The sequence below is a fragment of the Algoriphagus iocasae genome (assembly GCF_014206875.1).
In the GTDB taxonomy this organism is placed as follows: Bacteria; Bacteroidota; Bacteroidia; order Cytophagales; family Cyclobacteriaceae; genus Algoriphagus; species Algoriphagus iocasae.
This window is the reverse complement of the sequence record NZ_JACIJO010000005.1, coordinates 115,344-173,014: the sequence shown is the minus strand read 5'-3', so window position 1 is coordinate 173,014 and position 57,671 is coordinate 115,344. Positions and strand designations below refer to the sequence as shown.

Sequence of the window (57,671 nt, the reverse complement as noted above, 5' to 3'; positions counted from 1 at the left end):
AATAGAGGAGTTGAATTGAGCTCTGATGTGGCAGATTCAGAACATGCAATCATTCTCGAGCAGGTTCAAAACGGAGTAGCTGTAAGAATGGCTGTTCTCTATTTGCTGGCAGGAGCCAAAAATTAATCGTAACACATCAAAAATAAACGGCTGCCTCCTTTTGGGGACAGCCGTTTTCTATTTCTCAGCTTTCAACTTTTATATTCCTCTCCATCTTCCTCCTCCAACATAGAATCCCAGCGTAAATCCGAAGTATTGATTGATAGCTTCTCCGATGACATCTCCAGAAGCATTTTGAAGATTGCTTTTAGGCACGATGTTATATTCTGCACCCATGCGGAATTTGCCTAATTCGACACCGGCTCTAACCATTGGAGCCCATTTGAAATCTGCCTCCAGGTCGCCGATGTTATCAGGCGTATCAAAATCATTGCTATTTATTTCTATGCTGCTCAAAGCATAATAACCAAAACCGGCTCCAACATATGGAGCGACATTAGAACCGCCATTATTGAAGTAATAATCAAAGGTGCCTGTGACAGAAATGTTTCCGGAGATTTCTCCTTCATAATCTTCCGTAAAGTCGTAATAGGTCACATCTTTTGCCAAACCCGCTACTCCAAATCGAATGCCGACATTCATGTTATTTTTGATGTTGATTTTTGGTTCTAAATTGACCAAGGCTCCGATTCCACCATCTTTTGGGATGGCTGGGCCTATGTCCATACCCATTCTAAATCTACCTGCATGCTGGGCATAGGAAAAATGGCAAATGACCATGAGGGCCAAAATACTAGCTAGTTTTTTCATGTGGTTTGATTAGTTGCTAAAATCCTTTTGCTGCGATGATCAAAAAAGATTCCAATTTTTAGAAACCTAATAGGATAGACTGTAGTTTTAAGGTCAAATTCACTTTTATGTTACTTGTCAATAACCTGGTAAAGAAGTACGGGAAACAAAACGCAGTCGATGATATTTCATTTGAACTACAAGGCGGCGAAGTAGTAGGTTTGTTAGGTCCGAATGGAGCCGGAAAGAGTACAACCATGAAGTGTATTGTGGGGCTTTTGCGTAAGACTTCTGGCGAAATAACTATTGGAGGATATGACCATCTTTCTGTGGAGGCAAAAAAGCTGTTTAGCTATATCCCTGAAACCCCCTACGTTTATGATCTTTTGACTGTCAAGGAGCATTTTCAATTTATTGGTCAAGCATATGGTGTGGTAGATTGGAAACAGAAGTCAGAAGAATTGGTCGAGATTTTTGAATTGGAAGACAAGCAAAACAAACTTGGAAGAGATTTATCAAAAGGAATGAGGCAAAAAGTTTCTATTTGCTGTGCCCTGATTCCAGATCCACAGGTTTTGTTTTTTGATGAACCAATGATCGGTTTGGATCCCAAAGCGATAAAAAATACAAGGCAGATATTTCGCAAATTGAAAGAAGCCGGAAAAACCATTTTGGTAAGTACCCATCTCATTGATTCTGTTGAGTCTATTGCGGATAGGATCATGATCTTGAAAGATGGTAGGATTTTAGGAAATGACACAATCTCCAATCTGAAACAGCAGTTTGTACAAGAGGAAGGGACTTCACTGGAAGATCTTTTCTTAGAACTCACGAAAGATGAATGAAATCCGATTGCTCTTTAGGAAGGATATTTTCATCCTGATCAATAATATCAAGCTCATTCTTCGCAATCCCCTTCGATTATTGCCTTACGCTGGGATGGTCGCCTATTTCTTTTTCATCTATACAATGAGAATGAAAAGTAAGTCTGATGCAACAGGAATGGAGGCACCGGATTTAAATGGGATTCCGGAGGTGAATTTTGCGCTTCAGAATCTTGTGGGTGGTGTGACGGTTTTGGCTTTGGGATTTTTTGTATTCCAATTGTATAGAGCCACAAAAAACAATGTGAGTTTCTTCAAGATGGCTGATGTAAACCTGCTTTTTACAGCACCAGTCAAACCGGAAAATATTCTGATTTATTATATGGCAAGATCTATTCTTCCAGCTTTGGGAGGAAGTATGTTGTTTCTTATTTATGGAGCCAGCCAAATGGCGGATCAGTTGGAGTTGACCGTCGGTAACATTGTTTTTTTGATACTGGGCTTTGCCCTGTTTTTCTTTATGATTTTTCCATTGAGATTTTTGATTTATACCCTGCATACCAAATACGGGGTAATGGAATATATCAAAATCGGTGTAACGGTTTTAGGAGTACTGCTCGGGTTGATGATTTTGATTCCGGGCCTTATGGCTGATAAATTCTGGCAAGGAATGTTTTCTTGGGTGAGTTCACCTTGGTTTAATCTATTCCCAATAGTCGGCTGGAGCCGAGGGATCATGAGCTATGTTTGGGATCAAAATGCTCTTTTAGCTTTATGTTTTATAGCCCTTTATGCTTTGGCTTATTTTTCAATTGTAAAACTGGTTATTCAATTTTCCGGGTATTACTACGAAGATGTTTTGGAAGCGACAAAATCCAATGAAGAGAAGTTGGAAAAGGTAAGAGGGAAAAAACAGGTCTCAGAAAGCTCATATAGTATGAATACTAAGAAGCAGTTGGCCTTACCGGATTTTGGAGTTGGTGCCAAAGCTTTTTACTGGAGAAATTACGTGCATAGTTCCAGACAGGATTTTCATCCGCTATTTGGGGTTTATTCTATGATCATGGCTGGATTAGGAATTGTATTTGCAATCTTGTCCCGCTTTGACTGGTTTTCCCATAAAGTGTTTTATGGCTATCTGATGATCCTGATGGTGTTTTATTTTTTGGCTGGGATTGGTAGAGCATCTGTTGGGGATCTGAAAAAGCCGTTTTTCATTTTGATTCCGGCTTCATGGACTTCCAAATTTTGGAACATGATCAAACTTGACTTGGAACAGATTCTTTTGTTTTCAGGAGTTATGATCATTCCTTCGGTATTTATTGCGGGTGTTCATTGGGCTTTGATTCCTTTGTTTCTGTTAGGGATGTTTGGGTTTTATCTGATTGGTTTCGCGATCAATCTTATCCCTCAAATAGCCTTAGAGGAAAGCTGGGACCGGTTTCTGATCAAACCATTGATGATTGGAGGGATTTTTATTTTCGGGATTATTCCATCAGGAGTAATCGGGATTATCACTTTTGCGCTGACCAAGCAATTTGTTTTTGCATTACTTGCTTTGGTTATCGGGGTGGCTTTTGTGACAGCTATTTTGATGCATGTGACTTTAGATGTGATCAAAAGGCTGGAGTTTAAAGAGGTGTAAAATTCACATTTTTCAGCAAAATTTAATTTTGTTTTAAGGCCATGAACCCTGCATGCCAAGAAAAATCCTGTAATTTTGAGAACCAAATATAACTGACTATGATCTACAATTCCATCATCGAAACCATCGGTAATACCCCGATGATCCGTTTGAATAAACTTGCAAAACATATCAAAGGAGATGTGTTGGTAAAAGTTGAATATTTTAATCCTGGTAATTCCATGAAAGACCGGATGGCGGTCAAAATGGTGGAGGATGCAGAGAAAGCAGGGATTCTGAAACCTGGCGGAACGATCATTGAAGGAACCTCTGGCAATACAGGGATGGGTTTGGCGCTAGCTGCAGTTGCAAAAGGCTATAAGTGCATTTTTACCATGGCGGATAAGCAGTCCAAAGAGAAAATCGATATTCTTAAAGCAGTGGGTGCCGAAGTGATTGTTTGCCCAACCAATGTTTCTCCGGAAGATCCAAGATCCTATTATTCAGTTGCCAGAAAACTGAATGCAGATATTCCGAATTCCTTTTACCCAAATCAATACGATAACCTTTCCAATACTGCCGCGCATTATGAAACGACCGGACCGGAAATTTGGAATGATACGGATGGTAAAATCACCCATTACGCTGCTGGCGTAGGAACTGGAGGTTCAATGTGTGGTACGGCGACTTATTTAAAGGAGCAAAACCCAAACATTGTTACTGTTGGGATTGATACATACGGATCAGTTTTCAAGAAGTATAAGGAAACCGGGATTTTTGATGAAAAAGAAGTCTACCCATATTTAACAGAAGGTATCGGAGAAGATATCCTTCCTAAAAATGTGAATTTTGATGTGATTGATCACTTTGTGAAAGTCACTGACAAAGACTCTGCGGTTATGACACGAAGATTGGCTAGAGAGGAAGGATTATTTGTGGGATGGTCTTGTGGATCTGCAGTTCATGGTGCTTTGGAGTGGGCAAAGGATAATCTGAAAGAAGGTGATCAAATGGTAATCATTCTTCCGGATCATGGAACCCGCTACTTAGGAAAAGTTTACAATGACGAGTGGATGAGAAATCATGGTTTCTTAGAAGATCGCACATTCTCAACTGCCAGAGATATCATCGCCCAAAGAAATGGTAACTACCATTTGGTGTCGACCTTGAAAACTGATTCAGTAAGAGAGGCAATTGGATTAATGAATAAGACATCTGTTTCTCAAATCCCGGTAATGGAAGAAGGTGAAGTAGTGGGATGTTTGACAGACAATAAATTATTGGCGAAGATCATTGAAAATCCGGAGCTGAAAGATGCAAAAGTGTCTGATGTGATGGAAGAGTCCATGCATTTTGTCGCTTTGGACAGTACGCTTGACGTGCTTTCTTCCATGGTGGAGAAGGAAAAAGCGGTATTGGTTCGGGATGCACAAAATCAAATCCATATCATTACCAAACACGATATTCTGGAAGCTTTTACGAATTAATATTAAAGAATGGATCCAATTAAACTTCAGCGAATCATCGATTCGGGAGTAGATTTTAATATTTCAAATGTGATAGACAAAGCCTGGGAAATGTTTAAAGCCCGGGCTATGTTTCATATAGGTTTTGCTTTTCTGATTTCCAGCATACAGTTGGCCTTCACGCTTTATCTGGAGGATTTTGTCTTTATCTATTCCATTTTTTTATCCCCACCATTGATTGCAGGGTTTTATCTGGTGGCCAATAGAATGAGCCAAAGGGAATAGGTTGACTTTCAGAATTACTTTGATGGATTCAAATATATTTTGCCATTGATCATTGTGAATCTCATAACTGCAATCTTTATGGTTGCAGGCTTGGTGCTGTTTATTTTACCGGGTATCTATTTGGGAGTTGGCTATATGTTTTCACTCTTGTTTGTGCTTTTTGGAGGCTTTGACTTTTGGCCGGCAATGGAGTACAGCAGAAAACTGGTTCATACGAATTGGTGGAAGTTCTTCGGGTTTGTTCTTTTGCTTCTGTTGATCAATATTGGAGGATTCCTATGTTTGATAGTAGGATTGTTGGTAACCATTCCTTTGACTTATCTGTCAGTATATGTGCTTTTTGAGGAGTTGACAATTGATGCGGCGGATGATGAAAAAGAAGAGGCGATTATTCTTGAGTAAGAATCATCGCCTCCAATCTATTTCTGCATTTTTCAGCTAATTGATCAACCGAAATATCCGGATTTGGATAAATAGCTTGAGAAAAATAGATGTTTACTTTGCCTGGACTCAATAAAAATGTCCCTCGCTTGTGAATATGATCGGCTCCAATTACCGCTATGGGTAAAATAGGGATTCCAGTTTCTTTAGATAGCCTAAATACCCCTTTCTGAAAAGGGAGCAAGGTTTCTTGGGTGTCATTTCTTGTTCCTTCAGGAGCAACTACAATTGAAATCCCCAATTCCAATATTTTAATAAGCTTTTTAATGCTTTCTTTTCGGGACTCAGGATTATCACGATCTACCCAAACCGCTGCTTTTCCTACGATCCAACCAAAAAATGGGATTTTCGAAAGTTCTTTTTTGCCTAGGGCACGGACTTGCTGAGGAATAGCAACTGGGATCACTGGCGCATCAAAAAATGACCGATGATTAAAAATGTAAATGTAGGGTTGCTTTTGATCAATATTTTCTCTCCCATGAATCTCGAATCTAAAGCCGGAGAGAAAAGCCCAAGTTCTTGCCCAAAGACGAATAAAAAAGAAAGAAATTTCTCCTGCTTTTGGGCTGATCAATAGTGGGATCACAATGAATAACCCTAACAAAAGCATCAAAACGACGAATATCACTAATGAATAGACAGTAAATAGTGCCTGAAGAATTTTCATGCTAACTGAATAGTGGTAATTTTGGGTTCAAATTTAATTTTAACTCTTTGCTTGCATTAGCCCTATTTCACTGTTTGGTGGGATAGGGCTTTTCGTTTCTATCAATTTACAGGAGATTTCGGATGATTGCCAATTGTTGATCTGGAAGAATGGGGATAGATTTTTGATTTTTTTGCTGTGGATTTACGAAATAAAAGAATTTCCGTACCTTTGCAGTCCGTTCGAGTGGGCGGGATGTTTTTAGGTGACTAGAAGCATTTATCAAAAACTAAAAAACCTCAGCCTGATGACTCTAAGGCTGTTGATATTCAGAGTTTTACTATTATGTCTAACAAAGAAGATTTTAACTGGGACAACTTCGAAACCAAAGGTTTTGGAGAAGGCTATTCAAAAGAGCAAAAAGCTCAGATGGAAGCGATGTATGCTGGTACACTAAATGAAATCACTGAAAAAGAAGTGATCAAAGGTGTAGTAGTAGGAGTAAATGACAAAGATGTTATCATCAACATTGGCTTCAAATCTGACGGTTTGGTTCCTTTGAGTGAATTCCGTGACGTAGCTGGTATCAAGCCAGGTGACGAGGTGGAGGTATTCATCGAGGAGCAAGAAAATGCTTTGGGTCAATTGATCCTTTCCCGTAAGAAAGCTAAGATCGTACGTGCATGGCAGGACATCGAAGATGCTCTTGAGAATGACAATGTGATCGAAGGTTTGGTGAAGAGAAGAACAAAGGGTGGTTTGATCGTAGATATCTACGGTGTAGAGGCATTCTTGCCAGGTTCTCAGATCGACGTGAAGCCTATCAGAGATTTCGATATCTATGTAGGTAAGAAAATGGAAGTGAAAGTGGTGAAAATCAACCACGCTAATGATAACGTAGTAGTATCTCACAAAGTGTTGATCGAGAAAGATCTTGAGAAGCAGAAAGCAGAGATCCTAAACAACCTAGAAAAAGGTCAAGTATTGGAAGGTGTGATCAAGAACATGACCAACTTCGGTGTATTCATCGATTTGGGTGGTGTAGATGGTCTACTTCACATCACAGACATTTCTTGGGGACGTATCAATCATCCAGAAGAAGTATTGCAGCTTGATCAGAAAGTTCAGATCGTTGTTCTTGACTTTGATGATGACAAGAAGAGAATTTCTTTGGGTATGAAGCAGTTGACTGCTCATCCTTGGGATTCTTTGGCTTCTAACCTTGAAGTTGGTTCTAAAGTAAGAGGTAAGATTGTAAACGTAGCTGACTACGGTGCATTCCTTGAGCTTGCTCCAGGTGTTGAAGGTTTGATCCACGTTTCTGAAATGAGCTGGTCTCAGCACTTGAGAAACCCTGCTGACTTCGTGAAAGTTGGTGACGAAATCGATGCAGTAGTATTGACTTTGGATAAAGACGAAAGAAAAATGTCTTTGGGTATCAAGCAATTGACTGAAGATCCTTGGACTAAGAACGACATGGGTACTAAGTACGCTGTTGGTACTAAGCATAAAGGTGTGGTAAGAAACTTGACTAACTTCGGTCTATTCCTTGAATTGGAAGAAGGTATCGATGGTTTGGTTCACGTATCTGATCTTTCTTGGACTAAGAAAATCAAGCACCCATCTGAGTTTGTGAAAGTTGGAGACGAGCTAGAAGTAGCAGTTTTGGAACTTGACGTAGACAACAGAAGATTGGCACTTGGTCACAAGCAATTGGAAGAGAATCCATGGGATACTTTCGAGAATGTATTCCCGGTAGGATCTGTTCACAAGTGTACTGTAGTTTCTAAAAATGATAAAGGAGCAGTTCTTGAACTTCCTTACGGTCTTGAAGGTTTCGCAACCATCAAAAACCTAGAGAAAGCTGACGGATCTCAAGTGGAAGCTGGAGAGTCTGAAGACTTCAAAGTAACTGAATTCTCTAAAGATGATAAGAGAATTGTCCTTTCTCACACTGCTACATTCAAAGAAGAAGCGAAGCCAGCTAAGAAAGAAGCAAAGAAAAAGTCTGAGACTTCTTCTTCTACTTCTGCTCCAGCTGAGAAGTCTACCCTTGGTGACTTGGACGCTTTGACTCAATTGAAAGAGCAAATGGAAGGAAAAAAATAATTTCAGATTTAAAATTTGAAATTTAATATTAGAAACGCCGGCTGAAAAGTCGGCGTTTTTTTGTTTTTTAATCTTGAGATCGCGAAGGTAACACAAAGGCATAGGCGGCAATTACTTTTTATTGTTGTTCTGCTTCTCCAGAAGCAGGACTTGTTAGAAAATGTTGTTTTTAAGAACCAGATGTAGCAGGTAGGATAATTCTCCCGTACTGGCTAAACTATCTTTAACTTTTACTTATGAAAAATATAATCTTACTGTCCTTCCTGTTTTTTGTTAGTTTATCGCTGAATGCTCAATCAGGTTTTAAAGTGAAAGGGCACTTTGGAGTTTCAGGAGCTATGGCCAATTGGGACACACCTTTAGATGGAGCGAGCTCTGTGGATATTGAGAATTTGATGGAGGTAGGTGTTCTGCTTTCGAAAAGTATAAGTGAGAAATTCTTGCTAAATGGAGGTTTGAATTATTCCTTTGCGCAAGTAAAATACAGTCCTAATTTTCCGCCATGTATAAATTGCTTGTATGGCTATTCCCATAATCCTGATTTCAAGTTGCTTTCCATCCCTATCTATGCAGAATATTCTTTAGGGAAAATTTTTTATGCAGCGGCTGGACCTGTGGTTGATTTCCAGCTTTCCGATGGTAATAATTTCTCCGACCAAAGCGGGTTTGGTTATTTGGCGGGGCTAGGGGCAAAATTGAATGCAGATAAACTTTCCTTCTCCATTTTCCCCAATTACAAAAGGCATAATGTCATTCCTTTTGAGAAAGAGGGGAATTACAAGCAAATTTTGCAAGAGATAGGTGTTCAGTTTGGTGTCGGATATTCTTTTTAACTTTCTTAATTATTAAAAGTTATTTAAATGCAAAAAGCATCCCGAAATCGAGATGCTTTTTTGATGAGGTCGAGAGCGGATTCGAACCGCTGTACAAGGTTTTGCAGACCTCTGCCTAGCCACTCGGCCACTCGACCATTTTGGAAATGGAATGCAAATCTAGAGAATATCTTTTTTGAAGCAAAACTACCTTGATTTATTTTTAAGGGATTATGTAATTAGAACCCTCAAACTCTTGATTTCCATTACGAAAAAAAATCTAAATACGAGGATATGATTCTGTAGTTCGAATTCAAATTGGAATACATTTTATTTATAAAGATTCTAAATAAAATTTCTTCAATTAAATATCCTGTAAAATATTGAAAATCAGTAGGCTAAACTCGGTTTTTGTTAAGGAATGACCCGGTTATTTGAATTGAATACTTGTTTGAAAAATTGAGCCCGGGTAGTACCTTTGCAGGGGTTATTGAAAACCGCATAAACTATTTAATTAGCTATAATATGTTATCCAAACGCTCGTTAGTAGGGGTTCGATGGAATTTCCACACACTGGCAGTGCTGTTTTTCATGCTGATAGGGATTCAGGCATTTGCCGCTGACCCTGCAGTTGATAGTAGCGATGAAGCAGTAGCAGCAGGTAAGACTGTATTCAATGCAAATTGTAAAACATGCCACAGATTAGATCAGAAGTTAGTTGGTCCAGCTTTGAGAGGAGCTACGGACAGACAGCCTGCTGACAATGTGAAAAAGTTTATCAAAAACTCTGGAGTAGTCCTTGCTTCGGGTGATGCTTACTATACTAAGCTTTACAAAGATTACAACAATACAGCCATGCCGGCTCACGAGTTTTTATCAGACGATGATTTAAACAATTTGTTGGCTTATATCGAATTTGGTGACAAAGTAGACCCAGCTGCAGCAGCAGCGGCGGCTGCTGGAACTGAAGGCGGTGAAGTAGCTGCCGCTGGAGGGATTCCAAGTGAATACCTGACAGTGATCCTTGTAGTTTTGGTTGTTGTCCTACTTTTGATTTTGACAGTATTGGGCTTGATCATTTCTGTATTGACCAAATACTTGAACAAGCAAGAGCTGGATGAAGATGATCAAGAGTTCGTTTCTCAAAAATTCAATCTTGGCAAAGTTTTAAAAAGTGATGGATTCATCATTATTGTGACTGCTCTGGTAGTTGCTTTGGTAGCTAAGACCGCAATTGACGGATTATATTCTGTTGGTGTTCAACAAGGATATGCTCCAACTCAGCCAATTGCTTATTCTCATAAACTTCATGCTGGTACCTTAGAAATAGAATGTCAGTATTGCCATACTGGTGTTGAGATCGGTAGGTCAGCAAATATTCCTTCTCCAAACATTTGTATGAACTGTCACACACACGTGCAGAATGTACAAGGTAAAGAAGGAGTTTCTCCAGAAATTCAGAAAATCTATGATGCTGTGGATAACAACACTCCAATCGAGTGGGTACGTGTTCACAACCTTCCGGATTTAGCTTACTTCAACCACTCTCAACACGTGAAAGTGGGTGGAATTGAGTGTCAAACTTGCCACGGCCCTATTCAGGAAATGGAAGTGGTAGGTCAGCATAGTGCTTTGACTATGGGCTGGTGTATCGATTGTCACAGACAAACCGAAATTGCTACTGAAGGCAATGCCTATTATGATAAGTTGGTACAGATTCATGTGGATTCAAAAGATGCCCTAAAGGTGAAAGACATCGGTGGGCTTGAATGTGCTAAGTGCCACTATTAATTCATTATCCTTTTTGCAAATTCATTCCTAGATCATAAAATGAAGGAAAATAAAAAAACCTACTGGAAAGGGCTAGAGCAACTTAGCAACGATCCGGAGTTTGTAAAGCATGCCGATAAGGAGTTCGCAGAACTTCCTTCTTCACTGAGTGAGGATGGCAGTGCCTCCAGAAGAGATTTTCTCAAGTTGATGGGATTTAGCTTGGCAGCTGCATCTTTGGCAGCTTGTGAGGCTCCGGTTAGAAAGGCTATTCCTTATGTGAATAAGCCGGTTGATGTCAACCCATCTATCCCTAATTATTATGCATCCACTTTCTCATCAGGAGGTGATTATGCATCAATCGTTGTAAAAACAAGAGAAGGTCGTCCTATCAAAATTGACGGAAACGCACTTTCTCCTATTAATAAAGGTAAAGTCAATGCTATCGTAGAAGGATCTGTTCTTTCTCTTTATGATAAGCAAAGATTAACTGGACCGTATATCGCAGGTGAAAAGTCTGATTGGGCTACCCTTGATGGTCAGGTGAAATCAAAACTTGCTTCTGCAGGTTCAGTAAAAATCGTTTCTAACACCATTCTTTCTCCTTCTACTTCTAAAGCGATTCAGCAATTGTCTGATTCAATTGGAGGAGCTGAGGTGATCCAATATGATCCGATTTCTAATTATGGTATTTCTAAGGCTGCTGAAACCTATTATGGTTCTGCAGTGATCCCTTCTTATTCTTTCGACAAAGCTAAAACCATCGTTTCATTCGGTGCTGACTTCCTAGGTACTTGGATTTCTCCTATCGAATTTGCTGGACAGTATGCTAAAACAAGAAAGATCAGCAAGGAAAAGCCTGAAATGTCCAGACATTATCAGTTTGAATCCAATCTTTCCTTAACTGGTGCTAACGCAGATTACAGAACTCCGATCAAAGCTTCTCAAAGCGGGTTGGCAGTTTTGGCTTTATATAATGCGATTGCTAAAAAAGCCGGTGCTGCAACAGTTTCTGCTCCTGCAGTTGAGGTAGCACACTTGGAGAAAGCTGCAAATGACCTTTGGACTGCAAAGTCTGCTGGTTTGGTAGTTTCAGGATCAAATGATCCAAATGTTCAGGTTGTAGTAAATGCAATCAATGAACTTTTAGGTGCTAATGGAACTACAGTAGACTTTAACTCTCCGGTTAATTTCCGTAAAGGTGATGATGCCCGCATGAACCAATTCGTGAATGAATTGAAAGGTGGACAAGTTGGAGCGGTTATTTTCTATAACTGTAACCCAGTTTATGATTTTGCGAGAGGTGCTGAAGTTGCTGAAGGTATTGCTAAAGCAAAGGTAAGTATCGCTACTAATGGCACCATGGATGAGACAGCTTCCTTGGTACAAATGGTAGCTCCAGATCATCACTTCCTTGAGTCTTGGAATGACTTCGAACCGAAGAAAGGACATTACTCTTTGGCACAGCCTACCATTTCTCCTTTGTTTGATACAAGACAAGCTCAGGATTCTTTCTTGGTTTGGTCTGGTGCAGCTTCAAATTATTACGAATACCTTCAACTGAACTGGGAATCTGAGATTTTCACGCAAGTTGAAACAGGATCTGATTTCCAGGAATTCTGGGATCGCTCCTTATATAATGGTGTTTTTGCAATTAACTCTACTGCTACCGCTCCTTTAGCTCCTGTTGGAGATGTGAGTGCCGCTGCAGCTGCAGTTGCAAAAACCTACAAAGCAGACAATGCTGGTGCTGAATTGGTATTGTATACGAAAGTAGGTATCGGTAACGGTACTTTCGCTAACGTGCCTTGGCTTCAGGAAATGTCTGATCCAATTACCAAAGCTACTTGGGATAACTATTTGACAGTTTCACAGAAATGGGCTTCTGAAAATGGGGTAACCATGATCGAAGGTGAAACTTCAAAAGCTTCTATCTCTGTCAATGGCAAATCTTTGGTAGTTCCAATTTTGGTACAACCAGGACAAGCTGAAGGAACATTCGGTTTGGCATTGGGATATGGTAGAACAAAGGCGGGAAGAGTTGCAAATGGAGTAGGGGTGAATGCCTACGAATTGCTTGACGCTTCTAAAGGTTTTGTAAACTTTGATATTACTGCCGGAGTAGAAGTTGCTGCTACTGGCGAAGCTTATAGAATTGCTAGAACTCAGACTCACCAAACCTTTATGGGACGTGAGAATGTGATTCAGGAAGCAACTCTTGCTGAATATAAAAATGATGCTGGTGCTGGTAGATACCACCCAGAGATCTACAAAGACGGTGAATTTGTGAAACCAAGCAAAATCTCTCTTTGGTCAGGTCACCAATATTCTCAACATCACTGGGGTCTTGCTATCGACATGAACTCTTGTATTGGATGTTCTGCATGTTCTGTTGCTTGTCAGGTTGAAAACAACGTGGCAGTAGTTGGAAAGCAGGAAGTCTTGAATAGAAGAGAAATGGCTTGGATCAGAATTGACCGTTATTATTCTTCTGATGCTCCTGCGGATGATTTGAGAGGAATGGAAGTCGCTTCTGAAAATCCTGAAGTTACATTCCAGCCGATGATGTGTCAGCAGTGTAACAACGCTCCTTGTGAGACTGTTTGTCCTGTTGCTGCAACGACCCACTCTTCTGAGGGTCTAAACCAGATGACTTACAACAGATGTATTGGAACAAGATATTGTGCAAACAACTGTCCTTATAAAGTACGTAGATTCAACTGGTTCAAATACCATGACAACAAAGACTTTGCTGTCAATGTAGCTCAAAATGATGATCTAGGTAAGATGGTATTGAATCCAGATGTGACTGTACGTGCTAGAGGTGTTATGGAAAAATGCTCTATGTGTGTGCAGAGAATCCAGGCTGGTAAACTAGCAGCGAAACGTGAGAAGCGTAAAGTTCAGGATGGAGAAATCAACGTAGCTTGTGCTGTTTCTTGTCCTACTGATGCCCTTGTGTTTGGAGATATGAATGATTCAAACTCTAAGGTTTCACAATTGCTTAAGATCAAAGAGAACACCACTTCTGCTTTGAAAGAAGTAAATGAGGAAAGAGCATACCACGTATTGGAGGAGATCAACGTTAGTCCAAACGTTTGGTACTTCACCAAAATCAGAAATAAAGACAAAAACGAAGCGTAATCATAATTTTATAAACTATGCAGGTTACTTCATCCGTACGTGAGCCGTTAGTTACCGGAGGTAAAACCTACCATGATGTGACACATGATGTGTCCCGTCAGGTAGAAGGAAAGCCAACATTGCTTTGGTTTCTTGCCTTCTTAACAGCCGCTGGTACTTTGGCTATAGGATTAATTGCAGTGACAGCCACCGTTTGGGAAGGCATCGGGATGTGGGGATTGAACAAGACAGTAGGTTGGGCTTGGGATATCACCAACTTCGTTTGGTGGGTTGGTATCGGTCACGCAGGTACATTGATTTCAGCAGTATTGCTACTTTTCAGACAGAAGTGGAGAACTTCTATCAATAGAGCAGCTGAAGCGATGACAATTTTTGCGGTTATTTGTGCTGCGATGTTCCCAGTGCTTCACATGGGTAGACCATGGTTAGGAGCTTATTGGGCACTTCCGCTTCCAAACACATTTGGTTCGCTTTGGGTAAACTTTAACTCTCCACTTCTTTGGGACGTATTTGCGATCTCTACTTATTTCTCAGTTTCTTTGGTGTTCTGGTACATCGGTTTGATTCCAGACTTTGCCACAATCCGAGACAGAGCAACAGGTTTGAGAAAGGTTATTTACGGAGCACTTTCCTTTGGTTGGGATGGCGCTGCCAAAACTTGGATGAGATATGAATCAGTTTCTTTGATTCTTGCAGGTTTGGCTACTCCTTTGGTACTTTCAGTACACACGATTGTATCCTTTGACTTTGCAACTTCAGTAATACCAGGATGGCATACCACGATCTTCCCTCCATACTTTGTGGCTGGTGCGATCTTCTCAGGTTTTGCAATGGTATTGACCTTGATGATTATCACCAGAAAAGTATTTAAACTGGAAGATTACATCACGATGACTCACATTGAGTTGATGAACATCGTAATCATTATTACAGGTTCTATTGTAGGTATCGCTTATATCACAGAATTCTTTATCGCTTGGTATTCTGGAGTAGAAGCTGAACAGTATGCATTTATTAACCGTGCAACTGGACCTTACTGGTGGGCATATTGGTCCATGATGACTTGTAACGTTATCTCTCCTCAGTTATTCTGGGTGAAGAAAATCAGAACATCCATCATTGCGACTTTCGCTTTGTCTATTGTAGTAAACATCGGTATGTGGTTTGAGCGTTTCGTAATTATCGTGACCTCTCTTCACAGAGATTACCTTCCTTCTTCTTGGGCTATGTTCTACCCATCTATTACAGACGTTGGAGTTTACTTATTCACATTCGGATTGTTCTTTACTTTATTCTTCTTGTTTGCCAAATTCTTCCCGGTAATCAACATGGCTGAAGTAAAATCAGTATTGAAGTCTACATCTGAAAAAGTTCGTAAATAATCATGGAAAGAGATAAGAATTTTATTTTGGGAGTTTACGACGATGAAGACGTATTGCTCCATGCTGTTTCTGAAGTAAGAACTAGCGGTGTCAAAATTCATGAAGTATATACTCCTTATCCAGTTCATGGATTGGAAGATGTACTTGGATACAAAAGAAGCCGTCTTCCTATTGCGGCATTCCTTTTCGGAATGTTAGGAACTACCTTGGCTTTGACCATGCAATTGTACATGATGCGATTTGACTGGCCGATGATCATTGGTGGTAAAGATCATGCTGCTATTCCTGATTTTATCCCTGTAACATTCGAATTGACTGTATTATTGGCGGCATTCGGTATGGTGGGTGTATTTATGATCAGCTCTAATTTGAAGCCTTGGGCTCAGCCTAGAATCTTTGATTTGAGAAGTACGGATGATAAGCATATCATGGCAATTGATATTGCGAATAATACGAGTATGGAAGTAGCTAAAATTCAGGAGATCCTTAAATCTTCCGGTGCTACAGAGGTGAATAATAAAAGTTTTGAATAGTAATTCTGGAAAAATGAAGATTGCTAAGACATTAGGTTTATTGGGGATTGCTGTTGCTGGTATATCATTGGTGGCTTGTAAAGCTGGCGGTGATAATCAGGGATTGGAATACGCCCCACAGATGTATCACTCTGTAGCATACGAGCCATTGACTCAGATCAAAGATGAGACTAGAGGTGAATGGTTGTCTACCAGAGAAGATGGAAAAGGTGAATTCTTTAACAGTAATATTTATAACCCACATGGTATGAATATGAGAGAGCCTGTTGAAGGAACTGTTCCTAGAAATAAAGAAGGTTACCTTCCTTATAGATATAAGGCTTTTGAAATTGACATTGCCAGTGCAAATGTGAAGAATCCTATCAAGTTGGATGATGAGGTGTTGGTAGAAGGACAAAGATTATTTGGACTTTATTGTACTCCTTGCCACGGTCAAGGTGGTGAAGGTGATGGTCCAGTTGGAAATATTATCGGTGGTGTAGCAAACTTGAAAGGTGGAGCTTATGTCGGTTTATCCGAAGGACACATCTTCCACGTGATCACTAAAGGTAAAGGTAGAATGGGAGCTCACGGTTCTCAGATTACTCCAGAAAATAGATGGAAGATTGTTCACTATGTGAAACAAAAGCTTCAAGGAGGCCAAAATGCTGATAATGCAGTTGTTGCTGAGGCAGGCCAAGAATCATTAGTAGAAACTCCAGCAAATTAATTATGGCTCACGACGTACAGCATTATAATTTGGATCAAAAATTTGATTTTACCGCAGCCACTAAGAAGTCGGTCTTTACGGTATTGATCATTGGTGCAGCATTGTTAGTCATCGGTATCCTGATGGCAATTTTTGGTGGTCACCACGAAGAAGCTGCGGAAGCAGGAGGACACGCATTCCATTGGTACGAGCGTCTTTATGCTAATCTTTGGATCAACAATGTTTATTTCACGGGTATAGCAATTATTGGAGTATTCTTCTTTGCAGTACAATATGCTGCTCAGGCTGGATGGTCCGCTCCGATTTCTAGAGTGATGCTTTCATTTGGTAACTGGTTGCCATATGCAGGAATTTTGATGATTGTGACTTTCTTCGTTGCAAATCATGATTTGTTTCACTGGACTCACGCTTATTTATTTGATACTAACTCTCCGGAATACGATAAAATCATCGATGGAAAAGGGGCATTCTTCTACTGGCCAATGGCTAAAGGATCTTTCCCTGCTTTCTATATCTTAAGAATGGTTTTATTCTTTGGTTTCTGGGTTTTCTTCTTTAATAAATTCAAAAAGATTTCAGCACAAGAAGATCAATTGGGAGGAACCTCTCATTGGTTTAAAATGAGAAGCTGGTCTGCTTATTTCATTATCTTTTTTGCAGTATCCTCTTCTATCAGTGCTTGGGATTGGGTGATGTCTATCGACACTCACTGGTTCTCAACCTTGTTTGGATGGTATGTATTCTCTTCTTGGTTTGTTTCTGGACTTTCGGCTATCACTTTGTTGGTGATTTTCCTTAAGAGCAGAGGTTACCTAGAGATGGTGAATGAAAACCACGTGCATGATTTGGGTAAATTCGTATTCGGTTTTACCATTTTCTGGACTTATTTATGGTTTTCTCAGTTTCTTTTGATCTATTACGCAAACATTCCTGAAGAATCCGTGTATTTCATAGAGAGACTTTCAAGTGATGTTTATGGTCCATATATCTTTGTGAACCTAGCAATGAATTTCTTCTTGCCATTCTTGATCTTGATGACTAGAGATGCAAAAAGACACGGCATCTTCCTGAAGTTAGTTTGTACTTTGATCATCGCTGGTCACTGGGTAGATTTCTTCTTGATGGTTCAGCCAGGTACTTTAGGTCACAATGGAGGAATTGGATTTATGGAAATAGGAATGTTCCTAGTTTATGGATCAGCAGTTACTTTGGTAGTTTTGGGCGGATTAGCTAAAGGGAATTTGATTCCTAAAAATCACCCAATGCTAGAAGAAAGCTATCATCATCACATTTAATTATTAGCCGAAAAAATTAAGCTATGTACGGATTTCTTATCGCAGTAGGAGTTCTTTTGTTACTATCCATAATTTGGATGGTTTATAGAATTCAATCTTTGGTTTCTGTTGTAAAAGGGTCAAATAAAAAGATCGCAACAGGAAGTAATAAGGTGAATGCAATTTTATTTGTTCTGTTCTTATTGGGTACTGGATTTTTAATGTTTTGGTATTCGATTAAAGAATTTGATAACTACGAACTACCTGTTGCTTCCGAGCATGGTGTAGTGACAGATGGCCTGTTCTGGGTTACCATGGCAGTGACTGGCGTAGTATTCTTGATTACACACGTATTGCTATTTATTTTCCCTTACAAATACCAATACAAAGAAGATCGCAAAGCGACTTTCTATCCTGATAACAACAAGCTTGAAATTATCTGGACTTTGGTACCAGGTGTAGTTTTGGCTGGATTGGTTATTACGGGTTGGATGGCATGGTCAGATATTACTGCTCCTGCTCCGGAAAATGCTCACGTAGTAGAAATCATGGGTTCTCAGTTCCAATGGGATATTAGATATCCAGGAAAAGACAATGTCTTGGGAGATTATGACTACAGACTTACCTCTGCTACCAATGCTCATGGTGTTGATTTCACCGATAAGAATGCAATGGATGATTTCCCTTCTCCGGTAGTTGTAATTCCTAAAGGAGAGCCTGTTTTATTTAAAATCAGAGCGAGAGATGTATTGCATTCTGTATTTGCTCCACACATGAGATTGAAAATGGATGCAGTGCCAGGTATGCCTACCAGATTTTGGTTTGTTCCTACTAAGACAACTGCAGAAATGCGTGAAGAAACCGGAAATCCTGAATTTGAGTATGAGATTGCTTGTACAGAGATTTGTGGAAGAGGACATTTCTCTATGAGAAAAATTATACAAGTAGTAGAGCCGGAAGAGTACCAGAAATGGTTTGCAGAACAGAGATCTTTTATTCAGATGAACCCTTCTCTAGCAGAAGGAATTCCTGCTGAGGCAAAGGAACTTGCAGAAAATTAATTTAGCGAAGGTAATTAACAAAATTAGAGATTATGTCAACAGCATCTGTCGCAAGTCATGAAACAGCTCACGATGATCATCACGATCATGAGCATCATGATAATTTTGTAACAAAATATATATTCACTACTGATCACAAAATGATCGGTAAGCAGTTCTTGGTAACAGGTATTTTCTGGGCATTGATCGGAGGTTTCCTTTCTATCTTGTTTAGATTACAACTTGGTTTCCCAGACATGAGTCTTGAGTTTCTTCGCCCTCTTTTAGGAGGTTGGCTTGATGAAGCTGGTAAATTAGACCCTACATTCTATTTGGCTCTTGTAACAATGCATGGTACTATCATGGTATTTTTTGTATTGACTGCAGGTTTGAGTGGTACATTCTCCAATTTCTTGATTCCATTGCAAATTGGAGCTAGAGATATGGCTTCTGGATTTATGAACATGCTTTCATACTGGTTCTTCTTTGCTTCCGGTGTGGTTATGTTTATTTCATTATTTATCCCTACAGGTCCTGCAGGTGGTGGATGGGTTGTTTATCCACCTTTGTCTGCTTTGGAACAAGCTATTCCTGGTTCAGGTTTGGGTATGACTTTGTGGTTAGTTGCGATGACCTTGTTTATTGCTTCTTCTCTACTAGGTGGTATCAACTATATTACTACTGTTATTAACCTAAGAACAAAAGGTATGTCTTTCTCAAGACTTCCTTTGACTATCTGGGCTTTCTTCTTAACAGCGGTTATTGGTTTGCTTTCCTTCCCAGTATTGGTTGCTGCAGCTCTTCTTTTGATTTTCGATAGAAGTTTTGGTACATCTTTCTACCTATCTGATATCTATATCAATGGTGAAGCTCTTCCAAACACTGGTGGTAGCCCAGTACTTTACCAGCACTTATTCTGGTTCCTAGGTCACCCTGAAGTTTACATCGTATTGTTGCCAGCTCTAGGTATTACATCTGAAGTAATCGCAACAAACTCTAGAAAACCAATCTTTGGTTATAAAGCGATGATTATTTCGATGCTTGGTATTACCATTCTATCGTTCATCGTATGGGCACACCATATGTTCGTGTCAGGGATGAATCCTTTCTTAGGTTCTATCTTCATGTTCTTGACATTGATCATTGCTGTTCCTTCTGCAGTAAAAGTATTTAACTACTTAACAACTCTATGGAGAGGTAACTTGATATTCACTCCTGCGATGTTGTTCTCAATTGGTTTGGTTTCTTTCTTTATCTCCGGTGGTTTGACGGGTATTTTCTTAGGAAACTCTGCTATTGATATTCAATTACACGATACTTATTTCGTAGTCGCTCACTTCCACTTGGTAATGGGTTCTGCTTCCTTCTTTGGCCTATTGGCAGGGGTTTACCACTGGTTCCCTAAGATGTTTGGAAGAATGATGGACGAGAAATTGGGTTATATCCACTTCTGGTTGACATTCGTAGGTGTTTACATGGTATTCTTCCCAATGCACTACATTGGAATCGCTGGTTTCCCAAGAAGATATTATTCTTGGACTAACTTCGAGTTTGCCAACATGTACACTGATTTGAACATGTTTGTTTCTGCTGCTGCAATCATCACTTTCGCTGCTCAGTTCATCTTCTTGTTCAACTTCTTCTACAGCATGTATAGAGGTAGAAAAGCAACCTTGAACCCATGGAGATCAAATACTTTGGAGTGGACTACACCACTTCATCCTGGTCACGGAAACTGGCCTGGAGAAATTCCTACAGTTTACAGGTGGCCTTATGATTATTCTAAGCCTGGAGCGGAAGAAGATTTCATCCCTCAAACTGTGCCGCTTTCTGCGACTCCAGAATCTAACTTGCCACATGAGCAAGAGCAGGTAAAACTGGAAATGGAGATCATGAAGGAAGAGGAAGAGGTTTTGGTGGCAAATGAGTCCAAACACTAAAAAACAAGTAAACAGCTTTCGCAGGATTAGTTTTCTAACTGTGATAGCTGTTTATTTTCTGATCCTTGTCGGAGGAATTGTCAGGACTACAGGTTCTGGCATGGGATGCCCGGATTGGCCTAAATGTTTTGGGAGCGTAATTCCACCTACAAACGTGGATCAGTTACCCGCTAATTACCAAGACATATACCTTCAAAAAAGAATTGCCAAAAACGAAAGGTTTGTGGCTACCCTTGAAAAGCTTGGATTTTCTGAAACTGCAAATCAGATAGCAAATGATAAATCAATCCTTATTGAACAGGAATTTAATCCTGTAAAAACCTGGATTGAATATATCAACCGTCTGATTGGAGTATTGATCGGATTCTTTATCATTTTGACCGTTTGGAAATCATTTCCTCTCTGGAAACAAGATAAATGGATTCCAATACTTTCAGTAGCCGCTCTTGTCTTGGTTTTATTCCAAGGTTGGATCGGTTCTTTGGTAGTTTCGACCAATCTTCTGCATTGGATGATCACCTTTCATATGATGCTTGCAATCCTTCAGGTAATGCTTTTGATTTATTTATATCATAGAGCAGGTAATTTGCAAACTGGAAAGGGAGTAGAAATGGATGTTCCTTCGAAAATCGAATGGATTTTAATTTCTGCTTTGATTCTTATGCTTGTTCAAGTGATTTTGGGAACTCAAGTAAGGGAGGAAATTGATCAAATTTCGGCTTCGCTTGGAAATATGATGAGAGGAACATGGATCGAACAATTGGGATTGCCCTTTTTCATTCATAGATCTTTCTCACTCATCTTGTTGGGAGTTCATTTGTTGTATTTCTTTTGGGCATTTAAGTATGTTCTTAGAAAATCCAGCATCACATTATGGTCTCAGCTTTTGATGATTTTGGTAATCCTTGAGATTGCCACGGGAATCGGGATGGCATATTTTGCAATTCCTGCATTTCTTCAACCTCTACACTTGCTGTTGGGGACATTAATAGTAGGAGTTCAATATTTATTGATCCTACAGTTGCGAGAGCACAAACAGTATCGATTAAAAATAAATTGATAATGAGGACAGTTGGAGTAACTGACCAAAGTATATATCATTTGGTTATCACGAGAGTTAAGGCATATTATGAATTGTTAAAATTCAGATTGTCTGCTTTGGTGACCTTTTCTGCTGTATTTGGATTTATCCTTGGAGATTCAGGAAGTTCCTTTGGCTGGTCCAGTTTCTTAGGATTGGCTTTGGGAGGATTTCTAATCAGTGGCGCTTCTGGTGCTGCCAATGAAATCATGGAGCGTGATTTGGATAAATTAATGAAGAGAACGGAGAAACGTCCTCTTCCTTTACAGATTATCTCTCTTACAGAAGCTTATTGGTTTACCTTTATTGTTGCCTTTTTAGGCATCAGCCTACTTTGGATATTTACTAATCCATTGACGACTTGGCTTGGTGTTTTAAGTATGGTACTTTATGTATTTGCTTATACCCCGCTGAAAAGAGTAGGGCCAATTGCAGTTTTTGTTGGAGCTATTCCTGGTGCAATGCCTCCTTTGTTAGGTTGGACAGCTGCAACAGGTAGTATTTCATACGAAGCTTTAATCATCTTCGGAATTCAATTTATCTGGCAGTTCCCTCATTTTTGGGCAATTGCATGGGTAAGTGATGAAGATTATAAGAAGGCAGGTTTTAAACTGCTACCTAGTGGTGGGGGTCAAGATCTGAATACCGCTATTCAAATTATGATCTATACCCTGTTTTTATTACCGCTAGGTTTACTTCCAAGTTACTTTGGTTTGACTGGTATGAATTCAGGAATTGTAGCGACAGTTTGCGGTGTATTGTTCTTAGCTCAGACTTTTTCTTTGATGAGAGATTGTTCAAGAAAATCAGCTTTGAAAATCATGTTCGGTTCTTTCTTGTACCTACCGATTGTTCAGATTGCATACTTACTAGATAAAATGCCATAATAATGGAACAGGAACTAAAGTATGTTGATTTAGTCGAGCAGCCGATTTCTATGCATCCAAAGAAATTCGCGCTTTGGTTATTTATGGTAACCGTCGTGATGATTTTCGCAGCGATGACATCTGCTTATATTGTAAGACAATCAGAAGGAAATTGGTTAGAATATGATCTGCCTCAAATATTCTGGGTAACCTCAGGAATTGTAGTTTTGAGTAGTGTATTCCTTCAGTATGGATATTATTCTGCGAAGAAGGATAATATTGGAGGATTGAAAATAGGTTTGATTGGAGCGGTGGTTCTTGGAATCGCTTTTCTAATTGGTCAATGGTATTCTTGGGTAGCATTGGTGGATGAGGAAGTTTTCTTTGTTGGGAATCCATCGGGATCATTTCTTTATGTTTTCACCGGTCTTCATGCCCTTCACTTAATCAGTGGTGTGATATTTCTGATTATTGTATTAATTTCAAGTTTCCGTTACCAAATTCATTCTAAGTCAATGGTCAGAATGGAAATGGCAACAACTTATTGGCATTTTCTGGGTGGGCTTTGGCTTTACCTGTTTATGTTTTTGCTTTTGAATCATTAAAATAACTATAGTACAAATCAATAATTTATGTCTGCGCATTCTACTGCTATTGGAGTAAGCTCGAAAAGAGGCATTTGGGGAGGTGGTAACGAACCTCTGAAAGCCAGCTATGGAAAACTCATGATGTGGTTCTTCCTACTCTCCGACATTTTCACTTTTGCTGCGTTTCTGATTACTTATCTTTCGATAAGAGTGAGCTATCCAGCTTATGCCGGCCCTGCTGGTGATTTTGTAGGATCTAATGAATACTGGCCAGTACCTGAATTGGTATTTGATGCCATCCCATTTGTACATGGAGTACACGCTCCATTGGTATTTGTGGGGATTATGACATTCATCTTGATCTCATCTTCTGTGACAATGGTGTTGGCAGTGGAAGCTGGTCATAGAAATGATAGAAATGATGTAGTGAAGTGGTTGTTGTGGACGATTTTGGGAGGTGCTACCTTCTTGGGATGTCAAGCTTGGGAGTGGAATCACTTTATCCACGGTACAGATGGTGGAAGTGCCCTTACCTACATTAATTCATTAAATAATCTAGTATCTGAAGTGGTGCATGGTGCAAACCTAACAGTAAATGAATATGGACCTGCTTCTTTTGCGCAGTTATTCTTCTTCATTACAGGTTTCCACGGTTTCCACGTGACCATCGGTGTATTCTTATTATTCCTTTGCTTCTACCAAGCTGCTGTAGGTATCTATGACAGAAGAGGACATTACGAAATGGTAGAAAAAATCGGTCTGTACTGGCACTTTGTTGACTTGGTATGGGTATTTGTATTCACCTTATTCTATTTGATCTAAGCTTTAAAATTTTCAAACTATGGAAATTCAACAAAATAAATCGACCCTGGAGGTTTATCCTCGGAACGAAGAGAAAATCAAAAAGATCTGGAAAACTGCCGGAATTCTTTTAGCTATCACTGTAGCAGAATTCATCATGGCATTTACCATGGATAGAGGACTAATCCTTTATTTTCTATTCATTGCTTTGACCATTTGGAAAGCTAGATACATCATGCTTGAGTTTATGCACCTTGGTGATGAAGTGAAACCATTATTTTATTCGATCATTGTGCCATTGATTTTCTTGATTTGGCTTTTAATTGCCTTGGCAAAAGAGGGATCTGAGATATTCCTGATGCGCTGGTAAAATAAAAAAAACAGAAAAAAGGCAGGTTGAAGAGAGACACTTCAACCTTCTTTTTTGTTAAGATTTATTATGAGAGGAATACGGATTTTACAGGGAATGGTCTTGGTATGTATCTTATTGATACCAGTCCTCATATTCATGTTTCTAAAGGGATTTGGTTCCAATACCTATGATATCCCGATTTATTATCAGAAAGGGACGCAAAACCCATTTAAAGAATGTGCAGTCTCTGACACTACACAACATTATATCCCGGATTTTACTTTTATAAATCAGGATGGGCAACCGGCCGGCAAAGCGGATATGGAAGGTAAAATCACAATAGTTGATTTCTTCTTTACTTCATGCCCAAGTATTTGCCCAGTGATGTCAGAAGAGATGGAGCGGGTGAATGACATGTTTCGTGATGAGCCAAGAGTTCAAATTCTTTCGATCAGTATTGATCCGGAATTCGATACGCCGGAAATTCTAAAAGAGTATGCTGAAAGGCATCATGCTGAATCAGGGAAATGGGATTTTCTATCTGGCGATAAATTGACGACTTACGAATTGGCCCGTTGTGGATTCGTGATTCCTGCTTTAGATGGCCAAGGAATCCCGGATAATTTTGTTCATAGTGACAAATTCACACTGGTAGATGAGCAGGGGAGAATAAGAGGATATTACAGCGGTACGAACAGAGAGGATGTGGATTTGTTAATGTTAGAGACAAAGATTTTACTTTATGGAAACCAATAAATCAACCTTACTTCAGGACGAGAAAAAAGTTAAAAACTGGATTGTTGCTATCTCTGTGATTATTCCGGTTGCAGTTGCTGTTTTGTTATTTATGCCTGCAAAAGTAAATGTAGGAAGCGATTGGGTTTACTTTTTACCTCATTTGAATGCTGTAATTAATTCAGCTGCTACGATTGCTTTGCTGAGTGGTTTGTATTTTATTAAACAGAAAAACATAACCTACCACAAGACTTCTATGAGTGTTGCATTTGTGTTGGGAGCTATTTTCCTTGTTTCCTACGTCGTGTATCATGGCGCTGCAGAAAGCACAAGTTTTGGAGGGGAAGGTTGGATTAGGCCTGTTTATTACGTGTTGCTGCTAACCCATATTGCATTTGCAGCCATAGCCTTGTTCCCGATTTTGTTTGCCTATTATTACGGATATACAGATCAGCGTGAAAAACACAGAAAACTGGTTAAATTTGCCTATCCGATCTGGTTATATGTGACCATCACAGGCGTTATTGTCTATTTAATGATCAGTCCCTATTATTTACACTAAACTGACAAAGTTTAATTACGTAAATTGAGATATGAACCGTTTGTTTAAAATATCCTTGGCTTTAGCCCTTTTCTTGATCACTCAAGTCAATACATTTGCACAATGTGCAATGTGCCGCGCTTCTGTAGAAAATAATGTGGCAAATGGCGATACGAGTATAGGTGCAGGTCTGAATGCAGGGATTCTCTATTTATTTGTGATGCCTTATTTGATGGCCATGGTCATTGGGTTCTTTTGGTACAGAGCTGCCAAAAAGAAAAAGGCAAAACTTTCATTTCATTGATGCATATTGAAAAGCAAAGTTTGATACAGGCTTTGCTTTTTTTATTTTTAGCCTAAATGAGCTATGAATCCCGAAGGCTGATCATCTTGGTCAGTGTTTTCTCTCTCCTTGCTGTTTTAGTATTGAATTTCTTTTTCTTTCAAAAAAGCGATGAGGAAAGGTATTTGGAAATTCTTCAGGAAAAAATCCAGAAAGTAGATCGTGAGTTTGATGAGGATTTTATCCAGATTATTATGAATGTCAAATCTACCGATTCTATTTCATTTACGAGTCTAGGTGCCTCACAACATAACCATCCATTTTTTATCCTAAACCAAGAGCGAGACTTACTTTATTGGTCTGATTTTACTTTTTCATTTGATTTTGAACAGATAGATCAGGATAAAGAATACCAATTAATAGAAGATCCTTTTGGTACTATTCTAATTAAAACCAGACAGGTCAGCCGCAATGGTTCTCCATTTCTAATGGTTCAGGCGTTAAGATTGATTTTCCCAGGGAATATTGAGAATGATTACTTGGTGACTGGCCCCAATCCAAAAATCTTTGGCAATAATAGATTTCAACTTTTTTCAACAGCTTCAGAAGGGCCTTATCAAATTAAAAACCCGGCAGGGATTCCGATTTTCGGCATTGAATTTTTGTTTGGATACCAACCAGCGGATAGGCTTGTAAACCCAGCAATGCTTATTTTCTTCGCGTCTGTGTTTTTGCTGTATTTTCTTCTTAGTTCGGATTTTGTCCTCAATAAATGGAAGAAAAAACAAAGGTGGCAATCCATTGGCTACGCAATATTGGTTTTAGTTGGTTTTCGATTAGTGATGCTGCTTTTGGATTTTCCGAGCAATTATCTGAACCTTTCTCTTTTTGATCCCGGCAATTATGCCTCTTCTTGGTTCAATCCCAGTCTAGGGGATCTGCTTCTCAATACCCTCTGTGCTGTGATCATTTTTGGGATGATGATTTCACATTTGGCTTCAAGGGAAATGAGAATGAAAATCAAATCCCTTCAACAAACAAGTGAAATCCGAGTCTTCGGAGCCATTATTCTACTTATCAGTTCCATAGGCTTATGGATGATATGGATTTTACCGAGGGATATAATTTCCAATTCCCAATGGGCTTTAGATATCACTTCCATACCGTCCTTTGATTGGTTTAAAGGGCTGAGTTTTTTAATTCTATTTCTGTGGGGAGCTATTTATGTTTTGATGTCGCTTACGCTAATCAGTTTGATTTTGGAAGTGGCAAAATCCAAAATGGGTTTGTTCAAAGGATTGGCCTTGATTGGAATTCCAGTAGCTGTTCTGATTTCCTTTTTCAGTATCTGGGGAGCAGTCGTTTGGGGAATTCACTTAGGCTTAATTGCCTTGGTTATTCGATTCGAACTATTCCGCAATGTCTTTAAACTAGGATTTGACACCTTTTTGACCTTTTTCTTTGCTTGCTTAATCACAGCTGGCATTTGCGGTATCAGTACATTTCAGACTGAAAAAAATCAATTAATACAATCCAAAATAAGATTTGCCAATCAGAATCTGATCGAAAATGATGTGATGACTGAGTTCTTTCTCAGCGAGATTTTCACCAGAATCAAATCTGATTTATTTATCCAAAACAGAATGGCAGATCCACTGCTTTCTAAGGATCCTATCGAAACCAAAATCAGAAAAATTTACCTGGATAATTATTTCGATCAATTTGAGGTAAAAGTCGGTATTTATTCCTCTTCTGGTCAGCAACTCCAAGGCCCGCTGGATTTGGGAAAGCTCAATGACCTGCGGTTGAGATATATCAATAGTGACAATGCGACTAGTGTCAAAGATTTATATTTCATTCGAGGAAATGATGGAAATAGCGGAAACCAGTTTATCGCTTTTGTTCCCCTTACAAAAGATAACTCCGCCCAAGGGACCATTTTTCTTGAGTTAAATCAGTTGAGAGTTCAGCCTACAAGTGTATACCCAAAATTGCTTTTGGATAAAAAATATTCTGAAAGGCTTGATCCAGTGAGGTATGATTATGCTGTGTTTCGAGGCAATGAATTGGTGAGAAGTACTGGTAGTTTCAATTATCAATCGGCCCAGTTGATAGCTAGATTTGGTGAGAATAAATTTTTTACGGAGGGAATTCATGTAGGAAATTTTCACCATTTTGGGATCGTTAATGGGGAAGATTTGATTGTGATCTCTTCGCGAAATAAAACCCTTTCCCATTTTTTTGGAAATATCTCACTTTACTTCGTTGCCTTCGTATTCCTGACTTTTTTCACCATTCTGGTGAATACGTTTTTAAAAGGTTACAAGACATTTGAATTTAATTATTCCACCAAACTTCAGCTTTACCTGAATTTTGCATTCTTCTTTCCGATTATCATTATCAGTATAATCACGATTGGCCTATTGGCAAACAGTTATAGAGATGATTTGGATAGGCAATACATCCAAAAAGCAAATTTGATCCGAGGCAATTTGAGCAGTTTTCTAAATAATCAAAATGCAGAGGAAGTAGACCAGGATGTCATCAATGAAGAAGTAAATAATCTGGCGAATACGATAGCGTCCGATCTTCATATTTATGCGGATGGGGGGAAACTGGAAGCTTCCAATAGACCCAATATTTTCGATAAAAAAATTCTTTCCAACTGGATCAATCCGGCTGCGATTTCTGAGATCGAGGAAATGAACCAAAATCAGTTTCTAGCTGAGGAGAGAATTGGTAAGTTATTGTATAAGTCAGTGTATTTGGCAATTCCGTCCTCCAATAGTCAAAGGAACTTGGGAATCCTGGCAGTTCCGTTTTTTGAATCAGAGGCTGAGTTAAATTCACTGATTTCGGATGTGTTGAGCAACATCTTCAATGCATTTGTGGTGATTTTCATTCTCTTCTTGATTGTTTCTTATTTCGTTTCGAAGAACCTGACATTTCCATTTAAGTTATTGACCCAAAAACTCAAGTCCACCAACCTAGAAAATAATGAACCGATGTATTGGGGATCCAAAGACGAAATCGGTTTGCTGGTGAATGAATACAACAACATGCTTTTCAAGCTGGAATCCAGTAAGAAAGTGCTGGCATCTACAGAAAAAGAATCTGCCTGGCGAGAAATGGCAAAGCAGGTTGCTCATGAAATAAAGAATCCTTTGACGCCAATGAAGCTGACTTTGCAGCATTTATTGAGGCTCCAAGGTGCTGGCCAATTGGATGATCATGAGAGGCTTAAAAAGTCTTTGGAAACATTGATTCACCAAGTGGATGCACTGAGTGGCATTGCTTCTTCATTTTCGACTTTTGCAAAAATGCCTTTGCCTAAAAATGACTTGATGAATTTCAAAGACGTTTTGAATCAGGTTTTGGAGTTGTTTAAAAATGACGAGCGTTTGAATCTCTATTTCAAAGACGATTCCTATACTGATAATATTCCCATCATTGGAGATGATAAGCTTTTCGGTAGAGTTATTTCAAACCTGATCATTAATGGAGTGCAGGCCGTGGAAGGCGATAAAAAACCAGAAATAAGAATTTGGCTTTGGATGAGTGACCAGGCGGTGTTTTTGGAAATCACTGATAATGGAAACGGAATTCCGCCCGAATTGAGGGATAAGATTTTCATTCCAAATTTCAGTACCAAAAGTCAAGGTTCCGGTCTCGGCTTGGCTATCGCAAAAAGTGGAGTAGAAACTGCCGGCGGTAAAATCTGGTTTGAAACCGAAATGAACGTTGGAACTACCTTTTACCTCACCTTCCCACTACTCGAATAATTTTCTTTTTTTACCTTAGGAGAAAAAGGGCTTTCATCTTAAACATGCGGAATTGGGCTTTTTTCTGGATTGTACTGCTTGGCTTTTTTGCGTCTGCACAAGCTCAGGAAAAATGCCTTTGGGTAAAATCGACAGACTTTACCCAACCCAAACTCATCGATTCTTTGTCTGTATTGGAAGAAAGCATTAGGGTTTCAGATTCACAGGGTAATTCCTTTCCTTTTCAATACGATCTAAATACCAATCAACTTCAGATAATTTTTGGAGAGCGTGCAATTCCCGATTCGGTTCAGGTTTGTTACCAAACTTTCATTCTCCGATTTGATCAACCAGCGGCAAAAAGAACCTTGCTCGCAGATTATGATTCGATGGCACGTTTTCGCGAAACGAGAGTGCTGGAGTCACCTACATTTGATTTTAGGGAGGAACTTTTTCCAAGTACAGATTTGTATAAATCCGGTAGTTTGACCCGGGGTATATCCTTTGGGAATACTCAAAATGTATTTGTGAATTCTGCGCTGAACCTTCAGTTGGAAGGAAGTATTTCCGATAATCTTAAAATCAGAGCCAGTATTACCGATCAAAATGTGCCTTTTCAACCTGAAGGAAATACCCAACAAATTCAGGATTTTGACAATGTATTAATTGAGCTTTACAATGATGATTTCACTCTGTCTGCAGGTGATGTGGTCCTTCAGCAAAGAGAGTCTGAGTTTTTGAGGTATTATAAAAATGTCCAGGGACTCCAGTTTACTTCAAATTATAAAATGAAAGGTAACTGGACTGCAAGTTCTCAGGGTTTTGCTTCTATCGCAAAGGGGAAATTCGCTTCCATTCAGCTACCGATTTTAGAAGGAGTTTTAGGTCCTTACCGAATTCAAGGTCCCCAGAATGAAAGATTTGTGATCATCATGGCAAATTCTGAGCGGGTGTTTTTGGATGGAAAACAGCTGCAGCGTGGATTTAATGCAGATTATGTGATCGATTACAATCAGGCAGAAATCACATTTACGCCTAAAGTACTGATTACTCAATATTCTCGTGTAAGGGTGGATTTTGAATATGCAGAAAGAAATTATAGCCGATCTATTTTGGGTGCTAATCATTCTCAAACAAATGGGAAAGTGGATGTATATCTCAATTACTATCAGGAAAAAGACAATAGAAACCGACCCTTATTCACGGATTTCAGTCAGGATGAATTAAGACTTTTGTCCTCTGTTGGAGATCAAACAGAAAATGCTTTGATCCCGAGGATTGACAGTGTTGCCTTCGATCAAAATCGCATTTTATATCAAAAAATCACTGATTTTGATGCTACTGGTGAACCTCTGGTTTATTATGAATATTCTACTGATCCTCAAACAGCTCATTTTGCTTTGTCTTTTTCTCAAGTAGGTCAGGGAAATGGAGACTATAGACGAAAAAGCCAATTGGCGAACGGAACGGTTTATGAATATGTGCCTCGAATCAATGGTTTGCCACAAGCAGATTATTCAATTCTAACCCAACTACCGACTCCTGATAGTAAAAGAATGGTGACAGCTGGCACGAGGGTTAAGATAGGTTCGCATGAAAAGGTTTATACAGAACTTGCTTTATCCTCTCTTGATAAAAATCTTTTTTCAGACATAGATGATGAGAATAATCAAGGCTTAGGCTGGAAAATTGGATTAGAGTCAGAAAACCGGGAATTAAGTTGGTTGGATGAGTATGTGTTTTCAGGTCAGACAGAGCTAGAATACAACTCCACAAATTTCAATTTTATCGATCGCTTTCGATATATCGAGTTTGATAGAGATTGGGGATTGCAACAAGAAGACCTACAGTCTCCGGCACAAGAACAATTATTTCGGACACAATTTTCTTTGGAAAAGGATCTCTTTAATCGCTTTGATTATAGGCTTTACTTGAGGAATAGAAAAGATGTCTTGAATGGTCAGCAACATACCGCGAATTGGAACTTACAACTTGGAAATAAAATTAATTTGAGGCAGGAGTTTTTCAAACTGGCAAGCCAAAAAGATAGCTTGGAAACGGATTGGGTTAGATATCTAGGAGATGTTTCTTTTCAAAGTAAATGGGTCATTCCAGGCTACCAATTTTCAATTGACAGAAACTCCCTTACTAATTCTGAAAAAGATTCTGTAGTCAGTACTGCAATGAATTTCAGGCAACATCTCATATATCTGAAAAGTAATGATACCCTGTCAACCTCTTTTTTAGCGGATGCAGCTTGGAGAGAGGATAGGGCTCCTTATTTGGGCAAATTTGAAAATGACACAAGAGCATTTACTTCCAATTTTACTTTTAGAAAGCAGTGGACACAGCATAGTCTCAGCAGTACTTTTACCTATCGTGAACTTGAGTATTTATTTCGGGATTTAGCATCTGAGCTTACCGTGATGGGTAAATTGGATTACCAAGGTAGTCTGTGGAAAAATGCAATTAGAAACGAAATCAGCTATGCGATTGGAAATGGTCGAGAGCTTCAGCGGGAATTTGTCTTTTTGCCAGCGCCAAATGGAGATGGAACCCATACTTGGCGGGATGATAATGGGGATGGTGTTCAGCAGTTAAACGAGTTTTATTTGGCGATTAATCCTGAGGAAAAACAATATATCAAAGTCTTTGTGCCGACTGATACCTATGTTCAGGCTTATACCAGTATTTTGAATTATAGAGTTCAGGCAAGGTTTCCGGAATCCTGGAAAGAAGGAGGCGGATTGCAAAGCTTTCTCCATAAGTTTTCAAATACCACAAGTTTGAGTGTTGAAAAAAAGGTCACGACGGAGGATTTTGGAGATAGGATCAATCCATTTATTGGAAATATTGACCGGGAGGATATTTTATCATTGAGGCAGGTAATCCGGACGTCATTTTTCTTCAATAGAGCCTCAGCGGTTTATGGATTTGATCTTTCATTGTTTGATTCACAATTGAAGCAATTGCTATCTGGAGGCTTTGAAGATTTAATTCAAAAAGACTGGAAATTAAACACGAGGTTCAATTTCACACCAAGTACTTCTCTGAGAGTGTTGGCCGGAGTTGGGAAAAGGATCTCAGGGTCAGACTTTTTGGAGAATAGAAATTATACTATTGATCAGAATTCTATTGGTCCTGAACTGGCTTGGCAGCCAACACCGTTTTTCAGAACTACAGCTTCGTATTCTTTTACTGGTAAAGAAAATACAGCAAACCTAGAATTCGATGAAAAAGCCTTATTGCATCAAATTGGGTTGGATTTGAGATTTGCCAAAGCAATAAAAACCACTCTGACCGGTAATTTTAAATTAATTCAAATTGATTACAATGGAGTGTCTAATTCTCCTGTAGGATATGAAATGCTGCAGGCTTTGACGCCAGGAACCAACATGACCTGGACATTCAACTGGCTTCAAAAAATAGGAGAGGGTTTGCAATTGAATTTGGTTTATGAAGGGCGGAATTCCCAAGGACTGGATCGATTGGTCCATGTCGGAAGGATGCAAGTTTCGGCTCTATTTTGATAAAAAAATGTAACTTTGTCTCGAATAAATAGTTGTCATACTAACTATTAAAACACGAATTAAATGAGTAAAAGTATCCTGGTTACAGGCGGCACAAAAGGAATAGGAAGGGCTATCATTGAGCGTTTTGCAAATGAAGGTTTTGACGTGATTACTTGTTCAAGAAATGAGAAAGATTTGGCAGACTTAAGAGCTGAATTGGAAGAGAATCATGCTTTAATTCATGTTTTGGCTGTTAAAGCTGATCTTTCTAAAAAAGAGGAAGTGATGGAATTTGCGGAAAAAGTAAAAGCTTTTGGAGTTCCTGATGTGTTGGTGAATAATACAGGTGTTTTTCTTCCCGGAGGAATTTTGGACGAGCCTGAGGGGAATTTTGAATTGATGATGAATACGAATTTGTATTCCGCATATTATTTAACCAGAGCGCTGATTGATGGAATGAAGGCCAAAAAGAAAGGCCATATTTTCAGCATGGGCTCAATCGCTGGTCTGACGGCTTATGCCAATGGAGGTAGCTATGCGATTTCCAAATGGGCGATGTTAGGCATGACCAAATGTCTACGTGAAGAATTAAAAAATGAGGCTATAAAAGTAACCTCTGTTTTGCCGGGAGCAACTTATACGGCAAGTTGGGAAGGAGTAAATTTGCCAGAGGAAAGATTTATCAAACCGGAAGATGTGGCGGAATCCGTATGGTCTGCCTATAACCTTTCACCCCAATCTGTTGTTGAAGAATTAGTGATCAGACCTCAATTAGGAGATATATAAACTATGGAGCCAATTATTAAATCACTGGACCAATTGTATTGCAATAGCCTGACATCGTATTCAAGAAGGAAAACTATTCCCGTGAATGTCGGAGGTGTTTTGATCGGAGGAGATAATCCAATCGTGGTGCAGTCCATGACCACTGTAGATACGATGGATACAATCGGCTCTGTGGAGCAATGTATCCGAATGATCGAATCAGGCTGTGAGTTGATCCGAATTACCGCTCCAAGCATCAAGGAGGCTGAAAATTTAAAAAACATCAAGGATGAGCTTCGCAAAAGAGGATATACGACTCCTTTGGTAGCAGATATACACTTTACTCCAAATGCAGCAGAAGTTGCAGCAAAGATCGTGGAGAAAGTAAGAATCAATCCGGGCAATTATGCCGATAAAAAGAAGTTTGAAGTAATTGAATATACCGATGCTACTTACCAGGAAGAGCTAGATCGGATTCGTGAGCGGTTCTTGCCTTTAGTGAAGATCTGTAAAGAGCATGGAACAGCAATGCGAATTGGTACTAATCACGGTTCCTTGTCAGATCGAATTATGAGTCGATATGGAGACACTCCATTAGGTATGGTGGAATCTGCATTGGAATTTTTGAGAATCTGCGAGGATGAGAATTACTTTGATATTGTGATTTCGATGAAGTCTTCCAATACTCAAGTGATGGTTCAGGCGTATCGTTTGCTTGTGCAAAAGTTAAATGAAGGAGGGTTTAAACCTTACCCTTTGCATTTGGGAGTGACAGAAGCAGGTGAAGCGGAAGATGGAAGAATCAAATCTGCTGTTGGAATTGGAACCTTGTTGGAGGATGGACTGGGAGATACTGTTCGGGTTTCTTTGACAGAAGACCCTGAATTTGAAGCACCTGTTGCCAAAGCTTTGATTGATCGTTATGTCCATAGAACTCCTCATGCTGAAATAAAGGAAATAGATTCTTATCCGATTCATCCTTTCGATCATGAGAAGAGACACACTTTTGAGGTGTTTAACTTTGGAGACCACAATGTACCAAGAGTGATTACGGATATCTCAAAAATTGAGAAGATAACTGAAAAGGAAATTAAGCAGACAGGACATTTTTATTTGCCTGAGCTGGATAAATGGAAAATGAATGACCAAGGTTGTGATTTTGTGTATTCTGGTTCCAATCCAATTCCATTTATGCTGCCAAATGGAATGAAAGAAATCCAGGATGCTTCGATTTGGCAAAGCCAAAAGGACCAAGTCAATAAATTCCCACTGTTCAATTTAGAGGAGTTTAAAGCTTCTTCAAATTTCCATTCTGAGTTGAATTTCCTGGAAATTACCGATACAGAAATCGATCAGGCAATTCCTTTGATCTCTGGAAGAAGAGATATAATATTGATTTTGAAAACTGCCAATAAGCATGCAATGCCGGCTATCAGAAGAGCTTTTGTATCGTTGATGGAGTCAAAGGTTGAAGTTCCGGTGGTTGTAAAAATTGCTTATCCAGATCAAAATCAGGATTTGACCATGCTTTATGCTGCCACTGATGTTGGAGGTTTACTAATCGATGGTTTGGGAGATGGAATATTTATTTCCCTTGAAAAAGAGCATCAAACTGATCGAAATGAGATTCTTGATCAAGTGAAATTGCATAATTCTGTTGGATTCGGAGTTTTGCAGGCTGCAAGAACTAGAATGTCGAAAACAGAATATATTTCTTGCCCTTCTTGTGGTAGGACGTTATTTGATCTTCAGGAAACGACTGCCATGATCAGAAAGAGAACAGATCACCTAAAAGGTGTGAAAATCGGGATCATGGGCTGTATCGTTAATGGTCCTGGTGAGATGGCCGATGCTGATTATGGATATGTGGGTTCGGGAAAAGGAAAGATTACGCTTTACAAAGGAAAAGAAGTGATGAAAAGGTCTGTTCCTTCTGAAAGAGCTGTAGATGAACTGATAGAAATTATCCGTGAAGATGGTATGTGGAATGAGCCAGAAACCATTTGATTAAACTTATTTTGTCAATAACCTGTTGACCAACAAAAGCTAGAAATTATGTCAGATACGAATAAAGTCAAAGAATTCTTTAAGCTTGGAGAGGTAGGAAATTACTTTATCAGAGTATTTCAAAAGCCCGATCCAAACCAGAAGTCAAACTTGAATCTTAGAATGATGCATGGAATCAATAAGATTTCCATCATTGTGTTCTTATTGGCTATTATTGTTTGGACGGTTAAGAGATTTATGTGATCATAGAAATTCAAAAAAAAGGTCATCTCAGTAATGGGATGACCTTTTTTGATTTAGATTCTAAAGAATATTTTCTTTTTATATAAGAAGTAACATAATCCCCACATGGCGGCCAAGGTGATAAATGCAGTAAGGATTGCAATGCCATGCTCGCCAAATCCTATTGGTGTCAAGAAGCCATCAGTGAATATTTTGATCAATCGATAAAGCCATCGATGCCCAAGGATTTCCGCAAAGAGGTAAATGAAAATCGAATTCATTCCCACAATGATAAATGGTAAAGCTTTCGATTGATATTTTTTCACATCGATCAACCAGAAAGAAAAAGCCAATGCCAACAGCGCCCATCCTCCTGAGGCCAAAGCAAAGGAACTGGTGCTAATACGTTTGATGATAGGGGTGATCCCCAAGATGTCCAGTCCATATCCTAAAGCAAGACCAATTATACCAGCTATTGCCAAGGATTTTATTTTCTCAGTCGGAGCTTTCTTAGAAAGTAAAAGATTCCCACAAATTGCTCCCCAAATCGTATGTGCTGCTGTGGGTATACAATTAATAGCAACCCAGCCACCATTATTGATTTTGCCCATCAAAATCATGTCAATGTAATTCCCAAAATTGGTTCCATGCTCGTAGGGCACTGCAGGGTTATAAGCTCGGTAGAGGATTTCTGTCAAGGCCAAAAGTCCAATAGAAACTGCCAGCTGAACTTTCCAAGGTTTTGAAATCAAAAAATAGGTAACCAAAATTGTGAATGAAAGCTGGGTCAATACATTCCAGAGTTCGAATACAAGTTTCCCACTATAAACACAATGAAGGCCTGTTCCAAAAAGGAAAAGGTAAAAACATCGCTTGAGAATATGTTTGGTAACTTCGGATCGGTTTTCATGATTTGCTAGCCTTTTGTTTAGGGAAAAAGGCATTGCCACTCCTACGATAAACATGAAAAACGGTTGGATCAGATCCCAAAACCGAAGCCCATTCCAAGGATGATGCGTAAACTGAGTGAAAAAGGAGTTGAAAAATCCTGGTTCAGGAAAGGCTTCCAAAAGACTTTCGTAAACAAAAGCCGCTTCAGCAATCAATAAAAACATGGTGACACCTCTAAAAGTGTCTAAAGAAACAAGCCTTTCAGACTTGGTTGGGGGTGGGTTCATTTGGTTAAAAGTTGGGTTTTACTCTAAACTAATCAATAGAAGGAAGTAGGCATAAAAAAAGGTGCAGAAATTCTGCACCTGAATGAAATTGAGTTTTTAATCTTTCCTCTTACTTTCCTTTTTAGCGGCTTTTGCTGCCCTCTTTTCTTTCAATGTCTTTGATGGGGCCGACTTGTCATTTTTTGGTTTACCCTCAGGTTGTTTTGCCATGGTTGGAATGTGGCTTTAGTAGATACCACATTGTCTCTAACGCAAAAGTGAAGAAAAGAGATAAAGCATTTAGGTTTTATTTTTTCTTGAAAATCCGCTGAAAAGGAGCAAGGTTTTGACCTATAAAATCCTCAGGATAGTTCTCCTCGTCTGGCAGGCCCACAGGTAGGTTTTCATCATCGGATGGCCAATAATTTGTTCTAAATAAGAAGTCCCAAAGGCTTAAAGAAATTCCATAATTGAATCCATGGGGATGCGAATCAGGTAAGTTTTTCGCATGATGCCATAAGTGCATTTGAGGACCATTGATGATATACCGAAAAGGACCCAAAGGGATGTACAAATTGGCATGACCAAGCTGTCCCAGTACTAAAGTGAAAATGTGGACAATAAAGAAATCAGTAATCCCAAATCCTATCATCGCTAATGGGATATACTCTAAAGTTCTATACAAGATGTTTTCCATCCAGTGATAGCGTAAAAGTGCGGCAAATCCCATCTCCCTCGTGCTATGGTGTACTTTATGGAATTCCCACATCCAACCGACATGATGATACATCATATGGATCGTCCATTGCATAAAATCACGGATGATAAATATCAAAACTAATTGAAGCCAGCCTGGTAATTGGTCAACTTTTATAGCGATAGTATTGGTAATCCCAAATAATCCCAAGAAGTCATTAAATGCCTCTACTGCGACCATAGAAAGGGCATTATAGGCCACAAGCGCAAAGAGAAAATAATTCCAGAATAAATAGAAAATGTCCAGCCAGAAATGCTCTCGAATGATAGGTTGGTTTTTTCTCCAGGGAAAGAAAACTTCCAAGAGCCAAATAACAAACGAGGCTCCTACAAGCCAGTAAAAATAATTGTGCCAGGAAGGGTGAAGAATTTCATTGATCAAATAATTCCAATAGCCGTAATAACCGTCAGAAATAGCTTTGATGTACTTTTCCATGGACCAAAGATGTTTAATTTATCTTTTTGACAAGGTGATTAAGATCACAAATAATTGAAATCTTTAATTAAAGAGGATTTTGGTCCTTATGGTTCAAAAAAAGTACAGATATATTGCTGTACTTTTTTCATTCTAATGAATTAGATCTTGATTAATCTACTCTAAAGGAAACTTTGCAGACACAACCATAAGAACTTACTTTCCCATCTTTTACGTGGGCTTTGATGTCTTTAACATAAACTGAGTCGATGTTTCTTACCGTTTTGGAAACTTCATCAACAGCGTTTTGGATTGCATGCTCAATACTTTGGTCTGAGGAAGCGATTACTTCCAATACTTTTACTATTCCCATGTCTTTTTTGGTTTTATTGAAAATTGAATTGTCTTAGAAAATAACCTTTTATCAGGTCACCTGAAAGTTTAATAGACTTTATCTTTTACCTAGCTGAGAAATTGGATCGATTAATCAGAATTATTAAGGGCAATTTTCTAATTTCAAAAAAGCATTACTCCTTTTCCGATGACCTTGACCTTTTATAGAGACTACTGTTTAGCAAAACCTGGGGTGACGGAGGATACTCCATTTGATGAAGATGCCCTTTGTTTTAGGGTGGGAGGGAAGATTTTCTCCATTACCTCCATTTCTATTTTTAGCTATATCAATCTTAAATGTGATCCAGAGAGAGCAGTTGAGTTGAGGGAACAATATGATGGAATTACTCCTGGATATCATATGAATAAGAAGCAGTGGAATTCTGTTAGCACCACCGGTAATGTTCCTGATTCACTTATTTTGGAATTGGCAGATCATTCATACGAACTTATCTTTGACAGCTTGCCTAAAAAAATCCAATCAGAAATACGCCCATGAGTTATTTTTCAGTCAGTCATGTTTCAAAATCTTACGACAATCGCTTAGCACTTTCTGATTTTTCTTTAGATCTGAATCAAGGAGAATTTCTTTCCATTGTGGGAGCAAGTGGATCGGGTAAAAGCACCTTACTTAGGATCATGGCAGGGTTGGAGATTCAGGATGAAGGCCAGGTTTTTCTCAATGGAGAAGAGGTCTTAAATCCAAAACATAAGCTGGTTTCAGGCTACGATGAAATAAAATTGATCCATCAGGATTTTCATTTATTTCCAAACTCTACTGTGGAGGAAAATATCGCTCGACCCCTTCTTCAGTTTGATAAAGAGTATGCAAAATTTCGTGTAGAAAAATTGTTGTCATTATTGGGATTGAAAACTTTTAAAGATCGATATCCGAGACAATTGTCAGGTGGTCAGCAACAAAAAGTAGCAATTGCAAAGGCCCTCAGTGTGGAACCTGAATTGCTCTTGCTCGATGAGCCTTTTAGCTCCCTGGATACTATTCAGACCCAGAAGTTGATCCATGAATTGAAAGATTTGTTTTTGGAACTTGGGACAACAGTGGTTTTTGTAACGCATGATTTGGATGATGCCTTGAGGCTGACAGACAATCTCTTGATTTTGCAAAAGGGGAAAACTGTACAATCTGGGACTTCTCAGGTACTATGTGAAAATCCTAAATCAAAATATGTAGCCAGACTTTTCAGCCCCATCAATCTTATCCCAGATCGATTTAATTCCTATATCCGTCCGAGCAATGTAAAGTTGAGAAGCAAAGGTCCACTAATGGGTCATGTTGTTGATTCGCGTTATTTGGTACATTTTAACAGCCTTCAGATAAAACTAAAAAATGGAGGTGAAATATGGGAAGTAGATGATCCTCTTCGCAAATTTAAAATCGGAGATCGGGTTTATTTGAACTGGGATGAGGAGAAAGTAATGACCCTTTGAGAAGGAACGGATTTTAATCATGCCCCAAAAAAGAAACATTCTCTTAAGTTTTTTATATGAAATAAAACTTGGTATCAACCAGTCAATTTTGTGGTTAGCTATAAAATTGGGATTGGTGAAATCAATTTTGATTGTTCCTTTTGAAGGTTTTGGGAATGAACGGGAAATTCTGCTTGTCGGAAGAGTGATTCGGGATAATCGAATCGGGAGTTCTAGTCCCGAAGACAGTGTTTGGAAGAATATTGGGAAAATGCGGAGGAGGTTTATGAGCACTGTCATTCCAAAGGTGCTTGTAAAAGCTGAATTTCAAGGAAAGGAATATCTTTCAAAAACAGATGAGGAAGGCTATTTCGAGTTCAAAATTCATCCAAACCATCCAATTAAACTTGCAAGTCGCTGGCAGCAAATTGAATTGACTCTTGTTGATAAGGTTATTAGAAATCAGGGAAAAGTTCAAGTTAAAGGAGATGTTTTTTTGCCAGTTGGGAATATTGATTATGGGATAATATCAGATATAGATGATACGATTATCCCAACTGGAGCCATGCGATTGGTGGAGATGCTGAAAACTACTTTTGCAAAGAATGCCTATACTCGAGTGCCATTCCCAGGGGTTGCTGCGTTCTATAAAACATTGCAAAAAGGGACAGATGGAGTCGAGAGTAATCCCTTTTTTTACGTTTCCAGCAGCCCATGGAATCTATATGATTTCCTTCATGAACTTTTAAAAATTCATCATATTCCGAAAGGGCCATTGATGCTTCGGGACATTGGTTTGTCTAGGACAGAACTTATTTCAGGAAGTCATTCTGAGCATAAATTAAAGCAGATCCGCCAGATTCTAAGTACATATTTGCACTTCCCATTTATGTTGATCGGAGATAGTGGACAAGATGATCCTAAAATCTATCTGCAAGTGGTAAAGGAATTTCCCGGTCGGATCATCATGATTTTCATTAGAGATGTTCATCCTTCGAGACATCCTTTTGTGGAAGAGGTCAAGGCTGAATTGGAATCTTTGGGGGTGAAAATGCTTTTGGTGAAAAATTCAATTGAGGCATCTCAGTTTGCTCTTGAAAATGGTTGGATCCTTCCGGAAGACATGAAAGAAATAGCAGAGGAAAAAGTAAAAGACGAGAAAGGAGAAACTTGAAATTTTCCTTAAAAATAGTTTGATTTTGTGATCTATAATTTGCTCAAAAAAAGAGGTAAGATTTTTAATTCTTACCTCTTTTGAATTTTTAGCGGGATTTAATTAATCATGTTCTCCGTGCTCTCCATGCACATGTCCATGATCCAATTCTTCTTTGGTGGCCTCTCTAACTTCGATGACCTTGCCATCAAAATGAAGGTCAAAACCTACTAATGGATGATTGAAATCAAGTAATAATTCTTCTCCAAGATCTTTCAGAATTTTAGCCTGCATAGGATAACCATTTTCGTCCATAAGAGGGAGGAAATTACCTTCTTCCAGCATTTCTTTATTGAAACCCTGCTCTCCGGAAAACTGTGATTTTGGAAGGTTAAGAATCAATTCATCATCTGCTTCTCCATATGCTTCCTCTACTGTCAAAGTGAAAGAAAATTCTTCTCCTTGCTTTTGTCCGGCTAGCAATTCTTCGAATTTTTCCGGTAATCCGCTTTGTCCAAATAGAAAATAGAAAGGATCTTCTTCATCTCTTACTTCCACACTGAAAGGAGCAGATTCTATCTCGTCCTCTGTTTTACTTACTTTCAATTCGTAGGTGAGACCTACCACTGAATTATTCTGAATTTTCATATTTTCTTTATTTAATACCGTGACGAAGACGGATGCTTATTCTTTCTTTTAGGATTTGCCATTTGCTTCTCGGGGTCGATTGATGCAATGGTTTTTGTGATCTGAAAATGAAATATTGGTAGTCCTTTTCTTCGAAGAATACAGAATAGGTTTCCATTTTTTCCAAATAAAAACCACTTGAAGTGATGCTTTTGATCAAGTCACCAGAATCCAAAGGTTGATCGATTACCTGCAATTTTTCAGGCTCATTTTCAATCATCCACTGCAAATACCGAGGAGCAGGAATATGAATAAATATCACAGAATCTTGATGAGAATGTTCTTGGATATTTTGGAATAGGCGTTGATGTTGATCCACTGGAATATGCTCTAGCACATCAGGGAAAATAAAGAAATCAAAGGTTTGATTAGGCTTATGAAAGTCGGACATATCCGATACCTCAAATTTCAAATTGGAATGTGACTTCCAAATCACCTTTGCTTTTTCAATACTTTCAGGACTGATGTCCACGGCTAAAACTTCACCGTTTTTCACCTGTCCAGCCAACAAACTACTAACAGTTCCAATCCCACAACCCACTTCTAAAATTCGGTGATTGGATTGTAAACCAGCAGCCATCACCTTGTCCAAAATGCTTAAGTGGCGAGAGTTAATGCCCGTCTTTTCCTGCTTATCGGCAAATTGATCGTAATAGCTGACGATTTTATCTTTAGACTCTTCCATTTCTTTCTTTTACTGTGAAAAACACACCGCCGATCAATCCCAAAATGATCAAGTATTGGAAGATGATCATTGGAGTTTTGGTATTGTAATAACTAGATGGAGCAAATCTAAATTCAATTTCATGCTGACCTGCAGGAACATTTAATCCTCTTAATAGGTAGTCTGTTCTTAGAATGTCTCTTTCTTTTCCATCAATTGTTGCTGTCCAACCAGCAGGATAATAGATTTCAGAAAATACTGCCAGACCTTCCTGACTCATATTTGCAGAGTATTTCAGGTGATTTGGGGCGTAAGAAATGAGGTCAATAGAACCTGAACCTGACTTGATTTCACCAAACTCCTGAGTGTTGACGGTTGCAGTTGTTTTGGTGTTAATTTCTCCCAATAGATCGATTTCTTCCTGGTTGGAACCTACAGGACGAATGCTGGAAGGAATCCAAGCAGGTCCATTTGCATCGGGATTTTCAAACACAGAATTCGCAGCATTTCCTGCAATCATGTATTTCGTGTTGAGCATGTTAAAGGACTGAATTCCTTCGAAATCAAAATTTCCTTCTTGTGCTTTGGTTACAAAATCATTCAATTCGCCGGATAGTCGATAATCAATCAAATCCTGAAATCTTCGAAGTTTGGCGCCGTGGTATCCTCCGATGGCATGAAAACGATAACTGGCCTTGCCTGCTGATGTTAATCCTTCAGTCAAGTCCAATACTCTGAAATAAGAGTCATCTTTCAATATTTCGGCATCTGCTGGAGTTTCTACAAAATAAGTTTTGGATGGATTATCCTGGAAAGAATCCTCATTTAGATAAGGTCTGTTGATACTCCAAAGGTCAAATAAAACCAATACAAAAAGGCCTGCACCTAGGATTAACTCACTGATTTTTCCTTTCAAATTGAAGAATATCAAAGCAAATGCAGCCGCGATAAAGCCAAGACTTTTTAAGGCACTTGCTTGAAGCATAGACTTTCTGTCCTCTCTCAAAGCACCAACGAGCCAATCTGGCAATCCTTGGTCGGCTGCTCCTTCAAATCTGAACATTCCTGCGCCAAGGATAAATAACAAAACTAGTCCTCCTGTTACTGCACCAGCCATGTACAATGACTTTAATTTTTGCTCTTGTACAAGCTTTTCCAAAGAGATCATTCCTAAAACTGGTATCGCAAACAAGGTCATGCCTAAAGCCATAGAGACGGCTCTGAATTTATTGTAGCCAGGAAGGATGTCAAATAAGAGGTAATTAAACCAAGCAAGGTTTTTTCCCCAAGAGAGCATCAACGAAAGAATGATGATTGCTCCAAAAGTGATTAATGACTGTTTTGGTGCTGCCCAGAATCCTAAAATAGCCAAAAATACCAAGATGACACCTCCGTAAATAGGTCCTCCGGTAAAAGGTTGATCTCCCCAATATGTCGGTGCTCCCTGGACGAACCCATTGATTTGTGCCGGGTCCAATCCTTGCTGACGAAGTGTTTTCTCAGAAGCAGAGTTTTTTGGAAGAGGAGTGTTAGAGCCACCTCCATAAAAATCAGGAATCAAAAACGTGAAAGATTCAATGATTCCGTTTGACCAGCCAAATGCATAATCCTTGTCCAGTCCAGCAGCTTTTGATTCGATTGTTACTTCACCTCTGGTAGAATACTTGGTGTAATCCAAGGCTGTAGCTAGTCTTCCAATGTTTCCTCCTAAAGCGAGTATTGCACCGATAAGTAAGAAACCAAGTGTTTTTGCCAGACTAGGAAAGCCTTCTTTTTTCCATTCAAAAATCAATCGGACCAAAACGTAAATAGCGCAAATCAGAAACGTATAGTAAATGATCTGCACGTGATTGAACTTGAATTGAAGAAGTAGTCCAAGAGCCAAAATAGCTGCTCCAAGAATTCTCTTTTTTTCGAATGCCAAATGGATTCCCAAAAGAACTACAGGAATTAAACATTCTGCCCAGATTTTGGCATTATGGCCTGCGGCAAGACTGAGTAAATTGTAGGTATTGAATGCAAATGCTAAACTTCCCAAAATGGCAAATATTGGCCTGACCCTAAATGAAATCAAAAGGGCATACATGGCCACCATTCCGAGGAAAAGCCCATTGACTGGGTGTGGTAATCCCAAAGTTAGAACTGAGACGATGGCGTTGGTAATGTCTCCTGGAAACTCCAAACTGATAAAATACGCCGGCATTCCACCAAACATGCTATTCGTCCAAAGCGCTTCTTCACCTGTAGATTCCCTGAAATCCAAGGCTTCTTTGGCGGAGCCTTCCCATTTTAGAATATCTCCTTGAAAAATAACTTGGTTTTCAAATACAACAGGAGAGAAATAAAGGGCTACAATGGCGTAAAATATCGCAACTCCAATTGCATGAGGGAGTATGTCTTTTTTAAAATCTATCGTCATGAAAAAGAAATTTCGAGGATAAGTTAGATGCGGGCGCAAATTAGGAATTTAAAGGCAAAGAGTCCTAATTCCCCGTCTTGCTTGTGGACTTGAATAATTGAAAACTGCCAAAACTCCAACGCGCTATTCGAAGTACTGTTATAATTTCTCGGTTATTTACTCCGGCTAATCAAAATCAATTTGCAAACACATAAAATGATACTTTCTATCCCTGATGAAAATCATTACTTTTGCTGCAAATACCCGCGATAGGAATGTTTGATAATTTAAGTTTAAAATTAGACCGTGCTTTCAAAACCCTGAAAGGAACCGGTACCATTACAGAAATAAACGTTGCGACAACTGTCAAAGAGATTAGAAGAGCTTTGATCGATGCCGACGTTAACTATAAAGTAGCCAAGGAAGTAACAGATACCATTAAGCAAGAGGCTTTGGGAAGAGATGTTTTGATCTCTGTTTCTCCAGGGCAATTGTTGGTGAAAATCACCCAAGAAGAGCTGACCAAGCTGATGGGAGGAACCAAAGTGGAAATCAACCTGACGGGTGATCCGTCTGTAGTTTTGATTTCTGGTCTACAAGGTTCTGGTAAAACAACTTTTTCCGGTAAGCTTGCCAGTTTGCTAAAAAGACAAGGCAGACAAGTCCTTTTGGTTGCCTGTGATATTTATCGTCCTGCTGCGATTGACCAGTTGAAAGTACTGGGTGAGCAAGTAGGAGTGGAGGTATACGCAGAGCCAGGTAATACCAATGCCTTAGAAATTGCTAATAATGCGATTGCTTACGCTAAAAAATCCGGTAAGAAGACAGTGATTGTCGATACAGCGGGTCGTTTGGCAGTGGATGAGCAAATGATGCAGGAAATTGAGCAGCTGAAAAAAGCGTTGAATCCTTCCGAAACATTATTTGTGGTTGATTCCATGACTGGTCAGGATGCGGTGAACACTGCAAAAACCTTCGACGAGCGATTGGACTTCAATGGTGTTGTTTTGACCAAATTGGATGGTGATACCCGAGGTGGTGCTGCCATTTCCATCCGTCACGTTGTCAATAAACCAATCAAATTCATCTCCACTGGTGAGAAGATGGAAAACTTGGATGTTTTCCACCCTGATCGTATGGCCCAAAGAATTTTGGGTATGGGTGATGTGATTTCCTTGGTAGAGCGTGCTCAGCAATCATTTGATGAGGAAGAAGCAAAAAGGATCAATTCTAAAATCCGAACCAATAATTTCAACTTTGATGATTTCCTTTCTCAGCTTGAGCAAGTGAAGAAAATGGGTAACATCAAAGATCTGATGGGCATGATCCCAGGTATGGGGAAAGCCATGAAAGGATTGGATATCGATGATGACTCATTTAAGCCGATCGAAGCTATCATCAAAAGTATGACTCCAGCTGAGCGTCAGCAGCCGGATATTATTGATGGAAGTCGAAGAAAAAGAATTGCCAGTGGTTCTGGAAGAACTATCACCGAGGTAAATAATCTGATGAAGCAATTCAGTGATATGAGAAAGATGATGAAGCAAATGAATAAAATGGGCGGGGCAAAAGCAGCAATGAGTAGGCTGATGCCAGGAGGAAAGAGATAAATAAAAAAGGAGCTGAAAAGCTCCTTTTTTGTTTTAGTTCATCCATTTTCTTAACATCTCCAGGAATGCCTCGTTGTAATTGTCCCCCACTGCAATGCAGTGGTTTCCAATTTGGTTGACGTTTTTTGAATCCGAATCGATATGGTCCAATATTTTTAAATGGAGAGAAGGGAATTATTATTCTAAAGTGATCTCATTTTCCAATCACATTTTAGGACAGTGGCAAAACTATTACTTAAAACTTCTTTATAAAACTGTAGCGTTTTTTGTTTTTATGGAGTATTGTCAATGATTTTGATTTACTTTTTTCAAACTAAATTATATATTTAACTCAAACAACAAGAATTATGAAAGTAAGACTATTCTCTTTAATCGCGTTGGTAGGTGTTGTTTTCAGCTGTAAAGACGTGGAGGAGCCCTCTCCAAATAACAGAATTGAAGGAGTTTACGAGTTTGTGAGTGAAGGAAATAATGGTTGGACCGAAAAAAAATTCAATTTTGTGGATTTGATGGAGTTTAACTCCGATGGAACGGTGACAGGTGAGGGATATACAACAGAAATAGGTTCTGACGAAATATTGGGTCATCGAAGCTATTTCTCTGGTACGTATTCCATTTCTGGAGATAAAGTAACTATATCTTACAGTGAGTCCTATTTTATGGGGATAGCAGATATTAATTATTTACCAAAAGAAGAGTTGACACTTGCTCAAGGAACAGATAATATTGGGAGTTTTTCAATTTTAGAAAACTATTCAGAACTAATGTCAATCTGCCCAAATAATGGGGCTTGCGGAACTCCAATTTCTTTCATAAGAGTGGAATAACAAATATTAATAAGAGAAAAAGGCTATTTTCAATTTATGATAACAGCCTTTTTGATTTTTAATGAGGAGTTCAGTTCATCCATTTCCCTAAAAACTCCAGAAAAGCATCTTTGTAATTATCTCCCACTGCGATGCTATGATTCCCTACTTGAATCACATTTTTAGAAACCGAATCAATATGGTCCAATGCAACGATAAAGGATCGGTGCACGCGCATAAAATGGCTGGAAGGCAATAGTTCTTCCATATTTTTTAAACTGGTTAGAGAAAGCAATGGATTTGGTTTAGAGAGCAAATGGACTTTCACATAGTCTTTATAAGCCTCAACACAAGCAATGTCTTTCAGCATGACTTTCACCAATTGATATTCCACTTTTAGGAAAATGTATTCTGGAGTGGAAGTCTCTTGTGTAGCAGTAATAGTTGTGGTCGAGGAATTTAATCTCTCAAAATAACTGAATGCTTTCGTTGCTGCATTTAAAAATTCCTCGTAGCTGTATGGTTTCAATAAGTAATCGAGGGCTTCAACCTTGTAGCCTTCAATGGCAAACTGATGATAAGCAGTGGCAAAGATAATTCTGGTTTTGTCTGAGTTTTTCTTTCCATCCAACACCCGGGCAAGTTCCATTCCCGATAAATCGGGCATCTGAATGTCCATAAAAATCAGTTGAACCTCGTTTTGGTTGATGAATCCAAGTGCTTCAACTCCATTCGAAAACTTACCAATTAGATTTAGGAAAGAGGTTTGCTCAATGAATTTACTCAGCAAATCTAACGCTAGCGGCTCATCGTCGATTGCTACACAGTTTAGTTTCATGCTAGATTGATGGTGAGATTTACCCAATACTCATTATTAGCCTCGTCTTTTCCAAACTTTAATCGATGCTTTTCTGGGTATAGCAGAGATAGTCTACGCTGAGTGTTTACCATTCCGATGCCATTTTCCTTGGCTTCAGGGCTGTCGGAATGAACAGGGAAAATATGATTTCTGGTCTCAAAGAAGAGCGTATCTCCCATTACTTCCAGTTTGATTTTGATCTCACATTCCTTTTGACTGCTTACTCCATGTTTGAAGGAGTTTTCTAGAAATGGAAGTAATAACATCGGTGCCACCACAAGATTTTCTTTCGGTTCATCGATGGAGATATTCAATTTGACGTTTCCGGTCAATCTCATTTTCATCAACTCGATGTAATCCTGGATGAAGTTCACTTCTTTCTTTAATAGAGTCTCATCTTTCTGGTTTTCATAAAGCACGTATCTCATCATTCTAGATAGTTTCAATAGTGCTTCCTGAGCTTTTTTGACATCCAAATTGGTCAATGAATAGATGTTATTCAGTGTATTGAAAAAGAAGTGCGGGTTGATTTGAGCTTTGAGATAAGAAAGCTCCGTGTTGATTCGCTGCTTTTCCATCTCTCTTCTCAGAGCTTCATCCTTTTGCCACTTCTGTACTGAAGCTACAGAAGTACTGATACCAATTGAAAGAAGGAATAAAAGGGAGTTGAATACATCTCCGGAAATACGTCTTGGCCCTGGCTTATAGATTTTGTCAGGATTAAAAGCTTTGTACATCAGCTCTGGCAAACCAATGAGCTCTTCGAAATATATGAGCACACCTATAAAACAGACTGCTGCGATAATGATGATTGTGATATAAAGAATGGGCTTTCCTTTCAACAATATCTTAGGGACAATCACGAGCATATTCATGTAGAAAGTCACTACTAAGAGTAGTGCTAAGAATGTCTGTTTAATCCAGTATTCATCCGGTATGTCGATTCTCCAACCCAAAGGCGAAAGTAAAAGCAATACCGTGCTGAGCATAGACCAGCCGAGAATGTGGACTAAAATCGAAACGCGTTTCTTTGAGCTAAATGGGAGCATAGACCTTATTTTCTTCATCAAACTAAAGAAAAGTAGCCTGAAAGCTAAAATAAAATCTGCCAATAGTAGCATTACACCTCCAAAACCTGCTTTTGAGTGGATAAACCTGTTTATCGGTTATTCTATCAGTTTTATCCTCTGATTTGATGCTTTTGTCGACAAAACAGGCCTTGCCGTCTATTACACCACTTAAGTGTAAAACATACTCTGTTGTTTTGTGGTACATAACTGTGTAAAGCAACTCAGCAAAAAACTATCATGAAGAAATTATTGTACTTAACCTTGTTTTTTAGCCTTCTTACTTCGGTAAGCGTTTTTTCGCAAACGGCGGGTTCTGCCAAGAATTCCCCAGCTAGAATTATAGGTGTAGCAAAGGATCAAAATACAGGAGAGCCTGTTTCTTACGCAACCGCAGCTTTATATAAGGCAGGTTCCGAGGAGAATGTCGCTGGAGGCGTAGCTGATGGTGATGGTAAGTTTTTTATCACTGGCATGGAACCTGGAGAGTATACTCTTAAAATCAGCTTCCTTGGTTTTGAAACAAAATCTGTAGAAAATATTAAGGTTACTTCTCCAAATGGAGATGTGGACCTTGGAGATATTTTAATGGCTGATGAAGGTGTTGCTTTGGAAGAAGTAACTGTACAAGGTCAGCGTGAACTTATCGAAGAGCGTGTAGATAGAACTATCTATAAGGCTGAAAATGATAAGACAACAGCTGGTGGTGATGGTACAGATGTTTTGAGAAGAGTGCCAATGCTTTCTGTGGATTTGGATGGTAATGTGTCCATGAGAGGAAGTAGCAATATCACAGTATTGATTGATAACAGACCTTCTGCAATTGCAGCAAGTAGTATCACAGACGCTTTGAAACAAATTCCTGCGGACGAAATCAAAGCGGTAGAAGTAATTACTTCTCCATCAGCAAGATTTGATGCAGAAGGTACTTCTGGTGTAATTAACATCGTGACTAAAAAGAATAACCTTCAAGGTATGTCTGCAAACATCCGTACTGGAACAGGTTTGAGAGGTTCTGATTTCGGGGTGAATGCAAGTGCTAGAAAAGGTAAATTCGGATTTACACTTGGTGGCTTCGGTAGAGCTGGATACAATATCACAGGAGGGTTTGATAATACTCAATTGGTGACAAATCCTGATAACTCAATGTCAAAAATCGTTCAGTCAGCAGATACCAAAAGAAATCAATTGTTTGGTAGATATAACTTCGGTGTTGATTACGAAATCGATAAATATAACTTCTTGACTGGTGCAGTAAACTTTGGTATTAGAAACTCAAAAAATCAGCAGGACAATTTCTTGACTCAAAATTACCTTGACGGTGAGCTAGTGAGAAGTGCTTTGAGAGAGACTAATACTGTAGATAATTCTAATTCAGTTGATGTAAGCTTAAACTATACTAGAACTTTCGAGAAGAAAGGAAAAGAGATCAGTTTGTTGACTTTGTACTCTAGAGATAACAGAGAGAATTCATTTGTCAATACCTTATTCAATGAAGATTTCGCAACGATCGATTCAAGATTGAAAAATGATAACCCAAGCAAAAACGAGGAGTTTACAATCCAACTGGATTTCGTTGAGCCACTTGGTAAAGAAGGAAAATCAATTTTGGAATATGGTGCTAAGAACATCCTAAGAAAAGCAAAGTCTGATTTCGCGTATTTCCAAGCTGATGGTGCAAACGGAGATTATGTAGAAAGCGACAATCCTAATTTGACAAATGCATTCAATTACGACCAGAATGTAACAGCAGGTTATGTTTCATATACTACGACCTTATTCAAGAATTATACTTTGAAGCCAGGATTGAGATATGAATACACTACGATCAATGCTGATTTCAGAACTGAGTCTGCTGCTGAAATTCCATCTTATGGTACTTTGGTTCCTAGCTTGAACTTGAGTAGAAAACTAGGAAACGGAAACTTGATCAAGGCTGCTTATAACAGAAGAATTTCAAGACCATCTCTAAGATTCTTGAACCCTAACTTGGATGCTTCTAACCCTACTCAGATTTCTCAGGGTAACCCAGTATTGGATCCAGAATACACAGATAACTACGAGTTGGGATACAGTACTTATTTCAAAGAAACAATGTTGAATTTCACTACTTTCTTTAGAAATACTACAGGTTCTATCCAGTCAGTTAGAACTGTTCAAGATGATGGAGTAATCTTCACTACATTCGAAAACATCGGTGAAGAGAAAGCAGTCGGTGGTAGCATTTTTACCAATATCAATATCAGCAGCAAGTTCTCTTTAAACGGTAGCGTTGAAACATATTATTCAATGTTGAACAATGGATTGGGAACTTCCAACGAAGGTTTTGTAGTGAGTGGTAGAATGTTTGGTAACTATTCACTTCCTAAAGATTGGCAGATCCAGTTGTTTACTTTCGCTAGAGGTAGCAGAGTGCAATTGCAAGGTACATCAGGTGGTTTTTACATGTATGGATTGGGAATCAATAAGCAATTCAATGAGAAAAGAGGTAGCATCGGATTCGGTGCAGATAACTTCTTGACCAAAGAATTTAAAATGAGAAATGAAATTGTCACTCCTACAATTGTACAGAACAGTACAAACGTAATGAGAAACATGAACTTCAAAATCAACTTTAGCTACAGAATCGGTAAGCTAAGCATGGATCAAAGACAGAGAAGAAAGAAATCTGTGAATAACGATGATTTGAAGAGTGGTGGCGACGGTGGTGACATGAACCAAGGTGGTGCTACTGGTGGAATCAATAACAACAAATAAGAAATCAATATTGGAGCCTTTACTTAGAAGGCTCCAGTCTTTTGAATAAAAAATTGAGTAGACCTCAAAAGAACTATTATAGATAGATTGGGTAATAGTAATAAAAAAAACCGGCCTTTTTGAGGCCGGTTTTTTTTTGGTTTATATCAGCTTATTTATAGCTCACTTTTTTAATAGCATCTACTGTTCTCTTCACATTTGGAATCGTTACGTCGATGTAAGTTGGAGAATAACTCAAAGGAATATCCATAGAGTTAACTCTGATTACAGGAGAGTCAAGGAAATCAAATGCATATCTCTGGAAGTGATAAGTCAATTCAGAAGAGATTCCAGCTAAAGGATTAGCTTCTTCAACAATAACAACTCGATTTGTTTTCTTTACCGATTCCACACAAGTAGCGTAATCAATTGGTCTAACAGTTCTCAAGTCAATTACTTCACAGTCGATGCCTTCCTTAGCCATTTCTTCTGCTGCCTGAAGAGCCACTTTCATCATTTTACCAAATGAGATAACTGTGACATCTTTTCCTTTTCTTTTCACATCAGCTACTCCGATAGGAAGCAGGTATTCACCTTCAGGAACCTCACCTTTATCACCATACATCACTTCTGATTCCATGAAAATCACTGGATCTGGGTCACGAATGGCGGATTTTAATAGTCCTTTTGCATCATAAGGATTAGAAGGAACGATCACTTTCAAACCTGGAGTATTAGCAAACCAGTTTTCAAAATTGGAAGAGTGAGTTGCTCCTAATTGACCTGCGTTTCCAGTAGGGCCACGAAAAACAATTGGAACACTATAAGCTCCACCTGTCATCGCATACATTTTAGCCGCAGAGTTGATAATTTGATCAATCGCTACCAAAGAAAAGTTGAAGGTCATGAACTCAATGATCGGTTTTAGACCATTCATAGCAGCACCAACACCTAAACCGGCAAAGCCAAGTTCAGCAATTGGAGTATCGTAAACTCGCTCTGGACCAAACTCATCCAGCATTCCTTGTGATACTTTATAAGCACCATTATATTCAGCTACTTCTTCGCCCATCAAAAAAACGCTTTTGTCACGTCTCATTTCTTCAGACAAGGCCTCTCTCAGGGCTTCACGAAACTGTAATTCTCTCATTAGTTTAAGACAAAATTTGGATCGTAAAAATAGAAAGGAATTGGGCAATTGCAAAAATACACCCCCTGATTAATCTCCTTATTTAACCCAAAAACACAGTTTTGGTGTTTACAAATTCCAAAATCCCATATTTGCCTAGTTCCCGGCCAAATCCTGACTTTTTTATTCCTCCAAATGGGAGGTGTGGATTTGATGCGACCATGGCATTTAAAAAGACTGCGCCGCTTTCGATTTTTGCAGCCAACTCTTCTCCTTTTTTAAGATCCGAAGTCCATAATGAGCTTCCTAATCCAAATTCAGAATCATTGGCGAGTTGAATGGCTTCCTCTTCATCTTTTACTGAAAAAATGGTTGCTACTGGTCCAAATAATTCCTCTGAGTAGGCAGGTGAATCTTTGGGGATTTCCGTAATGATAGTTGGTTTGAATTCTGCAGAATCTTTGGAAGGTTTTTCTCCTCCTTGAATAATTTTTGCGCCAGCCTTTTTACTCTTTTCTACCTGCTCATATAATTCGCTTGCTAGATCAGCTCGTGCCATGCAGGCAAAATCAGAATTTTCATCTAATGGATCTCCTGATTTTAATTGATTGAGATTTTCTTGAAACAGATTGACGAACTCACCGTAAACAGCTTCCTCGATAATAAACCTCTTGGCTGCAATACAACTTTGGCCAAAGTTGATCATTCTAGCTTTGACGGCAGTTTCTGCAGCAGATTTGATGTCAGCATCTTTCAAAACGATGAAAGGGTCACTTCCCCCTAGTTCCAGTACAGACTTCTTAATATTTTTTGCAGCTTCAGAGGCTACGGAAGCTCCGGCTTTCTCACTTCCTGTCAAAGTGATTGCTTTAACTATTGGGTCTGAAATTATGGTGTTGGTGCTTTTTGTTTCAATCAATAAACTTTGAAAAACTCCCTCAGGAAAACCTGCCTTGGTGAAAACTTCCTCAATTGCTAAAGAGCACTGTGGGACATTTGATGCGTGTTTTAATAAGCCAGTGTTACCCGCCATTAAAGTAGGGGCAGCAAATCTGAAAACCTGCCAAAATGGGAAATTCCATGGCATCACTGCCAAAACTGTTCCGATAGGTTCGTGACTGATTTTAGCTTTTTTACCATCTGGCAGCTCTATTGGTTCATCGGCCAAGAAATTTTCTGCTCGCTCCGCATAATAATCACAAACCCATGCGCATTTTTCGATTTCAGCTAATGACTCTTTGATTACTTTGCCCATTTCCAAAGAAATGATTTTGGCGTATTTATTCTTTTCTGCTCTTAATTGCTCGCCTGCCTTACGCATGAGAACTGAGCGGTCTTTAAAAGACTGTTTCTTCCATTTGTCAAATGCTTTGCTGGAGGCTTTTAATTTCTCTTTTATTTCAGCCTCGCTTAAAGGGGTGTATGTTTTTAAAATTTCACCTGTAAAAGGGTTTACTGATTTTATCTGATTCATTTTTCTACTGGTTTACCTTCTGCAGTCCAGCTGGTCATGCCGCCATCCAATAATAAGATTTTCCCGAAGCCCAAAGCTTCCATTTCTACACTGGCTTTTTGCTGCCTTCCACCTGCTTTACAATACACTGCGTAAGTTTTGCTTTTATCTAAGTTTTCAATTTGCTTTTGAAAATCCTCTCCCATAAAATCAATTAAAACCGCATCCTTGATATGTCCTTCTGAATACTCTTCGGGCGTTCTCACATCGAGAATCACAAGATTATCATTGTCAGAGATTACTTGTTCCAATTCATCAGGAGAAACAGAAGAGATGCTTGAATCATTCGTTTGGCTGGAACATGCCATAATCCAAAAAAAAGAGAAAATAGAAAGACCGATTTTAATTTGAGTTTTCATGAGAATTTGTTTGAGATGAAACTTTTGAAGACCAACTTGAAAGAAATTTAACTTCTTTAAATATAAATGCCTACTAAGGTCGCTCTCATTTCTGATTCTCATAGTTACATTGATCACAAAACCCTTACCTATTTGCAGGATGTGGATGAAATATGGCATGCTGGAGATATAGGGGACGAAAAAGTAATGGAGAATCTCCCTTCAGGAAAGGTGATCAGAGCGGTTTTTGGGAATATCGATGATTTAAATGCCCAAAATAAATATCCTGAATGGCTAGAGTGGGAAGTTGACGAAGTAAAAGTGCTGATGACCCATATTGGGGGAAAACCGCCACGCTATGCCAAAGGAGTCAAATCAAAAATTAAGGAAGTTAAACCTCAGGTATTCATTTGTGGTCATTCTCATATCTGCAAAGTAGAGTACGATCCCGAATTAAAAACGCTATATATGAACCCAGGAGCTATCGGACAACAAGGATTCCATATCATGCGGACGCTTTTGCTATTCGATCTGGATCAAGGCCAGGTAAAAAATCTCAGAGTGGTGGAATTAGGGAAGAGAGGAAAATAAAAAAGGCGATCGTTAGATCGCCTTTTTCCCTGTATAACGAGGATAATTATTTGTTGAAAGACTTTTTCAATTCTTCTACGTCCACGTTCTTAATCACTGGCTTTGCGCTCAGTTGCTTGATTTTAATCACGCGAGTAGTCTGACTTAGTCTTTTTCTCTTCAACTTTCTTTTTAAAGTAGTAACTGCCATGGCCGTATATGTTTAATGTTTTTGTTTCGAAACGAAGCGCAAAATTAAGAAAACAAATCTTGTTAGCCTAGACTTATGAATAAATAAATTCGAATTGATTCCATATTAAAGGGCTCTTTAGCAATTTTTGAATAAATTTGAGGCTCAAATCACCTGATTAAGCATGCAAAAACCTGGTCTTCCAAAAGGAACAAGAGATTTTGGGCCGCTACAAATGGCTCGAAGAAATTTTATTCTAAACACGATTAAAGATACTTTTCAGTTATTTGGCTATCAGCAAATTGAGACTCCTGCGATGGAAAACCTCAATACATTGACTGGGAAATATGGGGATGAGGGAGATCAGTTACTTTTTAAAATATTGAATAGCGGGGATTTTCTAAAGAAAGTCAGTCCAGAGGATTTGTCTGCAGGAGCAAATGCTACGCTGCCAAAAGTTTCTGAAAAAGGATTACGATATGACTTGACGGTTCCATTTGCCCGCTTCGTGGTGATGAATAGAAATGAATTGACTTTTCCTTTTAAAAGATTCCAAATCCAGCCGGTATGGCGAGCTGATAGACCACAAAAAGGACGTTATCGTGAATTTTATCAGTGCGATGCCGATGTGGTCGGTACAGAAAGCCTGGTTTGTGAAGCAGAAATTATCTTGATGATCCGGGATGTTTTTTCGAAGCTTGGCTTGAAGGATTATTCGATCAAAGTCAACAATAGAAAGATTTTGACCGGAATATCGGAAGCAATAGGTGCTGCAGGAAAAGAAGGGCCGCTTTGTGTCGCAATTGATAAATTGGATAAAATCGGCTGGGAAAAAGTGAAAGAAGAACTGACAGAGCGTGATTTTTCTGCAGAGTCTGTAGAGAAGTTAGCTCCGTTGGTAAGCTTAAATACTGATTATAAAGGGAAGATCGAATTTCTAAAAGAGTTCTTGGCAGGAAGTGAAATAGGTCTGAAGGGCGTGGAAGAGTTTGAAGAGATGTTGACTATCCTTGGTCAAATGGGAGAGAACTTAGATTTTGTTGACTTTGATGTCATGCTCGCGAGAGGGCTTTCCTATTATACAGGGGCGATTTTTGAGGTGAAAGTAAATCATGTTTCTATTGGTTCTGTCAGCGGTGGAGGCCGTTATGATAACTTAACAGGAGTATTTGGTCTTTCTGGGGTTTCTGGAGTTGGATTCTCTTTTGGAGTGGACAGGCTATACGATGTGCTAGATGAATTGAATTTATTTCCTGAGGAAAGCTTAAAAGGAACCAAAATCTTATTGACACATTTTGATCAGAAAGGTTTTGATTATGCTTTGTCAATTCTGACGAAACTTAGAAAAGCTGGAATCAAAGCTGAAATATTTCCAGATGTTACAAAAGTGAAAAAGCAATTGGACTTCGCCTCTAAAAAAGGTATCCCATTTGTTGGGATTTGTGGAGATAATGAAATTCAAACTGAAAGTCTTGCTTTAAAAAACTTAGAAACAGGAAAT

51 protein-coding genes and 1 tRNA gene (2 of these 52 cut by a window edge) are annotated in these 57,671 nt (G+C 38.9%); 37 read left to right on the top strand and 15 right to left on the bottom strand.

Annotation, left to right across the window (positions count from 1 at the left end):
• Positions 1-126, top strand: the end of a protein-coding gene (locus FHS59_RS22060) for an aspartate carbamoyltransferase catalytic subunit (protein WP_184498320.1). It extends 801 nt beyond the left edge of the window; 126 of the gene's 927 nt are visible here — the last part of the coding sequence; its start codon lies off the left edge, out of view; its stop codon occupies positions 124-126.
• A 72-nt stretch (positions 127-198) separates the two neighbouring features.
• On the opposite strand, the gene FHS59_RS22055 is transcribed toward FHS59_RS22060, so the two are convergent.
• Entirely contained in the window at positions 199-810 is a 612-nt protein-coding gene (locus tag FHS59_RS22055) for an outer membrane beta-barrel protein (protein WP_184498318.1), read from the bottom strand.
• 107 nt (positions 811-917) lie between these two features.
• Between FHS59_RS22055 and FHS59_RS22050 the strand changes: the two genes are divergently transcribed.
• From FHS59_RS22050 to FHS59_RS22030, 5 genes are all read left to right on the top strand, one after another.
• Positions 918-1,634: an ABC transporter ATP-binding protein gene (locus FHS59_RS22050; protein ID WP_184498315.1), complete on the top strand. Its 717-nt coding sequence runs from the start codon at positions 918-920 to the stop codon at positions 1,632-1,634.
• A complete protein-coding gene (locus FHS59_RS22045) occupies positions 1,627-3,258 on the top strand; it encodes a putative ABC exporter domain-containing protein (RefSeq protein WP_184498313.1) in 1,632 nt (543 codons plus the stop codon). The genes FHS59_RS22050 and FHS59_RS22045 overlap by 8 nt, the downstream gene beginning before the upstream one ends.
• Before the next feature lie 98 nt (positions 3,259-3,356).
• Entirely contained in the window at positions 3,357-4,724 is a 1,368-nt protein-coding gene (locus FHS59_RS22040) for a pyridoxal-phosphate dependent enzyme (RefSeq protein ID WP_184498311.1), read from the top strand.
• 9 nt (positions 4,725-4,733) lie between these two features.
• Complete coding sequence (locus FHS59_RS22035) at positions 4,734-4,988, top strand: hypothetical protein (RefSeq protein ID WP_184498309.1); 255 nt, start codon at positions 4,734-4,736, stop codon at positions 4,986-4,988.
• A 54-nt stretch (positions 4,989-5,042) separates the two neighbouring features.
• The gene (locus FHS59_RS22030; protein ID WP_184498308.1) at positions 5,043-5,390 is read left to right on the top strand and encodes a hypothetical protein; all 348 of its coding nucleotides are present in this window, start codon (positions 5,043-5,045) and stop codon (positions 5,388-5,390) included.
• Here the strand turns inward: FHS59_RS22030 and FHS59_RS22025 are convergent.
• Complete coding sequence (locus FHS59_RS22025) at positions 5,377-6,096, bottom strand: lysophospholipid acyltransferase family protein (RefSeq protein WP_184498306.1); 720 nt, start codon at positions 6,094-6,096, stop codon at positions 5,377-5,379. The two genes, FHS59_RS22030 and FHS59_RS22025, sit on opposite strands and share 14 nt — an antisense overlap.
• Before the next feature lie 324 nt (positions 6,097-6,420).
• On the opposite strand from FHS59_RS22025, the gene rpsA reads away from it, so the two are divergent.
• Both rpsA and FHS59_RS22015 read left to right on the top strand, forming a co-directional pair.
• Positions 6,421-8,184, top strand: a complete 1,764-nt coding sequence (rpsA, locus tag FHS59_RS22020) for a 30S ribosomal protein S1 (protein WP_184498304.1) — start codon at positions 6,421-6,423, stop codon at positions 8,182-8,184.
• Between the two features lie 236 nt (positions 8,185-8,420).
• Entirely contained in the window at positions 8,421-9,017 is a 597-nt protein-coding gene (locus FHS59_RS22015; RefSeq protein WP_184498302.1) for an outer membrane beta-barrel protein, read from the top strand.
• A 66-nt stretch (positions 9,018-9,083) separates the two neighbouring features.
• Here FHS59_RS22015 and FHS59_RS22010 read toward each other — a convergent pair.
• A tRNA-Cys gene (locus tag FHS59_RS22010) sits at positions 9,084-9,154 on the bottom strand.
• A 367-nt stretch (positions 9,155-9,521) separates the two neighbouring features.
• On the opposite strand from FHS59_RS22010, the gene FHS59_RS22005 reads away from it, so the two are divergent.
• From FHS59_RS22005 to FHS59_RS21905, 21 genes are all read left to right on the top strand, one after another.
• Positions 9,522-10,787, top strand: coding sequence for a c-type cytochrome (locus FHS59_RS22005; RefSeq protein WP_184498300.1), 1,266 nt, complete (start codon positions 9,522-9,524; stop codon positions 10,785-10,787).
• 39 nt (positions 10,788-10,826) lie between these two features.
• Entirely contained in the window at positions 10,827-13,910 is a 3,084-nt protein-coding gene (locus FHS59_RS22000) for a TAT-variant-translocated molybdopterin oxidoreductase (protein WP_184498298.1), read from the top strand.
• A gap of 17 nt (positions 13,911-13,927) precedes the next feature.
• Positions 13,928-15,292, top strand: coding sequence for an NrfD/PsrC family molybdoenzyme membrane anchor subunit (nrfD, locus tag FHS59_RS21995; RefSeq protein ID WP_184498292.1), 1,365 nt, complete (start codon positions 13,928-13,930; stop codon positions 15,290-15,292).
• A 2-nt stretch (positions 15,293-15,294) separates the two neighbouring features.
• Positions 15,295-15,825: a DUF3341 domain-containing protein gene (locus FHS59_RS21990; protein ID WP_184498290.1), complete on the top strand. Its 531-nt coding sequence runs from the start codon at positions 15,295-15,297 to the stop codon at positions 15,823-15,825.
• Between the two features lie 13 nt (positions 15,826-15,838).
• On the top strand, positions 15,839-16,534 hold the full coding sequence (locus tag FHS59_RS21985; protein ID WP_184498288.1) for a c-type cytochrome: 696 nt from the start codon (positions 15,839-15,841) through the stop codon (positions 16,532-16,534).
• Between the two features lie 2 nt (positions 16,535-16,536).
• Positions 16,537-17,829 carry a quinol:cytochrome C oxidoreductase gene (locus FHS59_RS21980; protein ID WP_184498286.1) on the top strand — a complete coding sequence of 431 codons (1,293 nt, stop codon included), beginning with the start codon at positions 16,537-16,539 and terminating at the stop codon, positions 17,827-17,829.
• Positions 17,830-17,852: 23 nt separating this feature from the next.
• Positions 17,853-18,869 carry a cytochrome c oxidase subunit II gene (locus tag FHS59_RS21975; protein WP_184498285.1) on the top strand — a complete coding sequence of 339 codons (1,017 nt, stop codon included), beginning with the start codon at positions 17,853-17,855 and terminating at the stop codon, positions 18,867-18,869.
• A 32-nt stretch (positions 18,870-18,901) separates the two neighbouring features.
• Positions 18,902-20,788: a cytochrome c oxidase subunit I gene (locus tag FHS59_RS21970; RefSeq protein ID WP_184498283.1), complete on the top strand. Its 1,887-nt coding sequence runs from the start codon at positions 18,902-18,904 to the stop codon at positions 20,786-20,788.
• Entirely contained in the window at positions 20,772-21,848 is a 1,077-nt protein-coding gene (locus tag FHS59_RS21965) for a COX15/CtaA family protein (protein ID WP_184498281.1), read from the top strand. Before FHS59_RS21970 ends, FHS59_RS21965 begins: the two co-directional genes overlap by 17 nt.
• Before the next feature lie 2 nt (positions 21,849-21,850).
• Complete coding sequence (cyoE, locus tag FHS59_RS21960) at positions 21,851-22,756, top strand: heme o synthase (RefSeq protein ID WP_184498279.1); 906 nt, start codon at positions 21,851-21,853, stop codon at positions 22,754-22,756.
• A gap of 2 nt (positions 22,757-22,758) precedes the next feature.
• Positions 22,759-23,340 carry a cytochrome c oxidase subunit 3 gene (locus FHS59_RS21955; protein WP_184498277.1) on the top strand — a complete coding sequence of 194 codons (582 nt, stop codon included), beginning with the start codon at positions 22,759-22,761 and terminating at the stop codon, positions 23,338-23,340.
• Between the two features lie 27 nt (positions 23,341-23,367).
• Complete coding sequence (locus tag FHS59_RS21950; protein ID WP_184498275.1) at positions 23,368-24,144, top strand: cytochrome c oxidase subunit 3; 777 nt, start codon at positions 23,368-23,370, stop codon at positions 24,142-24,144.
• A gap of 19 nt (positions 24,145-24,163) precedes the next feature.
• Positions 24,164-24,493 (top strand): cytochrome C oxidase subunit IV family protein, encoded by a 330-nt coding sequence (locus tag FHS59_RS21945; protein ID WP_184498273.1) that lies wholly within the window; start codon positions 24,164-24,166, stop codon positions 24,491-24,493.
• A 69-nt stretch (positions 24,494-24,562) separates the two neighbouring features.
• Positions 24,563-25,231: an SCO family protein gene (locus tag FHS59_RS21940; protein WP_184498413.1), complete on the top strand. Its 669-nt coding sequence runs from the start codon at positions 24,563-24,565 to the stop codon at positions 25,229-25,231.
• On the top strand, positions 25,218-25,772 hold the full coding sequence (locus tag FHS59_RS21935; RefSeq protein WP_184498271.1) for a DUF420 domain-containing protein: 555 nt from the start codon (positions 25,218-25,220) through the stop codon (positions 25,770-25,772). Before FHS59_RS21940 ends, FHS59_RS21935 begins: the two co-directional genes overlap by 14 nt.
• 31 nt (positions 25,773-25,803) lie before the next feature.
• Positions 25,804-26,055 carry a hypothetical protein gene (locus FHS59_RS21930; RefSeq protein ID WP_184498269.1) on the top strand — a complete coding sequence of 84 codons (252 nt, stop codon included), beginning with the start codon at positions 25,804-25,806 and terminating at the stop codon, positions 26,053-26,055.
• 56 nt (positions 26,056-26,111) lie between these two features.
• The gene (locus FHS59_RS21925; RefSeq protein ID WP_184498267.1) at positions 26,112-29,816 is read left to right on the top strand and encodes an ATP-binding protein; all 3,705 of its coding nucleotides are present in this window, start codon (positions 26,112-26,114) and stop codon (positions 29,814-29,816) included.
• A 44-nt stretch (positions 29,817-29,860) separates the two neighbouring features.
• On the top strand, positions 29,861-33,325 hold the full coding sequence (locus FHS59_RS21920; protein WP_184498265.1) for a hypothetical protein: 3,465 nt from the start codon (positions 29,861-29,863) through the stop codon (positions 33,323-33,325).
• A 63-nt stretch (positions 33,326-33,388) separates the two neighbouring features.
• On the top strand, positions 33,389-34,093 hold the full coding sequence (locus FHS59_RS21915) for an SDR family oxidoreductase (protein WP_184498263.1): 705 nt from the start codon (positions 33,389-33,391) through the stop codon (positions 34,091-34,093).
• Between the two features lie 3 nt (positions 34,094-34,096).
• Positions 34,097-36,079, top strand: coding sequence for a (E)-4-hydroxy-3-methylbut-2-enyl-diphosphate synthase (gene ispG, locus FHS59_RS21910; RefSeq protein ID WP_184498261.1), 1,983 nt, complete (start codon positions 34,097-34,099; stop codon positions 36,077-36,079).
• A gap of 48 nt (positions 36,080-36,127) precedes the next feature.
• Positions 36,128-36,322 carry a DUF6728 family protein gene (locus FHS59_RS21905; RefSeq protein ID WP_184498259.1) on the top strand — a complete coding sequence of 65 codons (195 nt, stop codon included), beginning with the start codon at positions 36,128-36,130 and terminating at the stop codon, positions 36,320-36,322.
• A gap of 53 nt (positions 36,323-36,375) precedes the next feature.
• Here FHS59_RS21905 and FHS59_RS21900 read toward each other — a convergent pair whose 3' ends face one another.
• The 3 genes from FHS59_RS21900 to FHS59_RS21890 all read right to left on the bottom strand — a co-directional run bounded on the left by FHS59_RS21900 (position 36,376) and on the right by FHS59_RS21890 (position 39,002).
• On the bottom strand, positions 36,376-37,479 hold the full coding sequence (locus FHS59_RS21900) for an acyltransferase family protein (protein ID WP_184498257.1): 1,104 nt from the start codon (positions 37,477-37,479) through the stop codon (positions 36,376-36,378).
• Between the two features lie 286 nt (positions 37,480-37,765).
• The gene (locus FHS59_RS21895; RefSeq protein ID WP_184498255.1) at positions 37,766-38,650 is read right to left on the bottom strand and encodes a sterol desaturase family protein; all 885 of its coding nucleotides are present in this window, start codon (positions 38,648-38,650) and stop codon (positions 37,766-37,768) included.
• Between the two features lie 151 nt (positions 38,651-38,801).
• Positions 38,802-39,002 carry a dodecin family protein gene (locus tag FHS59_RS21890; protein ID WP_184498253.1) on the bottom strand — a complete coding sequence of 67 codons (201 nt, stop codon included), beginning with the start codon at positions 39,000-39,002 and terminating at the stop codon, positions 38,802-38,804.
• 168 nt (positions 39,003-39,170) lie between these two features.
• Between FHS59_RS21890 and FHS59_RS21885 the strand changes: the two genes are divergently transcribed.
• Genes FHS59_RS21885 through FHS59_RS21875 form a run of 3 tightly spaced genes read left to right on the top strand, consistent with a single transcriptional unit; the run spans position 39,171 to position 41,624 of the window.
• Positions 39,171-39,521, top strand: coding sequence for an MmcQ/YjbR family DNA-binding protein (locus FHS59_RS21885; RefSeq protein WP_184498251.1), 351 nt, complete (start codon positions 39,171-39,173; stop codon positions 39,519-39,521).
• Positions 39,518-40,471 (top strand): ABC transporter ATP-binding protein, encoded by a 954-nt coding sequence (locus tag FHS59_RS21880; protein ID WP_184498249.1) that lies wholly within the window; start codon positions 39,518-39,520, stop codon positions 40,469-40,471. Before FHS59_RS21885 ends, FHS59_RS21880 begins: the two co-directional genes overlap by 4 nt.
• Before the next feature lie 19 nt (positions 40,472-40,490).
• Positions 40,491-41,624 carry an App1 family protein gene (locus FHS59_RS21875; protein WP_184498247.1) on the top strand — a complete coding sequence of 378 codons (1,134 nt, stop codon included), beginning with the start codon at positions 40,491-40,493 and terminating at the stop codon, positions 41,622-41,624.
• A 102-nt stretch (positions 41,625-41,726) separates the two neighbouring features.
• Here FHS59_RS21875 and FHS59_RS21870 read toward each other — a convergent pair whose 3' ends face one another.
• From FHS59_RS21870 to FHS59_RS21860, 3 genes are read right to left on the bottom strand one after another with little or no spacing between them, the layout of a single operon-like run.
• Entirely contained in the window at positions 41,727-42,251 is a 525-nt protein-coding gene (locus FHS59_RS21870) for an FKBP-type peptidyl-prolyl cis-trans isomerase (protein ID WP_184498245.1), read from the bottom strand.
• 7 nt (positions 42,252-42,258) lie between these two features.
• Positions 42,259-42,975 carry a class I SAM-dependent methyltransferase gene (locus FHS59_RS21865; RefSeq protein WP_184498243.1) on the bottom strand — a complete coding sequence of 239 codons (717 nt, stop codon included), beginning with the start codon at positions 42,973-42,975 and terminating at the stop codon, positions 42,259-42,261.
• Entirely contained in the window at positions 42,962-45,373 is a 2,412-nt protein-coding gene (locus FHS59_RS21860) for a YfhO family protein (RefSeq protein ID WP_184498241.1), read from the bottom strand. Before FHS59_RS21860 ends, FHS59_RS21865 begins: the two co-directional genes overlap by 14 nt.
• A gap of 254 nt (positions 45,374-45,627) precedes the next feature.
• On the opposite strand from FHS59_RS21860, the gene ffh reads away from it, so the two are divergent.
• On the top strand, positions 45,628-46,962 hold the full coding sequence (gene ffh, locus FHS59_RS21855; RefSeq protein WP_184498239.1) for a signal recognition particle protein: 1,335 nt from the start codon (positions 45,628-45,630) through the stop codon (positions 46,960-46,962).
• 347 nt (positions 46,963-47,309) lie between these two features.
• Positions 47,310-47,789 (top strand): hypothetical protein, encoded by a 480-nt coding sequence (locus FHS59_RS21850; RefSeq protein WP_184498237.1) that lies wholly within the window; start codon positions 47,310-47,312, stop codon positions 47,787-47,789.
• Positions 47,790-47,859: 70 nt separating this feature from the next.
• Here the strand turns inward: FHS59_RS21850 and FHS59_RS21845 are convergent, their stop codons facing one another.
• Entirely contained in the window at positions 47,860-48,606 is a 747-nt protein-coding gene (locus FHS59_RS21845) for a LytR/AlgR family response regulator transcription factor (protein ID WP_184498235.1), read from the bottom strand.
• On the bottom strand, positions 48,603-49,676 hold the full coding sequence (locus tag FHS59_RS21840; protein ID WP_246388572.1) for a sensor histidine kinase: 1,074 nt from the start codon (positions 49,674-49,676) through the stop codon (positions 48,603-48,605). Before FHS59_RS21840 ends, FHS59_RS21845 begins: the two co-directional genes overlap by 4 nt.
• Before the next feature lie 258 nt (positions 49,677-49,934).
• Here FHS59_RS21840 and FHS59_RS21835 point away from each other — a divergent pair, with 258 nt between their 5' ends.
• Complete coding sequence (locus tag FHS59_RS21835; protein ID WP_184498233.1) at positions 49,935-52,451, top strand: TonB-dependent receptor domain-containing protein; 2,517 nt, start codon at positions 49,935-49,937, stop codon at positions 52,449-52,451.
• 151 nt (positions 52,452-52,602) lie between these two features.
• Here FHS59_RS21835 and FHS59_RS21830 read toward each other — a convergent pair whose 3' ends face one another.
• From FHS59_RS21830 to FHS59_RS21820, 3 genes are all read right to left on the bottom strand, one after another.
• On the bottom strand, positions 52,603-53,580 hold the full coding sequence (locus FHS59_RS21830; protein ID WP_184498231.1) for a pyruvate dehydrogenase complex E1 component subunit beta: 978 nt from the start codon (positions 53,578-53,580) through the stop codon (positions 52,603-52,605).
• Between the two features lie 82 nt (positions 53,581-53,662).
• Positions 53,663-55,033 carry an NAD-dependent succinate-semialdehyde dehydrogenase gene (locus FHS59_RS21825; RefSeq protein ID WP_184498229.1) on the bottom strand — a complete coding sequence of 457 codons (1,371 nt, stop codon included), beginning with the start codon at positions 55,031-55,033 and terminating at the stop codon, positions 53,663-53,665.
• Positions 55,030-55,431, bottom strand: a complete 402-nt coding sequence (locus FHS59_RS21820) for a rhodanese-like domain-containing protein (protein WP_221444566.1) — start codon at positions 55,429-55,431, stop codon at positions 55,030-55,032. The genes FHS59_RS21825 and FHS59_RS21820 overlap by 4 nt, the downstream gene beginning before the upstream one ends.
• 66 nt (positions 55,432-55,497) lie before the next feature.
• Between FHS59_RS21820 and FHS59_RS21815 the strand changes: the two genes are divergently transcribed.
• A complete protein-coding gene (locus tag FHS59_RS21815) occupies positions 55,498-56,001 on the top strand; it encodes a metallophosphoesterase family protein (protein ID WP_184498227.1) in 504 nt (167 codons plus the stop codon).
• Positions 56,002-56,047: 46 nt separating this feature from the next.
• Here FHS59_RS21815 and FHS59_RS21810 read toward each other — a convergent pair whose 3' ends face one another.
• On the bottom strand, positions 56,048-56,191 hold the full coding sequence (locus FHS59_RS21810) for a hypothetical protein (protein ID WP_184498225.1): 144 nt from the start codon (positions 56,189-56,191) through the stop codon (positions 56,048-56,050).
• 163 nt (positions 56,192-56,354) lie between these two features.
• Between FHS59_RS21810 and hisS the strand changes: the two genes are divergently transcribed.
• Positions 56,355-57,671, top strand: the 5' portion of a protein-coding gene (hisS, locus tag FHS59_RS21805; protein ID WP_184498223.1) for a histidine--tRNA ligase. It continues 51 nt past the right edge of the window; 1,317 of the gene's 1,368 nt are visible here — the first part of the coding sequence; its start codon is at positions 56,355-56,357; its stop codon lies beyond the right edge, outside the window.

Bases quoted from the DNA above. Each gene is read 5' to 3' on its own strand.
- FHS59_RS21815 (WP_184498227.1), top strand. From the start codon at position 55,498: ATGCCTACTAAGGTCGCTCTCATTTCTGATTCTCATAGTTACATTGAT.
- FHS59_RS21850 (WP_184498237.1), top strand. From the start codon at position 47,310: ATGAAAGTAAGACTATTCTCTTTAATCGCGTTGGTAGGTGTTGTTTTC.
- FHS59_RS21905 (WP_184498259.1), top strand. From the start codon at position 36,128: ATGTCAGATACGAATAAAGTCAAAGAATTCTTTAAGCTTGGAGAGGTA.
- FHS59_RS21935 (WP_184498271.1), top strand. From the start codon at position 25,218: ATGGAAACCAATAAATCAACCTTACTTCAGGACGAGAAAAAAGTTAAA.
- ffh (WP_184498239.1), top strand. From the start codon at position 45,628: ATGTTTGATAATTTAAGTTTAAAATTAGACCGTGCTTTCAAAACCCTG.
- FHS59_RS21830 (WP_184498231.1), bottom strand. From the start codon at position 53,580: ATGAGAGAATTACAGTTTCGTGAAGCCCTGAGAGAGGCCTTGTCTGAA.
- FHS59_RS21890 (WP_184498253.1), bottom strand. From the start codon at position 39,002: ATGGGAATAGTAAAAGTATTGGAAGTAATCGCTTCCTCAGACCAAAGT.
- FHS59_RS21870 (WP_184498245.1), bottom strand. From the start codon at position 42,251: ATGAAAATTCAGAATAATTCAGTGGTAGGTCTCACCTACGAATTGAAA.
- FHS59_RS21920 (WP_184498265.1), top strand. From the start codon at position 29,861: ATGCGGAATTGGGCTTTTTTCTGGATTGTACTGCTTGGCTTTTTTGCG.
- rpsA (WP_184498304.1), top strand. From the start codon at position 6,421: ATGTCTAACAAAGAAGATTTTAACTGGGACAACTTCGAAACCAAAGGT.
- FHS59_RS21925 (WP_184498267.1), top strand. From the start codon at position 26,112: ATGAGCTATGAATCCCGAAGGCTGATCATCTTGGTCAGTGTTTTCTCT.
- FHS59_RS21990 (WP_184498290.1), top strand. From the start codon at position 15,295: ATGGAAAGAGATAAGAATTTTATTTTGGGAGTTTACGACGATGAAGAC.
- FHS59_RS21895 (WP_184498255.1), bottom strand. From the start codon at position 38,650: ATGGAAAAGTACATCAAAGCTATTTCTGACGGTTATTACGGCTATTGG.
- FHS59_RS22045 (WP_184498313.1), top strand. From the start codon at position 1,627: ATGAATGAAATCCGATTGCTCTTTAGGAAGGATATTTTCATCCTGATC.
- nrfD (WP_184498292.1), top strand. From the start codon at position 13,928: ATGCAGGTTACTTCATCCGTACGTGAGCCGTTAGTTACCGGAGGTAAA.
- FHS59_RS21945 (WP_184498273.1), top strand. From the start codon at position 24,164: ATGGAAATTCAACAAAATAAATCGACCCTGGAGGTTTATCCTCGGAAC.
- FHS59_RS22040 (WP_184498311.1), top strand. From the start codon at position 3,357: ATGATCTACAATTCCATCATCGAAACCATCGGTAATACCCCGATGATC.
- FHS59_RS22055 (WP_184498318.1), bottom strand. From the start codon at position 810: ATGAAAAAACTAGCTAGTATTTTGGCCCTCATGGTCATTTGCCATTTT.
- FHS59_RS21930 (WP_184498269.1), top strand. From the start codon at position 25,804: ATGAACCGTTTGTTTAAAATATCCTTGGCTTTAGCCCTTTTCTTGATC.
- FHS59_RS21970 (WP_184498283.1), top strand. From the start codon at position 18,902: ATGTCAACAGCATCTGTCGCAAGTCATGAAACAGCTCACGATGATCAT.
- FHS59_RS21840 (WP_246388572.1), bottom strand. From the start codon at position 49,676: ATGCTCCCATTTAGCTCAAAGAAACGCGTTTCGATTTTAGTCCACATT.
- FHS59_RS21810 (WP_184498225.1), bottom strand. From the start codon at position 56,191: ATGGCAGTTACTACTTTAAAAAGAAAGTTGAAGAGAAAAAGACTAAGT.
- FHS59_RS21985 (WP_184498288.1), top strand. From the start codon at position 15,839: ATGAAGATTGCTAAGACATTAGGTTTATTGGGGATTGCTGTTGCTGGT.
- FHS59_RS21915 (WP_184498263.1), top strand. From the start codon at position 33,389: ATGAGTAAAAGTATCCTGGTTACAGGCGGCACAAAAGGAATAGGAAGG.
- FHS59_RS21875 (WP_184498247.1), top strand. From the start codon at position 40,491: ATGCCCCAAAAAAGAAACATTCTCTTAAGTTTTTTATATGAAATAAAA.
- FHS59_RS21950 (WP_184498275.1), top strand. From the start codon at position 23,368: ATGTCTGCGCATTCTACTGCTATTGGAGTAAGCTCGAAAAGAGGCATT.
- FHS59_RS21860 (WP_184498241.1), bottom strand. From the start codon at position 45,373: ATGACGATAGATTTTAAAAAAGACATACTCCCTCATGCAATTGGAGTT.
- FHS59_RS21825 (WP_184498229.1), bottom strand. From the start codon at position 55,033: ATGAATCAGATAAAATCAGTAAACCCTTTTACAGGTGAAATTTTAAAA.
- FHS59_RS21835 (WP_184498233.1), top strand. From the start codon at position 49,935: ATGAAGAAATTATTGTACTTAACCTTGTTTTTTAGCCTTCTTACTTCG.
- FHS59_RS22005 (WP_184498300.1), top strand. From the start codon at position 9,522: ATGTTATCCAAACGCTCGTTAGTAGGGGTTCGATGGAATTTCCACACA.
- FHS59_RS21900 (WP_184498257.1), bottom strand. From the start codon at position 37,479: ATGAACCCACCCCCAACCAAGTCTGAAAGGCTTGTTTCTTTAGACACT.
- FHS59_RS21880 (WP_184498249.1), top strand. From the start codon at position 39,518: ATGAGTTATTTTTCAGTCAGTCATGTTTCAAAATCTTACGACAATCGC.
- FHS59_RS21865 (WP_184498243.1), bottom strand. From the start codon at position 42,975: ATGGAAGAGTCTAAAGATAAAATCGTCAGCTATTACGATCAATTTGCC.
- FHS59_RS21980 (WP_184498286.1), top strand. From the start codon at position 16,537: ATGGCTCACGACGTACAGCATTATAATTTGGATCAAAAATTTGATTTT.
- FHS59_RS22025 (WP_184498306.1), bottom strand. From the start codon at position 6,096: ATGAAAATTCTTCAGGCACTATTTACTGTCTATTCATTAGTGATATTC.
- FHS59_RS21845 (WP_184498235.1), bottom strand. From the start codon at position 48,606: ATGAAACTAAACTGTGTAGCAATCGACGATGAGCCGCTAGCGTTAGAT.
- FHS59_RS21940 (WP_184498413.1), top strand. From the start codon at position 24,563: ATGAGAGGAATACGGATTTTACAGGGAATGGTCTTGGTATGTATCTTA.
- FHS59_RS21820 (WP_221444566.1), bottom strand. From the start codon at position 55,431: ATGAAAACTCAAATTAAAATCGGTCTTTCTATTTTCTCTTTTTTTTGG.
- FHS59_RS22015 (WP_184498302.1), top strand. From the start codon at position 8,421: ATGAAAAATATAATCTTACTGTCCTTCCTGTTTTTTGTTAGTTTATCG.
- FHS59_RS22000 (WP_184498298.1), top strand. From the start codon at position 10,827: ATGAAGGAAAATAAAAAAACCTACTGGAAAGGGCTAGAGCAACTTAGC.
- cyoE (WP_184498279.1), top strand. From the start codon at position 21,851: ATGAGGACAGTTGGAGTAACTGACCAAAGTATATATCATTTGGTTATC.
- ispG (WP_184498261.1), top strand. From the start codon at position 34,097: ATGGAGCCAATTATTAAATCACTGGACCAATTGTATTGCAATAGCCTG.
- FHS59_RS21885 (WP_184498251.1), top strand. From the start codon at position 39,171: ATGACCTTGACCTTTTATAGAGACTACTGTTTAGCAAAACCTGGGGTG.
- FHS59_RS21955 (WP_184498277.1), top strand. From the start codon at position 22,759: ATGGAACAGGAACTAAAGTATGTTGATTTAGTCGAGCAGCCGATTTCT.
- FHS59_RS21975 (WP_184498285.1), top strand. From the start codon at position 17,853: ATGTACGGATTTCTTATCGCAGTAGGAGTTCTTTTGTTACTATCCATA.
- FHS59_RS22035 (WP_184498309.1), top strand. From the start codon at position 4,734: ATGGATCCAATTAAACTTCAGCGAATCATCGATTCGGGAGTAGATTTT.
- FHS59_RS21965 (WP_184498281.1), top strand. From the start codon at position 20,772: ATGAGTCCAAACACTAAAAAACAAGTAAACAGCTTTCGCAGGATTAGT.
- FHS59_RS22050 (WP_184498315.1), top strand. From the start codon at position 918: ATGTTACTTGTCAATAACCTGGTAAAGAAGTACGGGAAACAAAACGCA.